At 45.0% G+C, this 56335-nt stretch carries 57 protein-coding genes, 9 tRNA genes and 2 riboswitches (1 of these 68 cut by a window edge); of the genes, 13 read left to right on the forward strand and 53 right to left on the reverse strand.

The window, feature by feature from the left end; translation table 11 throughout:
- Positions 1 to 40 precede the first annotated feature (40 nt).
- From ACNAZ4_RS21455 to ACNAZ4_RS21500, 10 genes are all read right to left on the reverse strand, one after another.
- Positions 41 to 117, reverse strand: a tRNA-Arg gene (locus ACNAZ4_RS21455).
- 63 nt (positions 118 to 180) lie between these two features.
- Positions 181 to 266: transfer RNA gene (locus ACNAZ4_RS21460), tRNA-Leu, on the reverse strand.
- A 58-nt stretch (positions 267 to 324) separates the two neighbouring features.
- A tRNA-Leu gene (locus ACNAZ4_RS21465) sits at positions 325 to 409 on the reverse strand.
- A 66-nt stretch (positions 410 to 475) separates the two neighbouring features.
- Positions 476 to 551: transfer RNA gene (locus ACNAZ4_RS21470), tRNA-Lys, on the reverse strand.
- A gap of 155 nt (positions 552 to 706) precedes the next feature.
- Positions 707 to 781 (reverse strand) — tRNA-Gln (locus tag ACNAZ4_RS21475).
- A gap of 7 nt (positions 782 to 788) precedes the next feature.
- Positions 789 to 864, reverse strand: a tRNA-Asp gene (locus tag ACNAZ4_RS21480).
- A 27-nt stretch (positions 865 to 891) separates the two neighbouring features.
- Positions 892 to 966, reverse strand: a tRNA-Glu gene (locus ACNAZ4_RS21485).
- Positions 967 to 981: 15 nt separating this feature from the next.
- Positions 982 to 1072 (reverse strand) — tRNA-Ser (locus ACNAZ4_RS21490).
- A gap of 18 nt (positions 1073 to 1090) precedes the next feature.
- Positions 1091 to 1165 (reverse strand) — tRNA-Asn (locus tag ACNAZ4_RS21495).
- 131 nt (positions 1166 to 1296) lie between these two features.
- On the reverse strand, positions 1297 to 1773 hold the full coding sequence (locus ACNAZ4_RS21500; protein ID WP_415817961.1) for a SprT family protein: 477 nt from the start codon (positions 1771 to 1773) through the stop codon (positions 1297 to 1299).
- Between the two features lie 93 nt (positions 1774 to 1866).
- Here ACNAZ4_RS21500 and cmpA point away from each other — a divergent pair, with 93 nt between their 5' ends.
- Together cmpA and ACNAZ4_RS21510 are read left to right on the forward strand one after the other, a co-directional pair.
- The gene (gene cmpA, locus ACNAZ4_RS21505) at positions 1867 to 1977 is read left to right on the forward strand and encodes a cortex morphogenetic protein CmpA (protein WP_139378277.1); all 111 of its coding nucleotides are present in this window, start codon (positions 1867 to 1869) and stop codon (positions 1975 to 1977) included.
- A 55-nt stretch (positions 1978 to 2032) separates the two neighbouring features.
- Complete coding sequence (locus tag ACNAZ4_RS21510) at positions 2033 to 2170, forward strand: hypothetical protein (protein ID WP_415817964.1); 138 nt, start codon at positions 2033 to 2035, stop codon at positions 2168 to 2170.
- A gap of 140 nt (positions 2171 to 2310) precedes the next feature.
- Here the strand turns inward: ACNAZ4_RS21510 and ACNAZ4_RS21515 are convergent, their stop codons facing one another.
- From ACNAZ4_RS21515 to acpS, 14 genes are all read right to left on the reverse strand, one after another.
- On the reverse strand, positions 2311 to 4491 hold the full coding sequence (locus tag ACNAZ4_RS21515; RefSeq protein WP_415817967.1) for a Tex family protein: 2181 nt from the start codon (positions 4489 to 4491) through the stop codon (positions 2311 to 2313).
- A 145-nt stretch (positions 4492 to 4636) separates the two neighbouring features.
- On the reverse strand, positions 4637 to 5233 hold the full coding sequence (locus ACNAZ4_RS21520) for a PP2C family serine/threonine-protein phosphatase (protein ID WP_415817969.1): 597 nt from the start codon (positions 5231 to 5233) through the stop codon (positions 4637 to 4639).
- Complete coding sequence (gene sigB, locus ACNAZ4_RS21525) at positions 5230 to 6024, reverse strand: RNA polymerase sigma factor SigB (protein WP_144481156.1); 795 nt, start codon at positions 6022 to 6024, stop codon at positions 5230 to 5232. Before sigB ends, ACNAZ4_RS21520 begins: the two co-directional genes overlap by 4 nt.
- Positions 6002 to 6475, reverse strand: coding sequence for an anti-sigma B factor RsbW (gene rsbW, locus ACNAZ4_RS21530; RefSeq protein WP_214911619.1), 474 nt, complete (start codon positions 6473 to 6475; stop codon positions 6002 to 6004). The genes sigB and rsbW overlap by 23 nt, the downstream gene beginning before the upstream one ends.
- Complete coding sequence (locus ACNAZ4_RS21535; RefSeq protein ID WP_415817972.1) at positions 6472 to 6804, reverse strand: anti-sigma factor antagonist; 333 nt, start codon at positions 6802 to 6804, stop codon at positions 6472 to 6474. The genes rsbW and ACNAZ4_RS21535 overlap by 4 nt, the downstream gene beginning before the upstream one ends.
- A 58-nt stretch (positions 6805 to 6862) precedes the next feature.
- Entirely contained in the window at positions 6863 to 7873 is a 1011-nt protein-coding gene (locus ACNAZ4_RS21540; protein WP_415817974.1) for a PP2C family protein-serine/threonine phosphatase, read from the reverse strand.
- A gap of 11 nt (positions 7874 to 7884) precedes the next feature.
- On the reverse strand, positions 7885 to 8286 hold the full coding sequence (locus ACNAZ4_RS21545) for an anti-sigma regulatory factor (RefSeq protein WP_041967777.1): 402 nt from the start codon (positions 8284 to 8286) through the stop codon (positions 7885 to 7887).
- 4 nt (positions 8287 to 8290) lie between these two features.
- Positions 8291 to 8647, reverse strand: coding sequence for an STAS domain-containing protein (locus tag ACNAZ4_RS21550; RefSeq protein WP_041967776.1), 357 nt, complete (start codon positions 8645 to 8647; stop codon positions 8291 to 8293).
- Complete coding sequence (locus ACNAZ4_RS21555) at positions 8644 to 9477, reverse strand: RsbT co-antagonist protein RsbRA (protein ID WP_415817977.1); 834 nt, start codon at positions 9475 to 9477, stop codon at positions 8644 to 8646. The genes ACNAZ4_RS21550 and ACNAZ4_RS21555 overlap by 4 nt, the downstream gene beginning before the upstream one ends.
- 864 nt (positions 9478 to 10341) lie before the next feature.
- Positions 10342 to 10692 carry a type II toxin-antitoxin system endoribonuclease NdoA gene (gene ndoA / locus ACNAZ4_RS21560; RefSeq protein ID WP_041967053.1) on the reverse strand — a complete coding sequence of 117 codons (351 nt, stop codon included), beginning with the start codon at positions 10690 to 10692 and terminating at the stop codon, positions 10342 to 10344.
- Positions 10693 to 10696: 4 nt separating this feature from the next.
- Positions 10697 to 10978: a CopG family ribbon-helix-helix protein gene (locus tag ACNAZ4_RS21565; RefSeq protein WP_031308192.1), complete on the reverse strand. Its 282-nt coding sequence runs from the start codon at positions 10976 to 10978 to the stop codon at positions 10697 to 10699.
- 193 nt (positions 10979 to 11171) lie between these two features.
- A complete protein-coding gene (alr, locus tag ACNAZ4_RS21570; RefSeq protein ID WP_415817979.1) occupies positions 11172 to 12329 on the reverse strand; it encodes an alanine racemase in 1158 nt (385 codons plus the stop codon).
- Between the two features lie 196 nt (positions 12330 to 12525).
- Positions 12526 to 13539 (reverse strand): LolA family protein, encoded by a 1014-nt coding sequence (locus ACNAZ4_RS21575; protein WP_415817982.1) that lies wholly within the window; start codon positions 13537 to 13539, stop codon positions 12526 to 12528.
- A gap of 249 nt (positions 13540 to 13788) precedes the next feature.
- Positions 13789 to 14142 carry a holo-ACP synthase gene (gene acpS, locus ACNAZ4_RS21580; protein WP_415817984.1) on the reverse strand — a complete coding sequence of 118 codons (354 nt, stop codon included), beginning with the start codon at positions 14140 to 14142 and terminating at the stop codon, positions 13789 to 13791.
- 147 nt (positions 14143 to 14289) lie between these two features.
- On the opposite strand from acpS, the gene ACNAZ4_RS21585 reads away from it, so the two are divergent.
- Positions 14290 to 14874: a rhomboid family intramembrane serine protease gene (locus tag ACNAZ4_RS21585; RefSeq protein WP_415817986.1), complete on the forward strand. Its 585-nt coding sequence runs from the start codon at positions 14290 to 14292 to the stop codon at positions 14872 to 14874.
- A 97-nt stretch (positions 14875 to 14971) separates the two neighbouring features.
- Here the strand turns inward: ACNAZ4_RS21585 and ACNAZ4_RS21590 are convergent, their stop codons facing one another.
- The 3 genes from ACNAZ4_RS21590 to uvsE all read right to left on the reverse strand — a co-directional run bounded on the left by ACNAZ4_RS21590 (position 14972) and on the right by uvsE (position 18018).
- Positions 14972 to 16420, reverse strand: coding sequence for a PH domain-containing protein (locus tag ACNAZ4_RS21590; RefSeq protein ID WP_415817988.1), 1449 nt, complete (start codon positions 16418 to 16420; stop codon positions 14972 to 14974).
- Positions 16413 to 16895, reverse strand: a complete 483-nt coding sequence (locus tag ACNAZ4_RS21595) for a PH domain-containing protein (protein WP_415817991.1) — start codon at positions 16893 to 16895, stop codon at positions 16413 to 16415. The genes ACNAZ4_RS21590 and ACNAZ4_RS21595 overlap by 8 nt, the downstream gene beginning before the upstream one ends.
- A 157-nt stretch (positions 16896 to 17052) precedes the next feature.
- Positions 17053 to 18018, reverse strand: coding sequence for a UV DNA damage repair endonuclease UvsE (gene uvsE / locus ACNAZ4_RS21600; RefSeq protein WP_415817993.1), 966 nt, complete (start codon positions 18016 to 18018; stop codon positions 17053 to 17055).
- Positions 18019 to 18186: 168 nt separating this feature from the next.
- On the opposite strand from uvsE, the gene ACNAZ4_RS21605 reads away from it, so the two are divergent.
- Positions 18187 to 18339, forward strand: a complete 153-nt coding sequence (locus tag ACNAZ4_RS21605; protein WP_415817995.1) for a hypothetical protein — start codon at positions 18187 to 18189, stop codon at positions 18337 to 18339.
- 202 nt (positions 18340 to 18541) lie between these two features.
- On the opposite strand, the gene ACNAZ4_RS21610 is transcribed toward ACNAZ4_RS21605, so the two are convergent.
- The 6 genes from ACNAZ4_RS21610 to ACNAZ4_RS21635 all read right to left on the reverse strand — a co-directional run bounded on the left by ACNAZ4_RS21610 (position 18542) and on the right by ACNAZ4_RS21635 (position 26278).
- Positions 18542 to 20017, reverse strand: coding sequence for a DEAD/DEAH box helicase (locus tag ACNAZ4_RS21610; protein WP_415817998.1), 1476 nt, complete (start codon positions 20015 to 20017; stop codon positions 18542 to 18544).
- A 328-nt stretch (positions 20018 to 20345) separates the two neighbouring features.
- On the reverse strand, positions 20346 to 21056 hold the full coding sequence (locus ACNAZ4_RS21615) for an alpha/beta hydrolase (RefSeq protein ID WP_415818001.1): 711 nt from the start codon (positions 21054 to 21056) through the stop codon (positions 20346 to 20348).
- A 134-nt stretch (positions 21057 to 21190) separates the two neighbouring features.
- Positions 21191 to 22570: a UDP-N-acetylmuramoyl-tripeptide--D-alanyl-D-alanine ligase gene (locus ACNAZ4_RS21620; protein WP_415818005.1), complete on the reverse strand. Its 1380-nt coding sequence runs from the start codon at positions 22568 to 22570 to the stop codon at positions 21191 to 21193.
- Between the two features lie 69 nt (positions 22571 to 22639).
- A complete protein-coding gene (locus tag ACNAZ4_RS21625) occupies positions 22640 to 23722 on the reverse strand; it encodes a D-alanine--D-alanine ligase (protein ID WP_415818007.1) in 1083 nt (360 codons plus the stop codon).
- Positions 23723 to 24301: 579 nt separating this feature from the next.
- The gene (locus ACNAZ4_RS21630) at positions 24302 to 24721 is read right to left on the reverse strand and encodes a universal stress protein (RefSeq protein ID WP_415818010.1); all 420 of its coding nucleotides are present in this window, start codon (positions 24719 to 24721) and stop codon (positions 24302 to 24304) included.
- 84 nt (positions 24722 to 24805) lie between these two features.
- A complete protein-coding gene (locus ACNAZ4_RS21635; RefSeq protein WP_415818012.1) occupies positions 24806 to 26278 on the reverse strand; it encodes a SulP family inorganic anion transporter in 1473 nt (490 codons plus the stop codon).
- A 266-nt stretch (positions 26279 to 26544) separates the two neighbouring features.
- Between ACNAZ4_RS21635 and ACNAZ4_RS21640 the strand changes: the two genes are divergently transcribed.
- Positions 26545 to 27819, forward strand: coding sequence for an MFS transporter (locus ACNAZ4_RS21640; RefSeq protein WP_415818015.1), 1275 nt, complete (start codon positions 26545 to 26547; stop codon positions 27817 to 27819).
- Between the two features lie 207 nt (positions 27820 to 28026).
- Here ACNAZ4_RS21640 and ACNAZ4_RS21645 read toward each other — a convergent pair whose 3' ends face one another.
- From ACNAZ4_RS21645 to ACNAZ4_RS21665, 5 genes are all read right to left on the reverse strand, one after another.
- Complete coding sequence (locus ACNAZ4_RS21645) at positions 28027 to 28410, reverse strand: VOC family protein (protein ID WP_415818018.1); 384 nt, start codon at positions 28408 to 28410, stop codon at positions 28027 to 28029.
- A gap of 5 nt (positions 28411 to 28415) precedes the next feature.
- Positions 28416 to 29894 carry a heme ABC transporter ATP-binding protein gene (locus ACNAZ4_RS21650; RefSeq protein WP_415818021.1) on the reverse strand — a complete coding sequence of 493 codons (1479 nt, stop codon included), beginning with the start codon at positions 29892 to 29894 and terminating at the stop codon, positions 28416 to 28418.
- Positions 29891 to 30952, reverse strand: coding sequence for a FecCD family ABC transporter permease (locus ACNAZ4_RS21655; RefSeq protein ID WP_415818024.1), 1062 nt, complete (start codon positions 30950 to 30952; stop codon positions 29891 to 29893). Before ACNAZ4_RS21655 ends, ACNAZ4_RS21650 begins: the two co-directional genes overlap by 4 nt.
- Positions 30918 to 31874, reverse strand: coding sequence for a helical backbone metal receptor (locus ACNAZ4_RS21660; protein ID WP_415818026.1), 957 nt, complete (start codon positions 31872 to 31874; stop codon positions 30918 to 30920). Before ACNAZ4_RS21660 ends, ACNAZ4_RS21655 begins: the two co-directional genes overlap by 35 nt.
- Positions 31875 to 32002: 128 nt before the next feature.
- Positions 32003 to 32184, reverse strand: a riboswitch (cobalamin riboswitch).
- 66 nt (positions 32185 to 32250) lie between these two features.
- Positions 32251 to 33027: a hypothetical protein gene (locus ACNAZ4_RS21665; protein ID WP_415818028.1), complete on the reverse strand. Its 777-nt coding sequence runs from the start codon at positions 33025 to 33027 to the stop codon at positions 32251 to 32253.
- A 321-nt stretch (positions 33028 to 33348) separates the two neighbouring features.
- On the opposite strand from ACNAZ4_RS21665, the gene ACNAZ4_RS21670 reads away from it, so the two are divergent.
- Positions 33349 to 34536 carry an FtsW/RodA/SpoVE family cell cycle protein gene (locus ACNAZ4_RS21670; RefSeq protein WP_415818030.1) on the forward strand — a complete coding sequence of 396 codons (1188 nt, stop codon included), beginning with the start codon at positions 33349 to 33351 and terminating at the stop codon, positions 34534 to 34536.
- Positions 34533 to 35378, forward strand: coding sequence for a GNAT family N-acetyltransferase (locus ACNAZ4_RS21675; RefSeq protein ID WP_415818032.1), 846 nt, complete (start codon positions 34533 to 34535; stop codon positions 35376 to 35378). The genes ACNAZ4_RS21670 and ACNAZ4_RS21675 overlap by 4 nt, the downstream gene beginning before the upstream one ends.
- Before the next feature lie 291 nt (positions 35379 to 35669).
- Here the strand turns inward: ACNAZ4_RS21675 and ACNAZ4_RS21680 are convergent, their stop codons facing one another.
- The gene (locus ACNAZ4_RS21680) at positions 35670 to 36530 is read right to left on the reverse strand and encodes a sulfite exporter TauE/SafE family protein (protein ID WP_415818034.1); all 861 of its coding nucleotides are present in this window, start codon (positions 36528 to 36530) and stop codon (positions 35670 to 35672) included.
- A 136-nt stretch (positions 36531 to 36666) separates the two neighbouring features.
- On the opposite strand from ACNAZ4_RS21680, the gene ACNAZ4_RS21685 reads away from it, so the two are divergent.
- Complete coding sequence (locus ACNAZ4_RS21685; protein ID WP_415818036.1) at positions 36667 to 37245, forward strand: YqaA family protein; 579 nt, start codon at positions 36667 to 36669, stop codon at positions 37243 to 37245.
- Between the two features lie 123 nt (positions 37246 to 37368).
- On the opposite strand, the gene ACNAZ4_RS21690 is transcribed toward ACNAZ4_RS21685, so the two are convergent.
- The 5 genes from ACNAZ4_RS21690 to ACNAZ4_RS21710 all read right to left on the reverse strand — a co-directional run bounded on the left by ACNAZ4_RS21690 (position 37369) and on the right by ACNAZ4_RS21710 (position 41434).
- On the reverse strand, positions 37369 to 37827 hold the full coding sequence (locus tag ACNAZ4_RS21690) for an NUDIX hydrolase (RefSeq protein ID WP_415818038.1): 459 nt from the start codon (positions 37825 to 37827) through the stop codon (positions 37369 to 37371).
- Between the two features lie 244 nt (positions 37828 to 38071).
- Positions 38072 to 39334 (reverse strand): cell division protein FtsZ, encoded by a 1263-nt coding sequence (gene ftsZ / locus ACNAZ4_RS21695; protein WP_415818040.1) that lies wholly within the window; start codon positions 39332 to 39334, stop codon positions 38072 to 38074.
- A gap of 364 nt (positions 39335 to 39698) precedes the next feature.
- Positions 39699 to 40235: a GNAT family N-acetyltransferase gene (locus tag ACNAZ4_RS21700; RefSeq protein ID WP_415818042.1), complete on the reverse strand. Its 537-nt coding sequence runs from the start codon at positions 40233 to 40235 to the stop codon at positions 39699 to 39701.
- Positions 40236 to 40278: 43 nt separating this feature from the next.
- Positions 40279 to 40788 (reverse strand): hypothetical protein, encoded by a 510-nt coding sequence (locus ACNAZ4_RS21705; protein WP_415818044.1) that lies wholly within the window; start codon positions 40786 to 40788, stop codon positions 40279 to 40281.
- A 106-nt stretch (positions 40789 to 40894) separates the two neighbouring features.
- On the reverse strand, positions 40895 to 41434 hold the full coding sequence (locus ACNAZ4_RS21710) for a hypothetical protein (protein ID WP_415818046.1): 540 nt from the start codon (positions 41432 to 41434) through the stop codon (positions 40895 to 40897).
- Positions 41435 to 41763: 329 nt separating this feature from the next.
- Here ACNAZ4_RS21710 and ACNAZ4_RS21715 point away from each other — a divergent pair, with 329 nt between their 5' ends.
- The gene (locus tag ACNAZ4_RS21715) at positions 41764 to 43506 is read left to right on the forward strand and encodes a mechanosensitive ion channel (RefSeq protein WP_415818048.1); all 1743 of its coding nucleotides are present in this window, start codon (positions 41764 to 41766) and stop codon (positions 43504 to 43506) included.
- Positions 43507 to 43819: 313 nt separating this feature from the next.
- Complete coding sequence (locus tag ACNAZ4_RS21720; protein WP_415818050.1) at positions 43820 to 44335, forward strand: CarD family transcriptional regulator; 516 nt, start codon at positions 43820 to 43822, stop codon at positions 44333 to 44335.
- 50 nt (positions 44336 to 44385) lie between these two features.
- On the opposite strand, the gene ACNAZ4_RS21725 is transcribed toward ACNAZ4_RS21720, so the two are convergent.
- The 6 genes from ACNAZ4_RS21725 to ACNAZ4_RS21750 all read right to left on the reverse strand — a co-directional run bounded on the left by ACNAZ4_RS21725 (position 44386) and on the right by ACNAZ4_RS21750 (position 49412).
- The gene (locus ACNAZ4_RS21725; protein WP_415818052.1) at positions 44386 to 44826 is read right to left on the reverse strand and encodes a MarR family winged helix-turn-helix transcriptional regulator; all 441 of its coding nucleotides are present in this window, start codon (positions 44824 to 44826) and stop codon (positions 44386 to 44388) included.
- 159 nt (positions 44827 to 44985) lie between these two features.
- Positions 44986 to 45123 (reverse strand): hypothetical protein, encoded by a 138-nt coding sequence (locus ACNAZ4_RS21730; protein WP_415818054.1) that lies wholly within the window; start codon positions 45121 to 45123, stop codon positions 44986 to 44988.
- A gap of 139 nt (positions 45124 to 45262) precedes the next feature.
- Positions 45263 to 45904, reverse strand: a complete 642-nt coding sequence (locus ACNAZ4_RS21735) for an L-fuculose-phosphate aldolase (RefSeq protein ID WP_415818056.1) — start codon at positions 45902 to 45904, stop codon at positions 45263 to 45265.
- Positions 45905 to 45945: 41 nt separating this feature from the next.
- Positions 45946 to 47166: an S-methyl-5-thioribose kinase gene (gene mtnK, locus ACNAZ4_RS21740; protein WP_415818058.1), complete on the reverse strand. Its 1221-nt coding sequence runs from the start codon at positions 47164 to 47166 to the stop codon at positions 45946 to 45948.
- Between the two features lie 303 nt (positions 47167 to 47469).
- Positions 47470 to 48705, reverse strand: coding sequence for an ATP-binding protein (locus tag ACNAZ4_RS21745; RefSeq protein WP_415818060.1), 1236 nt, complete (start codon positions 48703 to 48705; stop codon positions 47470 to 47472).
- Positions 48706 to 49211: 506 nt separating this feature from the next.
- Positions 49212 to 49412, reverse strand: a complete 201-nt coding sequence (locus ACNAZ4_RS21750) for a cold-shock protein (protein WP_041967029.1) — start codon at positions 49410 to 49412, stop codon at positions 49212 to 49214.
- 725 nt (positions 49413 to 50137) lie between these two features.
- On the opposite strand from ACNAZ4_RS21750, the gene ACNAZ4_RS21755 reads away from it, so the two are divergent.
- The 3 genes from ACNAZ4_RS21755 (at position 50138) to crcB (ending at position 52312) form a co-directional block, all read left to right on the forward strand.
- Positions 50138 to 51199 (forward strand): M14 family zinc carboxypeptidase, encoded by a 1062-nt coding sequence (locus ACNAZ4_RS21755; RefSeq protein ID WP_415818062.1) that lies wholly within the window; start codon positions 50138 to 50140, stop codon positions 51197 to 51199.
- A 248-nt stretch (positions 51200 to 51447) separates the two neighbouring features.
- Positions 51448 to 51509: riboswitch (Fluoride riboswitch) on the forward strand.
- 60 nt (positions 51510 to 51569) lie between these two features.
- Positions 51570 to 51947, forward strand: coding sequence for a fluoride efflux transporter FluC (locus tag ACNAZ4_RS21760; protein WP_415818064.1), 378 nt, complete (start codon positions 51570 to 51572; stop codon positions 51945 to 51947).
- Positions 51944 to 52312, forward strand: coding sequence for a fluoride efflux transporter CrcB (gene crcB, locus ACNAZ4_RS21765; protein WP_415818066.1), 369 nt, complete (start codon positions 51944 to 51946; stop codon positions 52310 to 52312). The genes ACNAZ4_RS21760 and crcB overlap by 4 nt, the downstream gene beginning before the upstream one ends.
- A gap of 142 nt (positions 52313 to 52454) precedes the next feature.
- On the opposite strand, the gene glmS is transcribed toward crcB, so the two are convergent.
- The 3 genes from glmS to ACNAZ4_RS21780 all read right to left on the reverse strand — a co-directional run.
- A complete protein-coding gene (gene glmS, locus ACNAZ4_RS21770; RefSeq protein ID WP_415818068.1) occupies positions 52455 to 54257 on the reverse strand; it encodes a glutamine--fructose-6-phosphate transaminase (isomerizing) in 1803 nt (600 codons plus the stop codon).
- Positions 54258 to 54775: 518 nt separating this feature from the next.
- A complete protein-coding gene (gene glmM, locus ACNAZ4_RS21775) occupies positions 54776 to 56125 on the reverse strand; it encodes a phosphoglucosamine mutase (RefSeq protein WP_415818070.1) in 1350 nt (449 codons plus the stop codon).
- A 37-nt stretch (positions 56126 to 56162) separates the two neighbouring features.
- Positions 56163 to 56335, reverse strand: partial view of a CdaR family protein gene (locus ACNAZ4_RS21780; protein WP_415818071.1) — the 3' end only. 1060 nt of this gene lie beyond the right edge of the window; the window shows 173 of its 1233 coding nt (coding positions 1061-1233); its start codon lies beyond the right edge, outside the window; the stop codon is at positions 56163 to 56165.

Below are 56335 nucleotides of genomic sequence, written 5' to 3' on the forward strand. Positions count from 1 at the left end.
CTACCAAGCTGAGCTACTCCCCGATAAAGAGAAAATATAATGGCGCGCCCGAAAGGAGTCGAACCCATAACCTTCTGATCCGTAGTCAGACGCTCTATCCAATTGAGCTACGGGCGCATATTGTTTTAATAGCAACTTTTACATGTTAACACGTTTATCTCTGTGTGTCAACAAGTTTTTTGGTGCGGCCGAGAGGACTTGAACCTCCACGGGGTTGCCCCCACTAGGCCCTCAACCTAGCGCGTCTGCCATTCCGCCACGACCGCATAACATGACAGGTTTATATCTTAACTGATTCAGATACATTAATCAACAGGTAATTAATGGTGCGGGTGAAGGGAGTCGAACCCCCACGCCTTGCGGCGCCAGATCCTAAGTCTGGTGCGTCTGCCAATTCCGCCACACCCGCGTATTAATATCATTCTGCCGAAGCAGAAATCTATAGAAAGTTTTTTTCACTGTCGCGAGAAAAAACTGGTGAGCCATGAAGGACTCGAACCTTCGACCCTCTGATTAAAAGTCAGATGCTCTACCGACTGAGCTAATGGCTCGCATTTGAAGTGGAACAAAGATTGTATCCACCCACTTATATTCCCTTGTCGCATCTGATGCTCAAAAGACCTCCGGTCTTTCTCGCAGATTGCCAGGGAAGAAACTCAATGCAGTGAGCAATCTGCTCTACCGACTGAGCTAATGGCTCAAAAAATGGCTGGGCTAGCTGGATTCGAACCAACGCATGTCGCAGTCAAAGTGCGATGCCTTACCGCTTGGCTATAGCCCAATAAAAATGGCGGTCCCGACCGGGATCGAACCGGCGATCTCCTGCGTGACAGGCAGGCATGTTAACCGCTACACCACGGGACCATTGAAGATATTGTTTGGTTTTGAAAATGGTGACCCCTACGGGATTCGAACCCGTGTTACCGCCGTGAAAGGGCGGTGTCTTAACCGCTTGACCAAGGGGCCATATATGAAATGTTCTGGCGGAGAAGGAGGGATTTGAACCCTCGCGCCGGTTACCCGACCTACACCCTTAGCAGGGGCGCCTCTTCAGCCTCTTGAGTACTTCCCCATACCTCGAAAAAAATAATGGCTCCGCAGGTAGGATTCGAACCTACGACCGCTCGGTTAACAGCCGAGTGCTCTACCACTGAGCTACTGCGGAATAGCAGCATTTCTTCTTGCGTTATTTCGTGTTGACGTCTTATCGACTCTTACTATTATAGGTAGCAGCCCAGCAAAAGTCAACCATGTTTTTAATATTTTTTCACACCCCTGATTAAATGCCTGGAAACCTTAATCTATAACTATTTCTTTAACCTTGATCAGCTTCCCCCGGCATTTTCCGCACACATATTTCGAAGTGTTGATGGCTCTTTTCCGACGATATTCCAACTTACAGTCGCTGCATTGGTAAATCAGGAATTTTTGGTTCTTGGATCTTCGTTTCTTTTCTTCCGGCAGAGTAGAACAAAATCTTGGTGCACCAACTTGCTTCAATAATTTCCTAAAGTCGTTATCTCGATGTTTGTAGCCTTTCCCTTCCAGATGAAGATGGTAATGACAAAGTTCATGCTTGATAATACCAACAAGCTCTTCTTCGCCCAGCTGTTCGAAATACTTTCTGTTGATTTCGATATTATGGCTATTCAGCATATACCTGCCGCCGGTGGTTCGAAGCCTGGAGTTGAAGAAGGCTTTATGCCTGAATGGCTTTCGAAAAAAGTCATTTGAGATTTTACTAACAAGGTTCTGCAATTCTTGGTCTGTCATTTGAAAACTCCTGCCTTTTAAGAAACCTGACAACCCATTATAGCATATATTAATGTTACCTTTTACCGTATTTATCTTGAGGAGGTATTGTTTATGCCTGTCTGGTTCCAGAATCAAATGAAACGAGCCTTCTATGAAAAAAATCGTTATCAGATCAAACTCTTAAATCAATGTTGGTTTTTTTATAGGAAGAAACAGGAGTAAGAACAAAAAGCACAAGCGCCTCGTTCATCCCCGACAAGCGCTGGAGGACCTGACAGTGAAGTCGTTCTTTGACTTCATTGGCAGGACCGAAATGGAAAGTATAGCCGACCGCCCAGAAACGCAGAAACTGGAGACTCCGACAAAGATGCGCTTTTTGCTTCTGCGGGCGGAGTTGAAGTTGCAGAGTTTCTAGGAGGCGACACTAGGCAAGCGTCTCGAGGGGCTAGGCGCTGGAGCTGGATTATCACACCTACAGTATTTATCCACACCTAATTAATTTTATAATTTCATATAAAACGAAAAAGACTGCAGGATTCACTGCAGTCTTCTTCATTATGCTTGTTCAGGCTTCAGCATCGTCAAAGCGACGCGGCCTTTTTTCTGGTCTACACTGTCTACCCATACAGTGACCACATCGCCTACCGAGACGATATCCAATGGGTGTTTTACAAAGCGGTTGCTTAGTTTGGAGATGTGGACAAGGCCATCCTGTTTGACGCCGATATCAACAAAAGCTCCAAAATCAACAACATTTCTTACGGTTCCTTGAAGCTCCATACCTGGTTTTAGATCTTCCAGCTTTAGAACATCTTTCTTTAGAAGCGGAGCTGGGAGTTCGTCCCGCGGGTCTCTTTCTGGACGGACGAGAGCATCAATGATGTCTTTAAGCGTCAGTTTTCCGATTCCAAGCTGGCCAGCTGTCTGGTCTATATTGATTTTCCCTAAAGCTTCCTTTAAGGCGGGTGTCCCTAAATCAGACGTTTTAAATCCGAGACTGTCCAGCAGCTGCTTTACCTCACTATAGCTTTCCGGGTGGATGCCAGTGCGGTCAAGCGCTTCTTTTCCGTCAATGACACGGAGGAATCCGATTGCTTGTTCATAGGTTTTGGCTCCAAGGCGCGGAATTTTCTTTAGCTGTGCACGGCTTGTGAACTTGCCTTCCTCTTCACGCTTTTTGACAACGTTATTGGCAACCGTCTTTGATAGGCCTGATACATATTGCAACAGTGAGGAGGACGCAGTATTTACGTTTACACCTACCTGGTTAACTGCCGTTTCCACAACGAATGTCAGGGACTCAGATAGTTTCTTCTGGCTTACGTCATGCTGGTACTGACCGACACCTACAGATTTAGGATCGATTTTTACGAGTTCGGCCAAAGGGTCCTGCAATCTGCGGGCGATCGAAACGGCACTTCTCTCTTCTACCTGATAGTTCGGGAACTCTTCCCGGGCAAGGTCAGATGCCGAGTAGACACTTGCGCCTGCTTCATTGACGATTAGATAGTAAATTTCTCGATCCAGCTCCTTCAGGATATCCGATACGAATTGTTCTGTCTCCCTTGAAGCTGTACCATTGCCGATGGCGACCATTTCTACATTGTAATCTTTCAGGACTTTGATGAATTTGTCCCGAGCTTCGGTACTTTTGGCACTCGAGGTATGCGGATAGATCACTCCGATTGATAATACTTTTCCGGTATCATCGACAGCAGCCAATTTACAGCCTGTCCGGAAAGCAGGGTCTACTCCAAGAACGACCTTTCCTTTTAACGGCGGTTGGAGGAGCAGCTTGCGCAGGTTTTCGGAAAAGATATGGATCGCCTGCTCTTCCGCTTTTTCTGTAAGCTCATTCCTGATTTCACGTTCAATTGATGGCTGGATCAAGCGTTTGTAGGCATCCTCAATCGCTTCCGTTATCGAAGGTGCTGTAACCGAATGACTTTTGGAAATCCACTTGCGCTGCAGGTAACTCATGATTACATCTGTTTTCGGCTTGATTGATACCCTTAGAAGGTCTTCCTTCTCACCACGGTTGAGCGCAAGGATTCTGTGAGGGACCACTTTATTGACAGGTTCCGAGTATTCGTAATACATTTCGTAGACTTTTTTCTCGTCCTGCTCTTCATTCTTTACGGCCGATTCAATTGAACCTGTCTTAAAGGTTTCGGTTCTGATCCACTTGCGGCTGTCTGCATCGTCAGAAACGATTTCGGCAACGATGTCCTTTGCGTCTGAAACCGCATCTTCGACGGATTCAACACCTTTTTCATCTGATAAAAATTCTCGGGCTTTTTCTTCAAGGCTTCCGCTAACCGGGAACTCCAGCATCCATTGTGCAAGAGGCTCAAGACCTTTCTCTTTCGCAACTGTCGCTTTCGTTCTTCTTTTTTGTTTGTACGGGCGATAAAGGTCTTCTACTTCCTGAAGCTTGATCGATTTTTCAATGTTTGCTTTAAGTTCACCTGTCAGCTTCCCCTGTTCCTCGATCAGCCTAATGACTTCTTCTTTCCGCTGCTCTAAGTTCTGTATGTATTGCCATCTTTCAACGATGTCGCGGATTTGCACTTCATCAAGGGCGCCAGTCATTTCTTTTCGATATCGGGCAATGAACGGAACCGTGTTCCCTTCTCCGATCAACGAAATCACACTTTGCACCTGTTTTGCTGTTAACGATTGCTCTTTGGCAATGATTTTTATATATTGGTCCTGCTTATCCATTGTTTGAGTCAAGAGACAATCCTCCATTATCATATTGATATTGCTTGATACTTTAATAGTGTACCAAAACGAGGGTGAGGTTTACAGTTCAGCTTCTGTATAGAGGGAGATTATTCTGCATGATCGCATGTAGACAAAACAAAAAGAAGTCCACCGGCTATAGTAGACTTCCTACAATAAAAGTTGCATCATCCATTGAGTTTGCATACTCGCTTTTAATTTGTTCCGCCACGGCTGCCACTGATCGATATCCCTTCAAAAGTGTTTTTGCGCCATGGATATCAAACCCATCTGAGTAAATCAGGAATCTTGAATCCGGCTCGTAAACAAATCGTTGGGTGTGGAATACTTGCGGCTTCCCTGAAAGATAGCCTGTTACTGGCAAAGGGTAGGTTAATTTGCCGTTTGGCGCGTAAAGGAAAAAGCGAATATTCCCAACGCAGCTGTACACAAATTGGCGGCTTTCGAAATAGACCTTGAAGATCGAGACAGCGGCCCCTCGCTTTTGCACCAATATGTTATTACAGTATTTCATGAGTGTGTCAACATCTTCATGATGGTGCTGCTCGACTACGGTAACGACCGCCGCAGATGCTTCATGCGCGTATTGCCCTGACCCTAGTCCATCTGCCACTACACAGACAAAATAATCATCGGTGGCTGTATAATAGTAACTGTCACCGCACTCTAATTTACCTTCTTTGATTGTCTGGTAAGCATAAAGTTCTATTTTGTCTTTGAACTGTTGGATCATGTAATGTACTCCGAATTGTTGTTTTCCGCATGAATTGCTTCTTGAAGCTTTTTGATGGCCCTTCTTTGAAGCCTTGATACATGCATTTGTGAGATACCAAGCTTGTCACCAGCCTCTTTCTGGCTAAGGTTATCAAGATAGGTATATTGGATAATTAACTTTTCGCGCTCGCTCAGTACATGAAGTACTTTTTCGAGGACCATTCTCTGGTTGATTTTTTCATAGCCTTCATCAATGTTTCCGACGATGTCCAACAGGGTGACTGTTCCGCCATCAGAATCGGCTTCAATAGAATGGTCAACGGATAAGGCCTGGTAGCTTTTCCCCATCTCCATTGCTTCCAACACTTCTTCTTCGGAAACCTGGAGTGCTTCGGCAATTTCATCCACTCGAGGTGAGCGGTGCAGCTGGGTAGTCAAATCTTCGACTGTTGTCTTGATCTTTGGACCAAGCTCCTTTATCCTGCGCGGTACGTGGACGCTCCACGTTTTATCTCTTAGGAACCTTTTTATTTCACCAATGATTGTCGGAACGGCAAAGGCTTCAAAGCTTTTGCCGAATGTTTCATCGTAACGGCGGATAGCGCCTAAAAGACCAATCATCCCAACCTGGAAAATATCCTCATGGAATGATCTTCCCTTCGAGTACTTTCTCGCGATTGTTTCGACAAGGTTTTGATAATGAAGAACCAGCTCATTCTGGGCGTCTGCATCCTCATGCAGCTGGTAGGCTTTGATTAATTCATTAATCTCTTCTTTCGGCCTTTGCTTAGGTTGAGATTGTCTCTGCATCTCTCTCCACCTGCTCTCCTTCTCGGTACTTGGTCATAAAGACCGTGACGCCCTCTTTGTGATGGATCCTCACCTCGTCCATCAAGGTTTCGATCAGATACAGTCCCAAGCCTCCTTCGCGAAGGAATTCCACGGAACTATTCTGCTCATAAGGACCAAGCCCCTGACGTGCTGAATGGAAATCAAAGCTCTGGCCATTATCTGCAACCATCACTTCAAGCTTGTCTTCATACAATCCAAAACCGATGATGACTTCGCCATTTTCATTGTTTTTGTATGCATGCTGCACAGCGTTTGTACACGCTTCGCTGGTAGCGATTTTTAAATCTTCAATTTCGTCATAGGAAAAACCCATGCGGCTTGCAATACCAGACAGGGTCAAACGAATGACACCCACGAATTCCGGTTTGGCCGGGATTTTCATTTCTATATAGTCAAATGACTGGTTCATTGCACTCCACCCTCAATCTGGCTGTTTATATCGATAATATCGGCCAAGCCGGTAATTTCGAACAGTCTCTGCAAACGCTCGGACAAGCCGACGATCTTGAACTCGCCGTCGTTTGCACGGACGTTTTTGAATACTCCTACAAAGACTCCAAGCCCGGTACTATCCATATAATTGACCTCCGAAAGGTCAACAACCATTTTTACACCTTCTTTTTCAGACAAAGGGAAAAGCTTTTCTCGAAGCTGTGGAGCTGTATATGCATCAATTTCGCCGCTTACTTTCACTGCTAACTTAGATTCTGTTTCTTTAACATCTATCGAAATATTCATAAATGACCCACCCTTTACAATTCAATTGCTTTTTTGATTTACCCGCTTAGGGCCCTGATTAAACATCTCTTTTTAAAATGATTAATGTAAAATCATCGCGCAATTGGAAATGCTGAAGTTTTTCTAGTTCCCTAAAGATATTATTGACAATTTCCTGAGCATTTAAGTGAATATATTTATTTATATATCCGATTAATGTTTCCTTTTCGATGAAACCCTCTTCCGTCCTGCACTCAGTCACTCCGTCAGACATCAGGATCACCATATCCCCAGGCAGGATTTCTTTTTCGTACTGGGTATACTTCGTCCGCTTGTCCACTCCTAAAAGCAGGCCTCTTGCGACCAGCTCTGAGAATTCCTTCTTTTTGGAATCGTAATAGAAGCCAGGTTCATGCCCTGCGGAAGCATAATAGAAGATATTGTTGGAAGGATTGAACATTCCATAAAACATCGTGATGAACATGCTTGGGTCAACGTTCTGTTCGACGACCCTATTCAGGTTTTCCAGAATGCTGCTCGGATCGAGCCGGTTTTCTGGCAGACTGTCCATCGCATATTTAATCATGGACATACAAAGAGCTGCCGGAATCCCTTTCCCGATGACATCAGCGATCGCAACACTGATATTATTGTTCTCATCCTGGACAAAATGGAAATAGTCACCGTTCATATGCTTCGCCGGAACGCTGATTGCCCCAATATCGAGTCCCGGAACGGTAGGGATATTGGTGCCAAGCAGGGTTTGCTGGACATTGGCAGCAATTTCCATTTCAGACCTTAATTCCTCCTGCTGGTGCCTTAGGCTTTGATGCTCACGATATGCGATTCCATAAGCGATCATAACCTCTAGGAGAATATCAAAAGAGTGCATGATATCTTCTGGAAGTTCAGGGTACATCTCAAGCAGTATACTTTTATGAAGGCTGACGATTTCTTCCGGTGCGATTTTTTGCTCGATCGACTTACGGCTGAACTTCTGCCCTGCATATAAAGCTTGCTCAGATTGCTCTTTAATATAATTGTCAAGAATATCCCGATACTTTGATTCCATCATTTCTCGGAAATCCATACTTTCTCCCCCTAACGGAGCCATTTAGTCGCTTTGATCTGTGTTCCTTGTCCGGGAGTTGAGTCTATGTCGAATTCGTCCATTAGACGCTTTACCCCGGGAAGGCCGGCTCCTAGTCCTCCTGATGTTGAAAAACCATCTTCCATGACCTGGCGTATTTCTTTAATACCTGGACCGCTATCTACTGCATTGATTCGCAATCCCGCTTTTCCGCCGTCATACAGTTTATCGATGCAGATCTGTCCTTTTCCGGCGTACAAGTAAATATTCCTGGCCAATTCACTTATGGCAGTGGTGATTCTTGCTTGGTCAACTGTGCCGAATCCAAGCTCTTTCGCAACATTCCGGCCAAGCTGGCGTGCGGCCACGATGTCCCATTCATTGATAATTGTTACGCAGGATTGGATGTCCATTCAGCTATTCCCCCAATTCCTGTTGTAATTTCTCCAAACCTTTTTCTAAATCTAATGCAGTCAGGACATCATCAAGTCCAATCCCCAATTCAATCAGCGTAATCGCAACGGCAGGCTGGATTCCTGTTATGACTACAATCGCACCCATAAGCTTGGACATGTTGATGACATCCCCAAGTACTTTGGCGATAAAAGAGTCGATGAAATCAATTGATGTTAAATCAATGACGACGCCATTGGCACTAGTCTCATGAATTTTATGGAGCAAGTCCTCTTGAAATTGAAGAGCCGTCTGATCATCGAGCTCCCATTGTATAGAGACCAATAGACAATCATCCAGTTTTAGGATAGGTATTCTCAATTTGCTCCCTCCAGTGAAACGATTTTTTTATTTGTCAGCTCAAGAGCTGCTTCAATTCCTTTTTTCAAGTTATTCTTCGTTGTAAATTGATTCAGGTCGATCCCCAGGTTGACAATTGTCTGGGCAATTTCCGGACGGATCCCCACAAGCATGCACTTGGCACCGATCAGCCTGACAGCATCCGCTGCCTGGATGATATGGTGGGCAACCATCGTATCCACGACAGGAACACCTGTTATATCTATAAGAACTACTTCAGAACGATGTTTGACCGCGCCCTTCAGCAGGTTTTCCATGATCTGCTTCGCCCGCTCAGTATCGATGGTACCGACGAGCGGCATCACCGTGATCCCCTCAAATACAGGAATAAGCGGTGCCGAAAGTTCCTGGAGGGCAATTTTTTGAAGCGAAACTGTCCTTTCCCATGTGGATGAGTAGACACTGACAATTTCATTGTTCATCGGCGTCGACCAGCGATCGAATTCGTACACCATGTCCATCTGGTTTTCAGGCGTTACGATTCCTTCTGCCTGCATCCCTTCGAACACAATCAGGTTGAAGGTGTGCAGGCCTTTAGTGACAAATGTCAGCGGCCAGCCCAGTCTTACAACCTTTTCAGCAAAATCTGTCAATTTTTCTTTATATTCTTCATTCGTCCCGATAAAATTCGAGATGATCAAATCAACAAATTCCTTGCTCGCAGACTGGAATACTCGATCGGAAACCAATCGGATCACCCTGTCATCCGCTTCCTCTTTCGTCTTATCTATCCATAGATCCAGGATTTCTTGTTTATGACCCTGGATGTAACTTGAAATGATTTTATTCATTGCATCCTCCCCATTCTATCACAACAAAATTTTACATTACCCCAATCCGTCCAAATGTAAACCATATTTAAAACTGTAATTTAATTTTCACAAAACCCAGACTATATATATCCATTTAATGATAACAGTTTTCTTTCGTCAAATAAAATCAACTTGTCGACACGATTCATGGAATATCGCAAACCGGATAAACTTATTATCCCTATTTTCCCTGAATTCAATTTTATTGCGGCCAAATTTATGTTTCGTTCAAGAAGGTTTTGGAAGACCGACGAATTCAGGCTAGCTTTAGATAAGCTTTTCTGCGCTTTTGGCTTAGCCTGTCTGAACTCGAGTCTGGTTCGGACAGCTTTTCTCCTTTTCCCGTCTAACCTGTCTGAACTTGGACCTACTTCGGACAGCTTTCCTGCTTATCACGCCAAACCTGNCTGAACTCGGGGCTGCTTCGGACAGCTTTCCTGCTTTTCNCNCCAAACCTGNCTGAACTNGGNCCTACTTCGGACAGCTTTNCTGCTTTTCCTTCCAAACCTGTCTGAACTCGGGGCTNCTTCGGACAGCTTTCCTGCTTATCACGCCAAACCTGTCCGAACTTGGGGTTACTTCAGACAACTTTCCTGCTTTTCCTGCCAAACCTGTTTGAACTCCAAACTTAATTCGAAAACTTTTCTGCTTATCTCATCTAACCTGTCCAAATCCAGCTCCATCTCACAAACAGCCCCTAAACAATTAAAAAAGAGACAAGCGCTATGCTTGCCTCCCACACAGAAAACATCCGATTTTATTTTAGGGTTATGTAAAAGGCCTGCTGGCAGGCCAGGTGTTCGGTTACAAAAAAACGCTCTTCTTTCAAGAGCGTGCTGTTTATCAGAATTCAATAAGACCTAAACTTACCTGAAGGGCTTCATCCACTTTTTCCATCATTTCGTCATCGAGATGGGTAATCTTATCGGTTAGGCGCTGTTTGTCGATTGTGCGTATTTGTTCCAATAATATGACCGAGTCTCTTTCAAAACCGTACCGCTTCGCATCAATTTCTACATGAGTGGGAAGCTTGGCTTTTTGGATCTGTGCTGTGATCGCTGCGATAATGACTGTGGGACTGAACCGATTCCCGATGTCGTTTTGGATGACCAGTACAGGGCGTACACCGCCTTGTTCCGAACCAACAACTGGGGATAGGTCTGCAAAATAGACGTCACCACGTTTGACAATCAAAGGATCATCCTCCGCTGACTAGACGTTCGACTGTGTGTTCTGCCTCGTATTCTGCTTGAAATGCTTCTGATGCAATGGTTAGATTAATCTTGGCCATTTCCATATAGCCACGTCTCATGGATTCACGAATTTGTCTCTTTTTCTTCTCACGCAAGAACATTTTTGTTGCCTGATAAATAAATTCGCTGCGGTTTACGTTTTCTTGTTTAACAAATCCATCTAGTTCACTCAACAGATGCTGCGGTAACTTTACCAAAATCTCAGTTGTTGCGCTGGATTCAGACACAAACATACACCTCCACCATCATCACTACATACCATTATTAAGTTCGTTCTCTCTCTACCATTACTAATATTATCACTATTTCAGCCAGATGCAAAGGTAAATCAGCAATTCTTCTGTATTATCCGCCAAAAAATTAGTATTTTATGCATGGTATTAACGGGATTACACAGCTTTGTTAATTATTGGATGTGTTTTATAACAGCGAATTGTTCAAATCGACGACTTTGCCATTTTGCCTGTACAGTCTCGGCACCCTCGAGGAAATGATGCAAGGGACTTCATAATTGATGGTTTCCAGCTTGTTTGCGATCTCATTGATGGAGATCGATTCTTGTTCCTGGCAGCCGATCAGGGTTGCGATTGTTCCGACCGGAACTTCATACGGAAGCCTGACCATGCATTGGTCCATGCAAATCCGGCCAATGATCGGAGATCTTTTGCCATCGACCAGTACTTCCTGCCCCTGCAGCCTTCTTATCCATCCATCAGCATACCCAATCGGAAGCGTCCCTACCCAAATTTCTTCAGGAGCTTCGTAGGTAGCACCGTAACTGACTTTTTCACCTTTTTCAAGCTTCTTCACATGAACAATCCTTGAGTGGAGAGTGAACGCCTCTTGCAGCTCCACCGGCAATTCAGGGGCAATCTCCATTGATGGCGCCAGTCCGTACATCACGATTCCTATTCTGACAGCGTTGAAGCGGGCATCGGGATGCATCAGGGCTGCAGCACTGTTGCTGCTATGGACGACAGACGGCTGATGATTGAGGCCAGACAGCATTTCCCTGAAAAGTGAAAGCTGTCTGTTGAAATACGTATCATCCAATTCATCCGCTGTCGCATAATGCGTGTAGATCCCGTGAAAATCAAGCCGCGGGTCTTCCTCAATAAGGCCTTCTACAGCCTTCAGCTCCTCCACCGAGCGTATGCCGATCCGGCCCATGCCTGTATCTACTTTTATATGAAGCAAAAGGGTAGCATCCTTTTGCAATGCGTCCTGTGCTTTTTCCAGCCATTCTTTCTGAAAAACAGTCAGGATGATTCCTTCCTCAGCTGCGATATTCACGTCCCCTGGCCGGCTTGCGCCAAGCACAAGGATCGGTGCAGTGATCCCCTTTTTCCGCAAAGCGAGTGCTTCGTCCATGAAGGCTACAGCAAGCATTGACGCTCCCGCTTCCATCGCTGCCTCAGCCACTTGCAAATCTCCGTGTCCATAGGCATTGGCTTTCACAACTGCAATAAATTCAACTTCCTCGGACAAATGACCTGTGATCTCTTTTACATTGTTCTTGATTCTGTCCAGGTCCACCTCTGCCCATGTATCACGGTAAAAAAATCCTTGCTCTTCCACCGAAAACTCCACTTCCTTCAATCCGAACGTTATTTATATTGTTTTATTATCAAACCGAAAGAACTCAATGTCAAATGGATAATATATACGGATTTTCAGCCGAAGGATTGCGGAAGAGAAGCGCGGTTTGAACCACTGCAGGATTGTAGACCAATAAAAAACAGGCCCAGGTTACTCTGAGCCTGCTTGACGATTCTTATTTTTCCATATCGGCCAATACCGATTTGGCGACCATTTCCATTTCTTCAGGTGATAAGTCTGTGGATGCCAGCATATAATCGACTCCGAGATGGGTCCACGAAATCGAAGTTTCGTTCATGGCACCAATCGTGAATCCGAGGTCGACAGGCTTTCCAGTCATGTTGATGGCCGAGGACATCGCAGGCATGGCATTCGCTTTCTCCTGGATGAGCGTGAATGACTTGTCACCGTCGTATGTCAGGACAATCCGCTTGCCATCCTCTGTCTTGATTTCCTTTTCATCGATCAGCGTCACACCTGGAATTTCGGCGACTGGATATTTCACTGTAAACTCCTTATCTTCCACATCTGCCATAACCGGTACCTCAAGCTGAGCACCTGTCATGTTCTTTTTCATGTCAAACGCGTCTTTATCAAAGCTGGCGTCAAATTTCACATCAGAGAATTCCACCGTCACCAGTGCATTGCGGTCGGGGTCCATCACCTTCACGCTGACTGGCGCCAGGCTCTTTTTGTTCAGCTTGATTTCCTGGATTGGAAGCATCTTGTTGTTCTGGTATCTTGTTTTCGTCTCGAACACGTAATGCTCCTTGGTCGCTGAGAATTTAGCCTGTTTATCCTCGAGGATATCCGTGATTAAAGATTCGTATAGATAAGCCTGGCTGCTGTTCTTCGGCCAGTCGCTCTGGAAACGGAAGCTCTTGTTCAGCGCAGGTGTCAGAACAAAGACTCCCTCATCATTCCTGAGGATCATCTGACTTTGGTCCTTCTGGGCATTCTTCAAATTCACACGGTAAAATGACGGATCTTTGTGCCATATCTCCACATCATACACCTGCGGCTCGGTACCCATCTGCAATGTCATCTTTGCCTTAGCCTTGTAACTCTTTAAATCGTTGAGCGTTCCGTCCAAGTCCTTAACCACAGATTCCTGTGATTTCGTACCGCAGGCAGCCAGAGCAAAAATAACCATGAGCCCGGCGAGAAGCAGCAATAACCTTTTCTTCATTCTTCCAACCCCTTTTAGTCTCATTTAAACGTGTAAAGGGAAAGAAAGGACAGGAATAAGACACCGGCTGCAAAAATGCTTGAGTAGTCTTCGTGCAGCCATGTTCTCGCCGCCCTAGCCTTGTCTCCCTTACTGCATTATGAATATATGAGACAACCTGGGCGAATATGACCCCGGGATTGACAAGCATTTTAAATTTTTTGATTTCCACTTGTTTACCTTTTGAAAAACCATTGGCACAAAAACATTTTAATTTTTTTCGATGATCACCTGTGCAATCGCATAATGCTCGCTGTGGGAGATGGACAGGTGAACACCTTCCATAAAGGGCTTGATGACAACCGGACGTCCATGGGGATCATTTTCGATTTCGATATCCATGAAAGACAGTTCCTTGCCGATGCCAGTCCCCTTCGCCTTTGAAAAAGCTTCCTTCGCCGCCCAGCGTCCGGCAAGGAACTCGATCGCCCTCCGTTCCTTATATTGAAGATACACAGCTCTTTCTTTTTCCGTTAAAACCCGCTCAGGAAAACGCGGCTGCGACTCCACCAGTTTGCGGATCCGGCCGATTTCCACGATATCTATCCCTGTTCCTACGATCATTTTTCCGTCTCCCTTCTAAAAAAACTTCAAGCAGCATACAAAATAGTGTACAACTTTTGCCGTTTAGGGCTATCCTTAAATTTAAGATATCATTAAAATCAGACCGATTTAATCAGCCCTCACGATAACAGTAACCAGGAGGTTTCCATGTTTACAAGGACTGAAAGCTTGCGTGACTTCATCCGGTTTTATCCGGTCATTACCTTCATCATTTTCATTCATATCATATTATACCTGCTGACGGCATTGCCAATCTTCCCGAGTAAATTCCTGTTTGAACGTCTGGCAGGAGTGAACCTGTATGTGGTCAACGGAGAGTACTGGCGGCTTGTCACTCCGATTTTCATGCATGCCGGCTTTGCGCATATGCTGTTCAACAGCTTTTCGCTCGTCTTGTTCGGACCGGCACTCGAGCAGCTCCTTGGCAGGACAAAATTCATCCTCGTCTATCTCGTCACTGGGATTGCCGCAAACCTCGCCACTTTATTGCTTGAACCGCTGACTTATACACATGTCGGCTCAAGCGGCGCGATTTTCGGCCTGTTCGGTTTCTATATTTCTATCATCATGTTCCGAAAAGCGATGATGTCGCGCGAGAACTCGCAGACAATCATGACAATCGCCATCATCGCCGTCATCATGACCTTCGTCCAGTCGAACATCAACATCACTGCCCATATTTTCGGTATGCTGTCCGGCTTCCTGATTGGCGCCGCGGCTTACAGAAGGTAAAAAAAGCGCCCAGCAGGCGCTTTTTTTCGTGTCAATTCATCTGTATCAGTCGATCATCCGGATACAACGATTTGTCCCGCACTCTTGAAACACTCTGTCAATCTGGCATTTCATGCGAGTACCAGTTATAGATTTGATCGGCGTGCCACTTTTCGAGATCGATGACTTTGCCGCCGGCGCCGCCATGCCCGGACATCACGATTGCTTCTACAGTGGTAAGCTTCTTTTTCTTCTGAAAACTACTTTGCTTGACGCTTAAGGACTGGATTTTATTTTTCCTCATATATACGGTGTTTTTTGCCATATTTCGATAACGGAAGGTCAGCATCCCTTCATCAAGGCTCCAGCCTGCATCCTTGTAATTCAGGTAAGACCAAATTGCCGAGAGGACGAGCAGGATCAATGCCCCATATCCCCATGGTCTCAAAAACCAGATGGCAAGTGCGATGATCGGCAGGACGAACAGCCAGCCTTTCAACAGATATCTCCGGTATGCCCGCGGCGGTGCAGGTGATAGATTGACGCTGAAATGGTAATCCGTCAAATATGGTTCAAGCAGTCCGGGGATTTTGCTTTTTTTCACGATCGGCAGAATGAGGACTTTGGAGCTTTCCTGGTCCAGCGCCGATCCCCCAGCACTTTCCACGAATGCTGAGGCATATCCAAGCGGCTGTCTGATAAGATTCTCGCTGATCCGGACCGCCTGGATCCGATTCAGCGGAATCGTAAGCTGTCTCTTTTCCAATAACCCCCGTGTGATGACAAGATCATTATCGACTTTTCTCACGGTAAAATGAGCGTATTTCAGCATCGTCCCAAGAAGCGCGATGAGCCATGCCAGCAGGAATCCGAGAAAAACTACGACACTGATAAAAATAACGCCATTTTGGACAAAATTCTCTACACCATCAAAAATCTGTTCATACGGGATGAATTCTTCAAACTGGAACACGAACGCCAGCACCGCGGAGATGACAACCCCTACTCCGCCTGAAGTGGACGCAAGCATCACCAGCTCATGAGCTGATATTTTATAAAGCACATCTTCGCTAGATGGCTGCTCCTCTTCTCCTTGCTGGACTTGCCCGGTTTTCTTGATGGAGACCAGGTAGTCATGGATTGCCTGGGCATCCTGCTTCGTAATCGCCGCGAGGACCGCTTCTCCATCCTGCAACCCCATCCCGCCGGACCCCGCTGTCTCTACCTTTACCTTCACAAGCCCGAACAACCGCTGTAAAATCCCTTCAGACAAGTCAAGGCTTTGGATCCGGTCGAATGGAATGTAGCGCTTTTTCCTGACGATCAGTCCGTATTCAATCCTCAATTCGCCCTGTTCGACCCGATATGTAAACCTGTACCACGACAGAACTCCATAAACTAATACCAGCACGACGACTGCGATTGACCCTATGAAATAAAAGAGGTCCCAATTCGTACCCCGGCTCCCGAACACGACAAAGATCAGGAATGGGATGATCATTTCTTTCAGCTGGCGGAGTGCATTGACGATCGCAGCGACCGGATGCAGTCTTTTTGGCTCAGACATCTTCATCCGCCACCCTTGCCAGCCGGGAAATCGATGTTCTCAAACTCTCCGCTTCCTCCATATCGAGCGCTGGTATTTCATGGACCGTCGCCGCGGTTGATACCGTCACCGTCGATAAACCGTATTTCCTTAGCAGCGGCCCCTGCAGCGTATCGACATGCTGGACACGAATCATCGGGATCAACGTCCTTTTCACGATAAAAACACCGTGCTGCAGTTCGATTTCCTGTTCTCTGACTTCATAACGCCAGCGTTTCCAGCGCAGCTTCGGCAATAGAAAGATGAAAAAATAGCTATATACAACTGCCACAGCAACAGCAGTTCCAATGATCCAATTTGGGAAATCAAAAATAATCGTAAGGGCAATCAGACCGCCCGCTAAAAGCCAAACCAACAGGGAGTGAAGACAAGCGGCAATTTTCCAGACAGTCAACGCCCGCTCGGAAATCCGCTTCTGCGGCTCAGAAATCGTCATATGTTATCCTCCCATTATTACCAATTAATAGCACCTTCCTAAGTATACAACAACTCCCCGCTCCTAGGGCAGTAAATTGGATACGAATGTGCTATGGCACGGGATTGGATTAAGGTCCATTCGACAAGTGCCTGGCGCACCGCCCGGAATTTGTCGATCATTTCAGGAGGAAGCTGCTGCCGTCTATGACTTCGATTTCGGCGATTTGCCTTAAATCTTCTGACAGCTTAAACAGCGCGAGGTCTTTCTTTTTCGCCTCAATCATACAGTGGATTTCAGGAACGGACCCTTTTATTCCGATCAGGAAGTCCATGAACATCTTCACATCGACATATTCGGCATGTGCCCGGAAGTCCTTTTCCGACCGCGGGCTTGATATATGCATCTTCACAGGGAGCCTGGATTGTTCCCACGTCCCGACAACCCGCCCCCATTGCTCCTCCCAGTTTATATCCTCATGATGAGCGAGATGGTGGTGGTAATCAAACACGAGCGGGATTCCCAGTTTCTCGCACAGGTAAAGCGTGTCATGCAGAGTGAACGAAGTATCATCATTTTCAAGCATAATCATGCTCTGCAACTGCGTTGAAACAAGCCCCCAGTTATGTATGAATTGTTCAAGCGCTTTCTCCCTGTTCTCATATACGCCGCCAACATGGAGGACGCATCGATGCTTAGGGTCGATCCCCATCCCCTTCAACAACGCATGGTGCATCGCCAGCGTCTTGACCGAGTTGTTCAGCGTATCAGTCTTCAATGTATTCAACAGCACAAAGTGGTCTGGGTGAAAATCGACACGCATGTGATTCTCTTGTAAAAATTCAGCAATTTCTCTGAGCGGCTCTTTTAATGCCCGCATGTACTTCCAATCGGAAAGCTCCTCATGATTGGCAAGCGGAATCAGCCGGGAGCTAAGCCGGAAAAAGTGGATCTCATTCGCCTTGCTGTGCCTCAAAAGGCGCAGGCAATTTTCAAGATTGGAAACCGCAATTCTTTCCAGCTTATTGATCGCCGCGTCACGGTCCTTGATTCCCTGAAATTGCTTGAATGTCATCGTCTGTGACGGCGATGCATTCTTCAACTCCTCACTCATCGCCACATATCCTAGCCTAACAATCGTCATCAGACTCACCCCTATTGTTTTTCTAGTAGTATGCCCAACAAGTCAGCGGCCGTTCTATTTTTATGATTCTTATGGAGTCGAGGTCCAGATTCTGAACGAAGAGTTAGAGTAGGTTTGCGAGCTGAAATTCACAACCTGGTTGATATAATCGGAAATGTGGTCGATAAAATGGCAAATGTGGTCGATATATTTCAAAATGTGGTCGATAAAATGGCAAATGTGGTCGATATATTTCAAAATGTGGTCGAAAAAACCGGAAATGTGGTCGATATATTTCAAAATGTGGTCGAAAAAACCGGAAATGTGGTCGATATATCGTGAAATGTGGTCGAATAAGTTAAATATCCCGATCTGTTGCGGAGATTCCATGGGATTCAACCCAGTTTTCAGCCGGTGAATTTTAATTAAAAGCAGCTGGATTCAAGCAATAAAGTGAACACTTCACTAAGAAAACCACCCACTTTTCAAAAACGATAAAAAAATCCCCCGGCTGTGTAATACAACCGGGGATTTCGTGTTTATTTTAGCGTGATGGTCTTGATTTGTAGCTGCCGCCTTCTCTGCTGCCGCCACCGCCGCCTGTGCGTTTTGTTCCAGAACGTGGCTTGTAAGGTTTCTTACGGCCGTCGCCTCTGTTATCGTAACGTCTGCGGTCTCCTTGTGGCTTCTTGTTTCTGTTTGGAAGAGGCTTTTCCTCGGTAAGCTTAACAGGAGTTGTATCAGGCTCTTTAGTGAGCATTTTCAATACTGAAGCGACGACTGTTTGAGCATCATGGTCTTTTAATAGCTCATCTGCAGCCTGGCGGTAGTATTGAAGGTTATTTGACTCGATTGTTTGTGTAATCTTGTCAACAACTGCTCTTTGCTGGCCTTCAAGCGCTTGGTCCAAGGTTGGAGCAACCATTTTTTCCATGCGGCGTTTAGTTGTCTTTTCCACTACATGGAGGTATGAAGTCTCTCTCTGTGTGACAAACGTGATCGCCATACCCTCTTTACCTGCACGGCCAGTACGTCCGATACGGTGTACATAGCTTTCAGGGTCTTGCGGAATATCGAAGTTGTAGACGTGCGTTACACCGGAAATATCAAGTCCACGAGCTGCCACGTCTGTCGCAACAAGCACGTCGATTGAACCTTCCTTAAACTTTCTTAAAACAGACATACGCTTCGCCTGTGTCAAGTCTCCGTGGATTCCTTCTGCAGTGTAGCCGCGCAGGTTCAACGCTTCAGCAAGCTCATCAACACGGCGCTTCGTACGTCCGAAGATGATGGCCAATTCAGGGGACTGGATGTCAAGAAGACGAGTAAGAACGTCGAACTTGTTCTTTTCCTGAACTTCAACATAGAATTGTTCAATCAAAGGAACAGTCATTTCCTTCGCTTTGACGCGAACGACTTCAGGGTCCTTCATGAAGCGCTCAGCAATCTTGCGGATTGGTCCCGGCATTGTTGCTGAGAACAATAACGTCTGGCGTTCGTTCGGGATCTGTGCAAGGATTGCTTCGATATCTTCGATGAAGCCCATGTTCAGCATTTCATCTGCTTCGTCAAGGATGACTGTTTCAACAGTATCAAGACGGATTGTCTTTCTGTTGATGTGGTCAAGAAGTCGTCCTGGTGTTCCGACGATGATGTGAGGTCCTTTTTTCAAAGCGCGGATCTGGCGGTTGATGTCCTGGCCGCCATAGATTGCAAGAACGCCTACTCTCTTGCCCGCACCAATTTTGTATAATTCCTCGGAAACCTGGATGGCCAATTCACGAGTTGGCGCGATGATGATTCCCTGGATGTTATGATTTTCTTTCTTGATTTTTTCCACTAGAGGAATACCGAAAGCAGCAGTCTTACCAGTACCTGTCTGTGCCTGGCCGATTACATCTTTGTTTAGAAGGCTAATCGGAATCGTCTCTGCCTGGATTGGAGTTGCTTCCTCAAAACCCATATTCTTTACAGCTTTTAATGTTGCGGGGCTAATGCCCATGTCTTGGAACATTGTCAACTTTGCTCATTCTCCTTTATGTTCACATTTATCCCGCATCGGTTACAACCGACACTTCGTTTATTTTAAGTGGCTGTTTAAGGATCCAAATCATTTCTGATTCTGGTTAATTTATTATACCTTCACGGCAAAATAGGTGTTAGCACCTTGTGTTTTAAGCAGGGCTGAATCAGCAATTACAACGTGCTGAAGCACAGAACCTGAAATTTTAGCAAAAAAAGACATTCTCCAGCACGGGAGTATGTCCGCTTAAAGGATTTTCTCAGTTAGACACTCAATATTCATCATACCATCTTTAGTCTGGAAAAGCAATTTTTGAGGAGAATCCTCAGCTCCTGATCCCCTCTCTGGGTTTGGAGGTCAAAAAATCAAATACTTCATCAAAAAGGTGTTCTTTTTCGTCGCAATGGCAAATCAGATGTTTGGAGTTCTTATAAAAAATCAGCCGTTTTTCTTTCGCGCCAATGTTTTCATAAAGATAACGGGCGCTTTTTGGAGGGACGATGCCATCGCTCTCACCCTGGGCGATCAAGGTAGGTACCTTGACATCGTTGAGAATAGGCTTGATTTTGTTCACAAGCCTGCGAAACTGCAAGGTAGCGGTCATGGGTGTTTCTTTGATTTTTCTTTTGTAACGCCTGAACAGCTCATTTTCCTTCAATTTTCCATTTACCGTGTCCCTCATCATTTCCTTGATGTCGAAGGCAAGCTGCCTTGGATTGACATAATAGGCAGCGGCACTGAGCAGGACCAGCTTTTCAACAGGATAGGCCGAGGCCAGATAGCTGGCAATCAGGCCGCCCATCGAAAAACCGACTACATAGACGGTATCACACTCTTTCAATAGAGCCTTCAGTTCCCTTTCAGCATGATCAATCCACTGATTATGCTTGATCCCCTTCAGACTAAGCTCATCGCCATGTCCAGGCAGGGTCGGAACAACGATTTTCCAGTCAGTCCGCGCTCTTAATGACTGGGCAAGAGGCTCCACTTCGAAAGGAGAACCGGTAAAACCATGGATCAACAGACAACCTATCATAACCAATCACCTATTAGTTTTTCTCGTATTTAATCTTTCCCCATTTTAAATGATTTAACCCAGAATTTCCTCGATTAAGCATCAAAGAACAACACCAAAAAGATGTCCCGGTTGAAGGACATCTTGTTTGCTGTTTATTTTTGGAGTGCCTGGACGACCTCCTCCAGCGCCATGCCGCGTGATGCTTTGACAAGGACGATGGTTTCATCGGTTACATACTTTTTCAGTTCTTCACTCAATTGCTGTTTATCACCGAAGGCAAAGACCCTGTTCTCGCCGAGGATTTCCTTTGCTCCTCTGGCGATCGCTTCACTCAGCTTGCCGTATGTGAATACATAGTCCACCTTAGAGGCATCAAGGGAAGTCCCCACTTTATAATGATATTCTTCCTCCAGCGGCCCAAGCTCGAGCATGTCACCGAGTACAAGGATCTTGCGGCTGTATCCAGACAGATTGGCAACGAGGTCGATTGCCGCATTCATGGAAGTTGGGCTCGCATTATAGGCATCATTAATGATTTTTTCGCCATGCGCCCCCTCTGAAAGCTCCATCCTCATGTTTGTCAGCTTCAAACTGGCAAAGCCGTCATTCATCTTTTCAAAAGGAACGCCAAGGAACTCTGCGGCAAGCATGGCTGCCAGCGCATTCAAGATATTATGGTTTCCGAGGACCGGAAGATAGAACGTGTCACTGACGAGATTCGTTGTGAACTTGTTTCCATTTTCCATCGGCTCAATATCAACTGGATAAAAATCATTCTCCCAGCTTGCCCCGAATGTTTTCAGGATGCCATTCCCTTTGTAATCCTGCAGCCTTTCCTGCAATAGCGGCTCATCTCCGTGAAAAATGATCAGACCATTCTCCCGGAGGCCGCTGATAATTTCCAGTTTCGCGTCAGCAATGGCTTCCCTTGAACCAAGATCAAGCAGGTGGGATTCTCCGATATTCGTGATGATCACAGCATCCGGACGTCCCAGCTTGGTTAAAAACTCAATCTCACCCTTGCTGCTCATGCCCATTTCAAGCACGGCAACCTCTGTATCTTCCTGAATGCGGAGAAGCGTCAGTGGCAGTCCAAGGTGATTGTTGAAGTTCCCCTCTGTTTTTTGGACCTTGTATTTCTGTGACAGCAGATTCGCTGTCATATCTTTTGTCGTCGTCTTGCCGTTGCTGCCGGTAATCCCGACAACCTTGAGATCAAGTGAATTGCGGTAGCTCCTTGCCAGCTCCTGAAGGGCTATCGTCGTATCTTCAACGACGATGACTGGAAGGTCTTCCGGAGGGTTCGGCACATCTTTTTGCCAGAGGGCAGCCGAAGCACCGCCATTTCTGATTACATCTTCGACAAACTTATGGCCGTCTGTCCTTGCTCCTTTAAAAGGAACAAACAAGTTTCCGGCTTCGATTTTACGAGTGTCAATGGATACCCCTTTGACCTCGACATCGGCAAATTTGCTGACGTCATTCAGCCCGCCTGCCATTTGTGCAATTTGCGCTAAAGGTTTTTGGATCATACAAATTTCCTCCCATGAAAAGAGAGAACACGGCCATATATTCCGTGTCCCCCTGGATGCTAAGCTTTACTAGAATGTATATTTGATTTTCTGCTTTTCAGCATGGCGTTCAATTCCAAGGTTCACCAGCTTTTCGATCAGCTGCGGATATTCGACACCTGCGTGCTTCCACAGAAGCGGGAACATGCTGAATGGCGTGAATCCTGGCATTGTATTGACTTCATTGATCAAAAACTGTCCATCTTTTGTCAGGAAAAAGTCCGCACGAACAAGGCCAGAGCAATCAAGCGCCTTGAATGCCGCGATAGCCATTCCCTTCAGGTCAGCATATTGCTCCTCCGTGATTTCTGCCGGAATGATCATCGCCGTATCGCCATCTTCGTATTTCGCCTTATAGTCATAGAAGTCTTTCTTAGGGACAATTTCACCAACGACCGAGCATTCAGGCTCATCGTTCCCAAGGACGCCGATTTCGATTTCCCGTGCCACGACACCCTGCTCGACGATGATTTTGCGGTCAAATTGGAACGCCTCTTTGAATGCCTCTTCAAGCTCCTGCTTATTGGACGCCTTGCTGATGCCCACGCTCGACCCAAGGTTCGCAGGCTTTACAAAGCAAGGATAGCCAAGTCTTTCTTCAACTAGACCGTATACCTTATCGCTGTCCTTTTCCCATTCGCTGCGAAGGGCAGATACGTAATCCACCTGAGGCAGTCCCGCCTGAGCGAAAATATTCTTCATGATGACTTTATCCATCCCTGCCGATGAGGCAAGAACGCCATTCCCGACATAAGGAAGGTTCAAAAGTTCAAGCAGCCCCTGAACTGTTCCGTCTTCTCCATTTGGTCCATGAAGCAATGGGAAGATGACATCCAGCGTCTTGCCCTCTTCCTTTCCGCCTGCCTGGAATAATGCCGGTGTAAAAGAAGGAGTAGGCAGATTCGTACCATCCGCAAATTCAAGCTGTTTGACGTTCTCAGCAGGTGCGTTCAGCTGCGGTCCCTTGACCCACTCCCCTTCCTCCGTTATGTATATAGGATAAATCTCGTAGTTTTCAAAATCCAATGCCTTCGTCACAGCCAATGCTGTCTGCATCGATACTTTATGTTCAGCCGATTTGCCGCCGTACAGCAGCCCGATTCTTGTCTTCATAAAAATAGACCTCCAATAAAATTCAATCCGCTTATTATTTTACCACTTTATTTTTTAATAAAGGAATTGTTATCAATATTTAATATTTGCTCTCCAGCTTTACTATTTCCTGTTTTCAATGCATGAAACCTGCGAGTAAGACAAAATTAGCAATAGGCATCCGTTCCTGATGCAATCGCCTACTGTACCATATGAAAAAACAGGTCATTCCGTGAAAGGAGAACGCAGGTAAAGGTCACTTTTAAAAGGAGTTTTGTATTGGGATTTAGCCTGATTGTTTTACTGGAAAAAATCCGTCGGAATTTCCAATTCGCTATAAAAACGGGAAAGTCGCTATATTATCGGAAAAGTCGCTATAAAAATCGAAAAGTCGCTATAAAAACAGATTTTCCGCTATATAAATGAAAAAGTCGCTATAAAAACAGACTCTCCGCTATATAAATGAAAAAGTCGTTATAAAAAAACAGATTTCTGCTATATAAATCTGATTCCAGCTATTATAAGGTGAAATTTCCGACTCCCGAATACTGAAAATCATCTTAAAACAAAAAATACGCTCAGGTTTTACCTGAGCGCTGGTTATTTTACGATTAAAACCGGTGCTTTTACCCGTTTTGCGATTTTATGGCTGACACTTCCCAGGACCATTTCCTGCAGGCCATTCAAACCGCGGCTGCCGACGACGACGATATCAAACTGGTTCTTGTTTGCATACTCAACGATCGCTGGACCTGGTTCTCCAAGCAATTTTTCAAACTTGTAATTCAGGTTTTCCTCTTCAAGCATATTTGTTACAGGCTGCAGCCTGGCTTTCCTTTTCTCCTCGACCAATGTCTGGTCCGCATTACGAAGGACATCCTCCTTGGAGGTTTGTCCATCAACTACATACACAACAGTTATTTCACTATCGCTATTTAATCTGGCCAGCTCAACCGCTTTTTTCGCCGCACGTACTGAATGGTCGGAACCATCGGAAGCGAGCAAGATTCTTTTAAACATAACATTCCCCTCCTACAATAATTTCCATTATCTAATTTATAAAGAAAGCACGTTGATTCGTCAACGCGCTTTCTCAAGTTTATTTTAATGTCCGGAAAGCTTTGCGCCTTCCTGTTTGTGAACGGCCAGTTTGTCAATCAGGTGGGAGCTTGGCTCATTCAAGCCCTGCAAACGGACCACAGTACCGTTCTCTCTCAATTTGATGACAATTTTATCGAGTGCCGCAACCGCTGAATCGTCCCAAACATGGGCATGAGTCAGATCGATGACGACTTCCTTTGCTGTTTCTTTCAAATCGAATGATTCGATCAGATCTGTAACGGACGCGAAGAATACTTGTCCTGTAACAAAATACGTGCGGCGTTCAGCTGCAACATCAAGTGTAGAAGTAACTTTCACCTTTGAAATCTTTGCGACAAAGAAAATCGCACTTAAAATGATTCCGGCAAATACACCTTTTGAAAGGTCATGCGTAAACACGGTTGTGACTGTCGTAACGACCATGACGATTGAATCCGTAACAGGTGTCTTTGCCATCCCTTTAATGGATGACCAATCAAATGTTCCGATTGATACCATGAACATGACACCAACAAGGGCAGCCATTGGAATTTGAACAACGACATTTCCTAACACAAGAATCAGGAACATCAAGAATGTACCCGCAACCAAGGCAGACAGTCTGCCACGGCCGCCAGATTTAACATTGATGACGGATTGGCCAATCATTGCGCAGCCTGCCATGCCGCCGAACAATCCAGCGACGATATTGGCAATTCCCTGTCCGCGGCTTTCTTTATTTTTATCACTAGCAGTATCTGTCATATCATCGACGATTGAAGCTGTCAGCAGGGATTCAAGCAAGCCAACGATCGACAAAGCCAATGAATATGGGAAAATGATTTTTAACGTTTCTAGATTGAATGGTACATCAGGAATCAGGAAGGTTGGCAATGCAGCGGTCAGATTTCCCATGTCACCAACGGTCCTCACATCACTCTTGGTCATAAGTGCAATAACAGTAATCACGATGATTGCCACAAGCGGTGACGGAACTGCTTTTGTGATACGCGGGAACAGATAGATGATCGCAAGCGCGCCCGCTACCATTGCATACATAACCCAAGTAGCATCTACAAACTGCTCAAGTTGCGCCATAAAAATCAGGATGGCCAGTGCATTCACGAAACCAATCATAACGGAACGCGGGATGAACTTCATGAATCTTGCCAGCTTAAGCACACCAAAAAGAATCTGCAGGACACCTGTCAAAATTGTAGCGGCCATCAAATATTGTAAACCATGGTCGGCAACAAGCGTCACCATCAACAGCGCCATCGCACCGGTCGCTGCAGAAATCATGCCAGGACGGCCGCCGACAATCGCGATTGTCACAGCAATAGCGAATGATGCGTAAAGTCCTACCATTGGGTCAACACCAGCAATAATCGAAAAGGCGATCGCTTCTGGAATCAAAGCAAGCGCAACGACAACCCCTGCAAGGATATCTCCCTTCACGTTGCCAAACCATTGTTCTTTAATTGTATTAGTTTTCAAGTAAACACCTCTTAAGTTAATTTTGTGGCTTCCTACTCTCAAGCAAGCCGGGTCCGATAAAAACAGGACCTATCATAACACAATTACCAGAACGAGCAACCGTTATTGTAAGCGTTGCAACCAATACTTTTCTTCAAATTGCGGGTTATATCTCCTTTTTTCATATAGATACAGTAAAAACCTTAAAATGTAAATTCCAATTCTAACATGCTTCTCGAAAGCTTTTAAAAGTGCCCTTTTGTTATGATGGTCTGGGAGGTTTTTACATGAAGACATCAGAATCATCAGCACCATTTAAAACAAATTTTTATTACGGCTGGGTCATCGTGTTCATTGCTGGTCTCGGGGTATTTTTTTCAGGGCCAGGGCAAACGTACTCGGTATCTGTCTTTATTGACTCTTACATAAAAGATTTCGGCTGGAGCCGCTCGCATGTATCTGCCGTTTATTCACTAGCTACTCTTGCCGCTGGAATCTGTATGTTCTTTGTCGGCCGCTTCGTCGATAAATGGGGCCAGCGAAAAATGTCTGTGATTGTTGGGACTGGACTGGCACTAGCCAGTTTTTGGAATAGTATCGTCGTCAATACCGCGATGCTGTTCATCGGCTTTTTCCTGATTCGCGTCCTCGGCCAGGGTTCGATGAGCCTGATTCCAAACACTTTAGTGCCTCAATGGTTCATCACCAAACGCGGGAAAGCGATGAGCCTGATGGCTATCGGCGGCTTCGCCAGCTCAGCAGCACTTCCGCCTTTGAATGCCTGGCTTGTCTCCACCTGGGGCTGGAGCTTCTCCTGGAGGTTTTGGGGGATTCTATTACTTGTTGTTTTTGTTCCGCTTGCCTTCTTTTTAATCAGAAACAAACCGGAGGATATTGGCGAATATCCAGATGGGATTAAACCCAATTGGACAAATGATCCGGCCGATCCAAACATATCGAGCATGCCTTTGGAAGAGGTCAACTGGACAGTCCAGGAAGCAGTCAAAACACGCGCATACTGGTTGCTGCTGTTTTGTGTCGGAATTCCGGCACTTGTAAACACCGGACTCACTTTTCATCTAATCTCGATCTTCAAGACAAATGGGATTTCTCCAGGAATCGCTGCGCTGGTGTTAAGCTTGATGGCTTTGATTGGCTTTCCGGTCACTTTGATTGCCGGACCATTGCTCGACCGGGTAAAAGTGCAATACGTCCTCGCAGGAATTTTCGCAGGGGAAATTATCTTCATCCTCGTCCTGCTGGCAGCTGACCAAACTACGGTTGCGATTGCCTTTGGGGTATTATGGGGAATCAGCGGCGGCTTTGAAAGGATTACCTTGAATTATGTCTGGCCGAGCTTCTTTGGCCGCAAGTCACTTGGCAGCATCAAAGGATCAGCGATGACGGTGACCGTGCTCGGTTCAGCCTTGGGACCGCTGCCATTCGGACTTGCATACGACCATTTTGGCGGGTATAAGGAAATTTTGCTGATTACTATTATTCTTCCGATTCTGGGTAGTACTGCATCACTGCTCGCCAAGAAACCAGTGAAGGAAGTTTAGCGGAGTCTCCTGAGCTTTCGACACACATGCTAGCTTAACTTGTTACCGTGATTCCGCTTCCTCTCGGTTTTCGGGCACATNTTGGCCTNACTTNTTACCGAAATTCCGGCTTTTNTCGGTTTTCGGGCACANGTGGTCTTAATAGCTGTAATTCTTAACTCAATAAAAGATCAAAGTCCTGCAACTCAATGAGCTACAGGACTTTTTTCAACCTATCGGTGTGCATATTTCAATATAATGTCCATCGGGGTCTGCTGCGTAGGCAACGACCTGGCCCCATGGTTTTTCGGTTGCTTCTAGCAGGATGGGGACTCCGGCGGACCGCAGTTTTTCTACGGCGCCCTGGACATCTTCTGTTGTGAAGCCTAGCTCGAAGGTTTGTTCTTTCCTAATTCCATCGGGGATTGGCAGCTTGGTAATTTCTCGGCCGCTTTCCCTGGTGTTCATTGAGAGCACGGTGCTGCCTGTTTCGTATTCGATATAGGTCCCAAATTCGTTTCGGAGTTTCAGGCCCAGCAGCTCACCGTAGAAATGCTTTGTTCTCTCCAGGTCGGAAACATATAAAATCACATAACCCATTTTCATTTCCATCGTCATCACCTCTTATGTTTAACATTCGAGGTGGATTGGCCGTATTCCTTCATTAAGTTTTTTCCTGCTCGATAGTTCAGGATCGCTTCCTTGGTGCAGGCATAAATCCCCTCGCTGATCAGTTTGCCTAGCGGCGAAGCGGTCCCGGCATAGGGAATCTCTTCCCCTTTCTGGGTAGCAGCGATACAGATGCTGTCCGTTGAAATGCCGATGTTCTGGCTGGCAATCAACAGAGTACTTCCTTCCAGCTCCTGCAGGGCGCTCATTTTCGCCTCAGCCGCGGTCATTGCGCTCTGGATGAACGCTTCTTCGGAAACTCGGCCATTAATGAACAGCCATGTATTGATATTCCTTGGGCTGTCTCGATGCGTATTGCCTGCAGAGACTATGATGAAGATCGATAAACAGCCATTCTCAAAAAAACGGCGTGCTGTGGTTTCAGCAGGGACAGCCGTCATCATCGCCACCGTCTCGCTCGGCAGGAAGCCATTTGCCTGCAGGTACTCAGCCATTTCTGCCTTATGGTCGCTGCAATCATATTCCATCGGGACCACCCGGTGGACAAAGGAATTATGCCAGCCAATCCCGGCACCGGTTATTCCTGAAGACATTGTCCTCAATTTCACCGGTGTCTTTAGTGTAATCCGGTCGTGACCAACATTGAGAAACCTTGAGTCTATTTTGAAATCGGCAGCATGATTGTCGTCCGACTCGGGGACGAGCAGCAGCTGGGGCCTAGCAACTTCCGGGTGGGGATGATTTTTGATTTGCGTCTTATAGACAGCTTTAATTCGCTCTTCTTTTAAAACCTCAGCAGGAGTATCGACAATCAGCACTTCGCCGTTTTCCAAAAGCAATAGCCTATCACAATATAACGAAGCCAAGTTCAAATCATGAAAAATCGAGACGACTGTTAACTGCTCATCTGCAGCCCATTTTTTCAGCAAATCCAACAGCTCTTTTTGGAAGCTGAGATCAAGATGGTTCGTCGGCTCATCGAGCAACAGGATCCTCGGCTGCTGCGCCAGTGCCTGCGCAAGATAGACTCGCTGCCTTTCGCCGCCGGATAGTTCAACGATTGATTTTTCCTGGAGATGGGCGATCCCTGTCTGGTCCATCACCTTAAGGACAATCTGCTCATCTTCCTCACTCCAGCTATGGAACCAGCCTTTCTGGTGTGCATAACGGCCAAGCGAGACGGTTTCTTTCACACTATACGGGAAGGCCTGGTCGGAATGCTGCGGCAGGACCGCCATCATCCTCGCAAGCTGCTTCGGTGAATACTGAGTCAGGGGCCGGCTGTCCAGCTCAATGGCACCTTTTCTGAATTCCAAAGCGCCGCTGATCATTTTTAACAGCGTGGTTTTCCCGCTGCCGTTTGGACCAAGGATTCCGAACAATTCACCTTTGCCAACCTCGAAGGAGACTTCCTTCAACACCTCGCCGCCTGCATATCCGCCTGACAAATTCTTCACTGTAATCATGAGCCAGCACTTCTTTCCCTGCGATTTTTCATTAAAATAAACGCAAAAACCGGAGCTCCGATTAATGCCGTGATTACGCCAATCGGCAATTCCGATGGCGCGATGATGGTTCTAGAAATTAAATCAGCGAGAATCAGGAAGCCGCTGCCAATCAGGACGGATATCGGCAGCAAGTGGCGATGGTCCGGCCCCCATACTGTCCTGGTCAGATGGGGAATGACGAGACCAACGAAGCCGATTGTCCCGGAGACAGCAACCGCTGAACCTGTTAAAAGGGAACCTGACAGCAAAATCAACAGCTTGCGACGCTCGACATTGACGCCGAGATGCTGGGCCCGTTCCTCACCAAACGACATCGCATTCAGTTCCCTTGAGTTTGCCAGTAAAATAACCAGACCAATCACGAAGAAAGGGAAAATGATTTTTATATACTCCCAGCCGCGCATCGACACGCTGCCGAGCAGCCAGCCAATGATTTGCCTCAACTCTTCACCGGAGAGGGCGATCATCAAAGAAATGAAAGAACCTAGAAATGAACTTAAGATAATTCCGGTTAAAATGATCGTCTCCACCCTTAGCAGCCTGTCAACTTTGCGGGCAAAAAACAGGACAAACAGCACAGTGGCGAATGCGAACAGAATGCTGAGCACCGGCAAGGTAAAGGCACCGGCCAGCGGCAGCGAAAGGCCAAAGAACAGCGTCACGACAGCACCAATGGAGGCACCTGATGAAATTCCGAGTGTATACGGGTCTGCCAGCGGATTGCGCAGCAGTCCCTGGAACGCAGCACCGGCGATTGCCAGTGATGCACCGACAAGTCCTGCCAGGAGCACGCGCGGCAGCCTGATTTCCATGACAATACTTGCATGCATCGGATCGATTCCCTGTCCCTGGAAGCGGAAAATTTCAGCACTAATGATTTCAATAATAGCGGGTACAGGTATGGAAACCGTTCCGATGGAGATTCCCAGCAGCATCGAGATGATCAAGAATGCTGCTGCAAATAGATAGGCTAATCCTTTATTATTTAAAAACGTCCGGGTAAATGGCTTTTGCAAGTTCCTCCGCTCCTTCAGCGAGCCTTGGGCCTGACCGGGTAACAAGATCGGAGTGGACATCGAATACCTGCTTGTCCTTGACTGCTTTTACATTGTTCCAGCCCTGCCGCGCAAGTACCTGCTCAGCAGCTTTTTCAGTATAGTATCCATAGGTTGTCACAACGACATCAGGATTACGCTCCACCATGGCTTCCGGGTCGACTTTCGGCCATCCTTCCATGTCGCCGGCAGCATTCTTCGCGCCAATCAACTCAAGCATTTCGTTGATAAACGTATGATTGCCGGCTGTGTAGATTTCCGGTTCAGGAGAGACCTCGACAAATACTGTCTTTTGCTCTTCCGGTTTGATAGCTTCCGCTTTCTTCTTCAGGACTGCGAAGCTGTTTTTCATCGTCTTGATAAGCTCGGCTGCTTTTTCAGGCTCACCAATCGCTTTTCCAATCATCTCGATGGATTGATACACTTCTTCAAATGATTGCGCATCATTTACGACGACAACAGCAATTCCTGCATCTTTTAGTTGCTGCAGCCCTTCTTTTGCCGTGTCCGCGGTAGACCCCGGGGCAAGGACTAGGTCTGGCTTTAAGGAAATCATTTTCTCAATATTGAATTCCATGCCGCCGACTTTTTCCTTCGACATTGCTTCCTCTGGGTAATTGTCGAAATCCGTGACGCCGACAATTGCGTCGCCGCTGTCAAGCGCATAAACGATTTCCGTGTTGCTCGGAATCAGGGAAATGATCTTTTCAGGCTTTTCTTCAATGATAACTTCTTCATCAAGCGCATCTTTTACCGTGACAGGGAATCCTGACTGTTGCTCCTGCGCGGTTTTTTCGCCTTCCTTTTTTTCTGGCTGTGCTTCGGTACCGCACCCAGCCAGGATTATGGCAGCTGCCATCCATAACAACAATAACTTCTTCATTCACTTCTCCTCCATTTTTCGATAAATAAAAGACATCTCCACCAGAAGGGGAGATGTCCGAGTAAGCAAATGTTTTTATCACCATAAAAGACATAGAGCCTGTCGGCACCTCCCTATCCTCGTAGTTTGCTTGGTGCAATGGACAGGCAGGTCTCCTGGCTCATGGTCAATGCTCGCTGCGCCTTCCCATACATTTGTACAGTGGCGTAATGCAGCTTGCTCCCATTTACAGTGGCGGGACCGCGTTGGATTTTCACCAACTTCCCTATTAAGTCTTGTTATAAAAGACACCTGTTCATTTCGATATGTAATTTTCCGCTACAACCCATTATACACGATTTGCCAAAAGTTGCTGCAAAGATTTTGTTTTTTCGACTTATTGTGCAAGCAAGCTCCATTCCTTCAACTTTTTATCGAAAACAAGTCTGCCGTCAGGATTGTTGCGGTTCGCTTCTTTGTATTCATCATGCATGTCATCCATGTTGGCAAAATCTCCGATGATCCAGATCGGTATTTCAATCCTGTTGCGGTTCTGCTGGATGTTCTTCAGCGAAAACACGGCACCCTCCTTCAAGGCTGGTATCAGTGATTTCAGGATTTCCTTGCTGACAGAGGGATAGGACTTCTTTTTCCGGATTCCAAGCAGCGTTTTTTCCGGTTTCATTTCTCCCAGCTTACCTGCAAGGACATTGCCAAGCATGCGGAAAAAGTCATTGAAATTGCGGTAGTACGTCTTGTTGAACCAGCCGTCTTCGTTGGAAAGGTACACAAAGCGATTATTAAGCTGATTGTAAAAAGGCAGCTTCAAATGATGCTTGATATGTCCAAGATAAAGAAGTTCGGCAATTTCCTGGGCCGTCAGTACATTCAGCGCTTCCACTTCCTCAAAATCAATCCAGCAAAAATCCCCGTAAGCATGTGTATTGGCTCCAATGAGCTTTTCGGCATTTTCTTCTGGTACATACTCAAATAAGGTATGCCTGTTGAATTCGCCATCCTCATAGCGATGCTTCAACAGCAATAGATGGTTAAAAGGATCGGGCAGCGACCGGGCAAATTCATGGAATTCGATTCCATGCGAAAGCACATAATGATCCCGTTCGTTCATGTGGAGATATAATAAATCCCTGCTATAAGGATGGTTCTTTTTCAACAGCAAAACCTCCCGGAAAATTCTAAGCTGCAGAATGCCAGCGGCTCCGTACAAATAACACTTCTTCCATTCTAACAAAAACGATGGAAAATATCTTATTCTGAATCCTCAAAAACATAATTATTATCCGCCTTTCCCGCGAAAAGAATCCATTGGTAAAAAAGAAACCAATCCCTCCTGGCATTCGTCTATATTTATAGGAATATATTACCTGCAAAGGGATTGTGAGGATAATCTTTGTCTGCTAGCATTAAAATGGTAAGGCCTTCACAAATAGGCGAAATATTATGTGATGAAAATGATTTGGACAGGGTGTAGCAAATGGATAAATCGATTAAAAAATTCGACCGCTTTGATTGGACGTTGACACTTCTCTTACTGTTGTTTTTTCTGACCAGCTGCCTCGCCATTTATAGCGCCCAGAAGACCGGGCAATATGTTGGTCAGAACTTTTTATACAAGCAAATATTTTGGTATGTCGTCGGTTCAGGAATCATTGCAGTCGTGATGATGTTCGACAGTGAACAATACCGCAAACTCTCATGGTATTTATACGGCTTCGGGATCTTCCTGCTCGTCTTCCTGTTTTTCGCTCCTGCCAGCATTGCGGAAGAAAGGAACGGGGCCAAAAGCTGGTTCTTCATCGAGCCATTCGGTTCGATCCAGCCCTCCGAGTTCATGAAAGTCTTTTTGATTCTTGCTTTAAGCACCGTCATCTATGCCCACCATAAAAAACATCCGAGAAGGACACTTCAAACAGACTTCCTGCTGTTCATCAAGCTTGGCTTGATCACCGCCTTACCGCTTGGGATGATCATGATGCAGCCAGACCTTGGAACAGCATTGGTCGTAATTGCGATTTTCACAGGAATCGTCCTAGTTTCCGGCATCACGTGGAAAATCATCCTGCCTCTCTATGGCGGTGGAGCTGCGCTTGGAGCCGGCATTCTGTATCTCGTCATTTGGAAGCCAGAGATCCTGAAGAAATATCTGGGGGTAAAAACGTATCAGTTTGGCCGTATCTATGCCTGGCTTGACCCGGAGAGCAACCCGGAATATGGCTACCATTTATTGAAATCCCTCAGTGCGATCGGGTCTGGCATGCTGACTGGAAAAGGGATCAATGGCAGCGAAGTCTATATTCCCGAAAGCCATACAGACTTCATTTTCAGCGTCATCGGAGAGGAATTCGGCTTTGTTGGCGGCAGTTTTGTCATCAGCCTGTACTTCCTGCTCATCTACCACCTGACCAAAACAGCGCTGGATACGAATGACCCTTTTAACTCCTATATTAGTGCAGGTGTCATCAGCATGATTACCTTCCATGTCTTCCAGAATATCGGAATGACCATCCAGCTGCTGCCGATTACCGGGATTCCGCTGCCTTTCATCAGTTATGGCGGAAGCTCGCTGATGGGGAATATGCTGGCGATTGGGCTGATTTATGGGATTCGCTTCCATCATAAAACCTATATGTTTGCATCAAGTGACAGGAGTTTTGATTTATGAAGCTAGTAAGCAATTATCGTGAAAATAATGAGTTGAGGAAGAGTTTCATTCAGCTGGCCGCCGACATTTTCGGTCTTGATTTTACCAACTGGCATGAAAAAGGCTATTGGGGAGAGCGATACATTCCGTATTCCTTCGCAGATGGCGGCCGGGTGGTTGCGAACGTGTCGGTCAATGAGCTAGATTTGATCTTGAATCGAGAAAGCCGTAAAGCCCTCCAAATCGGTACCGTCATGACCCATCCGGATTACCGTAACAAGGGGCTGTCGGCAAAACTAATGAACCATGTCCTGGCTGAATACGAAGGAAAGTATGACTATATGTATCTGTTCGCTAACGACAGCGTGCTCGATTTTTACCCGAAGTTCGGCTTTGAACGGGTTGAGGAGTACCAGTATTCAACGAGAGTTCCTTCTGATACAGGCCGGGCAGGATTAAGAAAACTGGAGGTTCCAGCAGATCTTAAGCAGATCGAAAAAGTCGTTTATGGCAGAGTGCCGGTTTCCCAGTCGTTTGCGACTGCCAACTCGGGCGGCATCACCATGTACCATATCCTGAATGTTTTTCCTGACCATCTTCATTATTCAGAGGAAGAGAATGCAATCGTCATTTTCACGGAAGAGAACAGTCAGGTCCAACTATATGATGTAATCAGCACCTCACCGGTGAATATCACCAATCTCCTTCCTGAAGGGGAAGTTGTATTCCATTACACACCTGATTACAAGGGCTTGAAAGTCCATTCAGTTCCTTTCAAACGGGAGGGAACATTATTTGTAAAAAGCGGCGTAGGGCGGGAGTTCCCTCGCTTTGTGAAACACCCTTTCACTTCGGAGGCATAAAGAACAAAAAGCGCAAGCGCCTTGTTCAGCACCGACAAGCGCTGGAGATCCTGACAGTGAAGTTGTTCTTTGACTTCATTGGCAGGACCGAAACGTCTCGAGGAGTTAGGAGCCGCAGCTAGACAAGCGTCTCGAGCTGCTCAAAGCTAACGCTTATCGCAAGATACTCGAAGAGGTTTATTCAGGGGAGAAAACTGGCTAGGTGCTGGAGCTGGATTAAGACACCCATATCCAGTTATCCAAACAAAAACGCTTTTATAATTTCCTATCCAACAAAAAAGGCTGAGCAGCTCAGCCTTTTTCCATTGCATTTGTCCTTATTTTACCGATTGCCCTTATAAAGAAATAGACAATAAACAACCCCATGATCACCAGCCCGAGTTTGTTCAGGTCAAACAATTTAAGGACCGCTCCAGCCAGCGTGACAATATAAAGGATCCCTAGCATCGCATTCATTTCCCTGTTTTCAAAATAAGCGGTCATCCTGGCGCCGAATTGGGCACCGACTAACGCACCGGCAATCAGCATCAAACCAATGAAGTAATCGATTTGCGTGTTGACCGCATAGGAAATGAAACCAACTGAGACGATGAGCAGCACTGCAAACAAACTTGTTCCGACTGCTTTTTTCGGATTGAATCCCAGCGAAGTGATGATGAGCGGCACGATGATGAACCCGCCTCCTACTCCAAGCGATGCCGAAACAAAGCCGCCGACGAACCCGACTGCCAAAAGCTTTGGTACCGAAAAATGAGCTGGTGCAGGAATCTCTTCGTCTTTCTTTTGGCCCTGTCGAATCATTTTTATCGCAAAATAAGCGAGCAGCACAATGTAAAGGAACGGAATGACAATGTCATCCCAACCCCGCGCTTCCAGAGCATATACTAGCGGCCGGGCAAGCTGTGTCGCGACAATCCCGCTAAGCCCCATGATCAATCCCTCTTTCCAGAGGATATTTTTCATGCGGATGTGAGCGGCAATCCCTGACATGGAAGTACCCACCGTGAAAAACAAGCTCGTTGTGATTGCTTCAAGAGGCGAAAACCCAATCAACAGCAAAATCGGTGTCAGGATAAAACCTCCCCCAACTCCGAAAAAGCCCGACATCACGCTGATCAACCCGCCCAGCAGCAAGAAAAGTATATATTCCATAAACAACATCCCTTTTATAGACTATTTCTCTACTTAGGATACCATTAATAGTTGGCTCTAGCAGAAATAAAAATGGTATACTTCTAATTAAGCTTATTTAGCCCCTACTATAACCACTCAAAGGAGATACTGTTTCATGTCTGAATGGATCCACGCGATTGAAGAATGGCTGCTTGAATTTGGTTCATGGGGACTATTCTTCGTCTCTTTCCTGGAATCTTCCTTTTTCCCGATTCCTCCCGATGTTCTGCTGATTCCAATGGGCATTGCCAACCCTGACAAGGCGCTCTGGTATGCCTTCATCACCACAGCAGGTTCCGTACTCGGTGCAATTCTTGGCTGGTACATCGGCAAAAAAGTCGGCCGTCCTATCCTTCGTTATTTTATTAAAGAAGAGAGAATTGTCCTGGTCGAACGCTATTTCGAGAAATACGGTGCAATGGCCATCCTGATTGCCGGCTTTACACCTATCCCATATAAAGTCTTCACGATTTTTTCCGGAATCTCCAAAATCAAGATTCCTACACTCATCATCTGGTCCATCATCGGCCGCGGCATCCGTTTCTTCCTAGAAGCAACCATCATCGTCACACTCGGCGACAAAGCCATGCCATTCATCGAAGAGAACTTCGCGATGCTGACAATTGCCCTCGGAGCCGTCGTGATCATTGGATATTTGGTTTATATGTATATAAAAAGATCGACGAAAGCATAACACAAAAAAAAATGCTTGTAGCCTAATGGGCTTCAAGCATTTTTTGATGGTTGATATTTAAGATTAGCACCCGTTAACGCAATAAGAAATTAACTTCTATTTACTGGTTAAGCTCAGTAAGAACTATTTAAAAAGTTGTTCATTAAAAACACTAATTGAATATATGTTTTCTTCTAATAAGTTATCAGATATCTGCTTTATTATATGTGGTTCTCGTAAATCATCGTTTTCAAATGCTAAAAGGTCATTGACTTTTATCCACTTGCTGTCAGTAATTTCATCTTCTTCGAGATTTAATAAACCTCCAGTAACCTCACCAATGAAATGAAATAATATTACTTGATTGTTCGTATTACTGGTAAAGTTATATACTCCAGTCGTGCCAACCAAATTTACATCTAAACCCGTTTCCTCTTTTACTTCCCTCCGAGCTGAATAAAGAATGTCCTCACCATACTCTATATGTCCACTCGGAAAATTCCACTTATCGACAGCAGTAGGTTTATTCTCTTTTATAATTAAGACTTTATCACTACTAAAGACTGAGACACTTGCTACTAATACAATTCCATCTTGAGACATCCATTTCTCCTCAATTCTATAGAATCTTTACTATATATAAATAACTTCTTCCTTCACTAAACTGGTCGTTTAGCTCATAATGAATTCAACAAAAAGGTGCCTCATTCCTTCCTGGGTCGAGGCACCCGTTATTATCTATGGGCTTTAATATATTAATCTCTCCTCCTGGGAAAGAATTTTACCGTTGTAACGGCGGAATATTAAAAGGCCAAATCGCAAAAGATTTGGCCTTTTGTTTGTTCGTCTATCGCCTTCTGTTTCGCTTCCGCAAGAACGCCGGAGTCTCAAGCGAGTAATCTGGCTGCTTGGCACCCCGGTCGTAATTCGCGGGCTCCTCGTAGGCAGGCGGATTGCTGTAGTTGCCCGATTGGCCGTAGTTTCCGGACTGGCCGTAACTGCCCGACTGGCTGTGGTTTTGGGCCTGGCCGTAATTTCCTGATTCTGCATAGGCAACACGTTCTCGCTGTCTAGATTGAGAGTTGTATTGCTCACGGGAATTGGCAATCATGTCTCCAGGACGCCGCGATGTGTTCGAAGGCTGAACTTCCTCCACATCATGATCGAAGCCGGTCGCAATCACGGTCACCATGATTTCATTTGTCAGGTTTTCATTGATGACTGATCCGAAAATCATGTTAAGCTGGTCATCTGTTGCAGCCGCCACAATATCGGCCGCTTCCTGGACTTCATACAAACTGAGGTTCATGCCGCCTGTGATGTTCATCAGCACTCCTTTAGCGCCATTGATGCTTGTTTCAAGCAATGGCGAGGAGATGGCCTTTTTGGCAGCTTCGGCAGCTCGGTTTTCTCCCGAAGAGACACCGATGCCCATAAGTGCCGTTCCTTTATTTGACATAATCGTTTTCACGTCAGCGAAGTCCAGGTTGATCAAGCCTGGCACGGCGATCAAGTCGGAAATGCCCTGGACACCCTGCCTGAGAACATTGTCCGCCTCACGGAATGCTTCAAGCATTGGCGTTTTCTTGTCGACGATTTGCAGCAATCGCTCGTTTGGAATGATGATTAAGGTATTGACGGCTTTCTTCATCTCTTCAATTCCGGCTGCCGCATTCTGTGCCCGCTTGCGGCCTTCAAAAGTGAACGGACGAGTCACCACTCCAATTGTAAGTGCGCCAAGTTCGCGCGCAATATGGGCAATCTCCGGCGCAGCACCGGTCCCGGTTCCGCCTCCCATCCCTGCCGTTACGAACACCATGTCCGCACCTTCCAGAGCATCTCTGATCTGCTTCCTGCTTTCCTCAACAGCCTTTCTGCCGATTTCAGGATTGGCACCAGCACCCAGGCCCCTGGTCAGCGAACCTCCGATTTGCATTGTGACCTCCGCTTTTGACATGTTGAGAGCCTGCGCATCTGTATTCACAGAAATGAACTCTACTCCCTGCACGCCATCCTCAATCATCCTGTTTACGGCATTATTTCCGCCGCCCCCTACACCAATTACTTTTATAGTGGCAAATTGATCGATATTAGTATCAAATTCTAGCATATATAGTCCCCCAAATTAGCTTCTGATTTTTCCCCCTATTTTTCTCTATACCTATAAAATTCGCCATCGGCTTCGATATTCTGTCTTTTCCAGCTAATTGTTAAACAACTGTAATCTAAAAGGAATAATGTGTCATTCTTGGTTGGAGTGAAGTAAAATGCACTTCGCAAAAGTTCATGAATAAATCTGGCAAGACATTTAAATAACTAGAGTTATAAAAATAAAATGCGATGCCCTTAGAGCATCGCCACGTCCTGCATAAAAGTTCTATCTTAATTGTAACATAGTCTATCCTAACTTTGAGGTCTCTCAATAGATTCAGTTCCATCCAAAACCATTAAGGGTAGTTCTTTACTCGGAAATTTCAATTAGAGTTTATGTATTCAATCAACCAACAATCCCGGTATTCCCCTTCGTGAAGTTCTCGTTTTGGGAGTAGTTTTACTTTTTTAAAACCACATTTTTCATAACACCTTAAAGCCCTCTCATTACAAACTTGAGGGTCCATCACTATTCGGTCTACTTTTTTATGATTAATTAGGAATTCAACCATAGATGTAACAAGTAATGTGCCAATCCCTTTGTTCCAATATTCTACTTCACCTATAAATTGATCGATCCCAAAAATATTTTCATTTAAGTATCCATATACATTTTTCGTGTCACTATCTAATTTATAATATTGGATATATCCAATTTCCTTACCATCAAATTCTACGATACATTTAACTGTTTCATCTTCAGAATTATAAAAAACACGATTAACTTTCCCAATATCAAAAGGATTATCTCTTCCTTCATAAAATTCAAGAACAGACGGATCAGAAAGCCACTTGGATAAAATATAAATATCCTGAACTTCCAATTTACGTACTTTTAAATGACCGTTTTGGAAAAGCATATAATTACCCCTCTAATTAAATTATCCTGCTTGTTAACTCAAATCACTTCATCGGGGTGTCAATTTTATTATTTAATGCCTCTGCCTGGCTCATAAAGGAATCCATATTGGCACTTATAGTCAACTTCAATCCTAATCCAACTTCACGAAGTGTTTTTCGTAAGTCTTCAAAGTTCTGTTTATCCTCTTCTGTTAAATCTGCAAAGCTATACAATTCATCATGTGGATATTGATTTAATTTGGAATACAAATGTTCAAGGACTTCCTTGTCATTTTTCGAGAGCGTTCCTAATTGTTCTCCAGTAGTGATTCCGAGCCAGATACCATTTAATACATCCCCTAATTCGGTTGTAACCAGGTTGGGTTCAGACCAATCCTCATCCATTTGGTTGGCAATCAGGCCTTCCAACTCTACTAAATTATTTTGGACCTCTGTCACAAAAACTTGCTCCTTTACGAAGTTCATCTTTATCATTCCCCAGGCGACAATTATGACGAGTATTATATTTAACCCTATCGAAATACCGAGAACTAATTTACTTCTTTCGCCCATTAAACTCCTCCTTAACTATTAGAAACCTCTGTTCCCTACTTCAATAACAAAAGCCGCCAAAATGGCAGCGCTCTAAAACATTGTCAACGGTCAGTAAAAGTGCTTCTTATTTTCGCAATTCATCAGACAAACCGTCATCATCTTTATATTCGAACCTGGTGATTTTTCCTTCTTCTTTAGTAGAGAAAGTAACTTTTCCTTTTACATTCGCAGTATTTTCTTCACCGTTTTTCTTATAACCGACACTGGCAACAAATGTATAAAGGTCCGGGTTATCCCCGTTTTGCTTGATCGTGACATCCTTTAGGGTTAATTCATATTCATTTTCATATGCATAAGTTGGATATTGAGTACCCATTGCTGCTATGAAGAAATCGAGCCCTGATTCTGTAAAGTAGGGTCCATATGCCTCTTGTACATACTGGTCAAATTCTTTATTTTCTTCTTTATCATTTACAACGGTCTTATATTTAGGATTCCACATCAGGTCCATAAACTCCTCGTCCGGACCGGTAAATTGGTGTTCAAGGACTTTTGTGATCGCTTCTTTCTTACTGTCTTCCGATTTCGAACATGCTGCAATGAAAAGCCCTGAAGCGATCAACAGCACAGTCAAAAGAAGAATCGGTTTTGTTTTTATGATCATATTAGTCCTCCCCCTTTAGAAGTAATACGCTGATGCAACAATAAAGTTTCAGATAATTGGATTTTTAACCATTTTTTCCAGTTTATTTAGAAGGCCATATCTTTTTCTACTGCGATTTCATTTTTCGCTATTCTCCAATATAAACCTCTCATTTAAAGGAGTCACTGTGTTCCGGTTAGTTTATGCCAGTAGTAATTGGGTAGATTAAAGTATGCTTGCTTGCTAACTAAGGACTTATTTCATAGGTGCCAGCTGTACCTGTTCCAGATCTTATCCATACACATACACAGCTCACCATGGATGTCCAAATACAATAAGGAGTGAGGAATTTGAACAATACTTTTTACAATGGCTGGGACGGCATCCTTGGCAAACTGCCAAATGTGCTGATTGCGCTTGCTGTTCTCCTGGTCGGATGGCTTGTCGCCAAAATCATTGAAAAGGCGGTTTATAAGGGACTGCAGAAAACCAGTCTCGACAACAAGCTTTTTGCGAATGTAAACAATAAGAAATATTCTGCTGAAAAAATCATCAGCAAGATTGTCTATGTACTGATTCTCGTTTTTGTCTTCATCATGTTCCTGAATATATTAGATTTGTATGTTTTGACTGAGCCGCTTATTGGAATGTTCTCAACGATTGCGGCTGCGATTCCGAACATCTTGAAAGCAGGCTTGATCCTGTTATTCGCATGGCTCATCGCATCAGGGTTGAAATTCCTGATCCAGAAAGGCGGCAAGACGCTTGGTGTCCAGGAGAAGTTAAGCAAGTACAAGCTTACAGAGGATAACCAGCAAACGACAAACGTTGTAGATACGGTCGCGAATATCGTATTCTACCTGGTGTTGCTGATGGCTTTGCCAGCCGTATTGTCAGCGCTGAACCTTCGCGGTGTTTCTCAGCCATTTGAACACATGATCGCGGGAATTCTCTCTTTCATTCCTAAACTATTCGCGGCTGCGCTGATTCTTTTGGTTGGCTACTTTGTCGCCAAAATCGTCCGCGATATCCTGACGAACTTTTTACAAAGCATCGGCACGGAAAAATTAGTCCAGCGTTTCGGACTGTCCCGTTTATTTGAAGGCACAAGCCTTTCAAGAGTGATTGGCACGGTTGCTTTTGTCCTGATTCTGATCCCTACCGTCATCGCTGCTCTTGAGCGTCTTGATGTTGAAGGAATCTCTCAACCGGCGATCGCGATGCTCAATGATATCCTGACCATGATCCCGAATATCGTTGTTGCCGTCATCCTTGTCATGATTGGACTATGGCTCGGAAAATGGCTGAAAAAATTCACGGCTGATTTATTGAGACGTATTGGCTTCGACTCTTATTTTAAGGGAGTGGGTTTAAGCAGCAACACAGCTCGTCCTAACTCATTAAGCCTATCCGAATTGGTGGGCTATATCGTCCAGGTCATCGTTGTCCTATTGTTCGTAGCCGAAGCATTGAATGTAGTCAAACTTGATTTCTTCGTCGACCTAGCACGTGGTGTGATCGCTTATCTGCCGCATGTCATCGCAGCAATCGTCATCCTTGGTGTTGGCCTATGGCTCGGCAGCCTTGTGAAGCGAGTGCTTAGCAGTATCCTTCAAGGCGATTCTTCCAATGTGCTGGCAACAATCGCAAAATATGCGATTATCACCATCACTGTCTTCATGGCGCTAGATCAGCTTGGAGTCGCACCAGCGATTGTGAATGCAGCGTTCATCCTGACTCTTGGCGGATTGGCACTGGCATTCGGCCTCGCATTCGGACTTGGCGGCAAAAATTTCGCTTCGAAGTACCTGGCCAAGTTTGATGAGAAAATCGAAAAAACCAGCATTGACCAAGAAGCGGTCCAGCAGCAAAAAATGAAAAAGAACAACCCGAATCCTGCGACACCGCCGAACCTGAATAACCTGGACCAGAACCCTGGTACATCTACGAACTTGAATGACCAGAACCCAGGTTATCCGCCAAACATGAATAATCAAAACCCTGGAACTCCTCCGAACCTGAACAACCGGAACCAGGGCGGAAATAATAACCCAATGGATCCTAATAACGATAACAATCCATTGAACCCATAAAAATACGCAAATAAATAAGCGGAAAAATTCCGCTAAAAATTAAAACTCCCCTTATTTACTTAAAAATAAGGGGAGTTTTTCCGTTTATTTAATCCAAATCGATGGATTTTGTCTTATTTAGAGCAGTTAGCCGGTATATCTCCGCTTATTTCTGCAAAAATACACCCATAATATACAATAGCGGGAAATTTTCCGCTTATGGATGCTCCTAGCTGTACATAGCAAAGTCGCCCCGAACGTCAACCTCGTTGACAAAAATACTTTAAAGTGTTATTATAAACTTGGTTGACAATTTTATGTAGGGGATGAGCAAATGTTTAGTATAGGAGATATGGTGATTTATTCAGCACATGGCATTTGTAAAATTGATGATATTTGTGAAAAAACAGTGTTAGGTGTGACAAGGCCTTACTACGTATTACACCCAATGAATGACAATCATCATTTGACTCTAAGTGTTCCAGTTCATAGTGATAAAGTAGCCCTTCATGAAATGGTCCATAAAGAAGATGCCGAGGATATCCTCGAATCCTTTAGAAATCCAGGTGTTGACTGGAATGAGAAACCTAATGTACGCCACAATTTATATTCCAATATTGTAAGCAACGGAGACAGAATAGAGATTGCCCGACTCATCAATACCCTCATGCGAAAGAAGATCGAAGCCGAACAGAATGAAAAAAAGCTTTACGAACAAGACCGAAAAATACTGGATACTACTCAAACCATCCTTTTCAAAGAAATAGCCATAGCTCTGAATACCACTGTTGAAAGAATACACGAGCATGTCACAAAGCTGTTGAAAGATAGTAAGCAGGTAGTTAACTAAGGGACGAACCTTATGCTTCCAAAAGGAAGCATAAGACTCGTCCCACATTTTTATTCATCGATATTCCAATCCATCTTCAATATTTCTTTAAGAAGCCTCACTTGCTCAGCCCCAATTTTTTCGGTTATTTCCCTTTCCAGACCAGCCTTGAGCTTTTCATTTTTTTCATAGCATTCTTCACCAAGAAGTGTTAGCTGTATCCATTTTTCCTTTTTGTTATTTTCCACGTTATTGACTTCGACTAATCCTTTTTCAGCAAGGTTTTTGATGAATTTATGTATCGCCTGACGGGAAATTTCAACATTTTTATTAATATAAGAAATGGTTGGCTGTTTTTTGTAAATCCGGGCCATGATATACCATTCAGAATTTGAAATATAAATATCACTCTGATTGTTCCAGGCTTTCTCCGCGATTTTACGAAGGAGAGTATGACGCTCACTCAATAGATCAACCAAGTCTAACTCTCGTAATTCAGAGTTTACACTCATTGGACTCACCTCAATCCCTTTTCTTCTCCACTACTATACAATAATTGCAGTCAGGGACAAACATTTTTTTACCGGGGATTGATTCAGTTTTTCCTTGAATAAAGAAGCAGTCCAATTTATATGGACTGCTTCGGGTATATATTAAACTTTATTATGTATTTAACTGAAATTGTCGATAAAAAATACGACGAGAAAAACGATGAAGGCATAAAAACTAAGATGCAGCAGCACGGTAGTGAAAAAATCCTTCAGTTTCTCAAATGAAAAAGGTTCACTCTTCCTTGTCCTTGCTCTCATAGCCAGCCTGTCCCCCTTAGCAAAACTACCCAATAAGTCCATTATTTTCTTTTAATCATAGCATAATCTGTCCTGTTTGTGACTGTTAATTTATGAAGAACTTGTTTAAAGCTAATAGAATAACCCTCTAAAAAGAGGGTTATCTCTGGCCATATGTTTTGAATTTCTTTGCCAATCGTGCCATTTCTTCATCCGTCAGCATGGTCGGCTCGCCGATCGCTTTTGCCTGGTAAAAAATCTGGGCACAGAACTCGATTTCTTCCGCGACAGTGAATGCTGTTTCGATATTGTGGGCGCCGGCAATCAGTCCGTGGTTCGCAAGCAGGACGGCTCTTCTGTCCACCATGCCTTCAAAGGCCTTTTCCGCCAGCTCTTTTGTTCCGAATGTTGCGTAAGGTGCGCACCTTACATTCGGGCCGGCAAACGCCACCAAATAGGATACTGGCGGGATATCCCAGCCCAGCGTGGCGATTGTTTTCGCATATGACGAATGGGTATGGACGAGCGCACCTATATCCTCGCGGCGCTGGTAAAAAATCAAATGCATATCCAGCTCGCTCGATGGTTTTTTGCTTCCATCGATGATTTTGCCATCCAAATCAATGATCGTGACATCCTCGGGCTTCGTTTCGAAATAATCGATTCCGCTGGGACTGATGGCAACCAGCTGTTTTTCCTTGTTGAAAATGCTGATATTGCCGCCAGTCCCCTTTGTCAGTCCGCTTGTGATGATTTTCTTGCCGTATTCTACGACTTTCATCCGTTCTTCCAGAAGCAGCATATTCTGTGCCTCTCTTTCTTAAAAAGAATTGGAACGTCTTATTATCGCATATTATGGCTTGATGCTGAATTCTTTAGTACTTCTAGAAACTGTTTGCCCGTTTTATATTCAGCTGCATTCAGGACGAATTGCTTCGCCGCTGTCAGGCAGATTCTCTCAGCTGTTACCCGCTGCTCTTCAGTTGCAATTGAAGTTAAATCCTTCACTTTTGCCAATCCCGCAATGCGGCGGATCATCTCCATGCCCGTGACGGACGCGGTATCCTGGAGAACAGTATCCAGGTACCACCGGTCAAAGCCCTGCTCCTTCGCCATGATGTCCGTTACGTTTTCCTTCCAGCTCACCAGGAACTTCTCGCTAAACAGGTCAACGCTATCCGTGATCGTTTGCTCCAGCCATTCACTGTACTTTTCATCGGCGTTTGTTACATATGCCCTTGACCACGCGAACATCAGGTTGGCAATCACGTTTCCTATGTCATACCCCATCGGACCGTAGAATGCGAACTCGGGATCGATCACTTTAGTGGAATCTTCTTTTACAAAAACAGAACCAGAATGAAGGTCGCCATGAACAAGTGCCTGGGCATTGGTCATGAACGCGAATTTCAGCTTGGCTGCTTCAAAGCGCAATTGATCGTCACCATAAATGTTCTCCTCGATCCAATCCTTATTGCTAGGAAACAAGTCATTACGGCTGTTATGGTCTGTAAAAGGTTCTGAGTATACGAGGTCCTCAGAAATTTCGCATAATTCTGGATTGATGTAATCCTGGACAAGCGCCTTTTTCGCTTTGTGCTCCATGACCACATCGGAAGTCAGCAATAATGTATTCACCATGAATGTCGTCAGGTCATCCGCAAGCTTGGGAAAAATTCTTCCTTCATTGAGAGCCGTACGCAGGATTGTATGATCAGAAAGATCCTCCATGACACAGCAATTCATTACATCATCATACAGATACACATCCGGCACTAATCCCGGAGCCAGCTCGCCCTCAAGCCTCAGCACATTCGACTCGATCCGGATGCGGTTGGTTGACAGCTTGAACTCATCGGAAATCCTCGCCGTATCCCCAGCCTGTTTGACAATCAGCGATTTCCCTGCCTGTTCATCGCGGACACGGAACACGTAGTTCAGATTCCCATCTCCAATTTCATCACAGCTTAAACTCGCTTCATTATCAAAAAAGTCGGTCTTTGCCTTTACATAAGGAATGACCTCCTCTGCATTCATCAGAAAATACGAATTAAAATTTATCATGATGTCCATTACCCCTTCCCTTTTGTACAATTATAGAAATCTTTTAAAAATTATTATAACTTAAGATTGTATTTCGGGGCACTAAAATTCATCTCATAATAAGGCTCTTTTCTCACACTTTGTTGCTATTGCCTACAAAATAGGATTAAATTACCTAAGATTAGTCACGCAATTAAACTTAGTACCGACATACAAAAAGACTATTATCACGTTAAAATCGGCTTTAGGATTTTAACAACAATCTTACGAAAACAGCCTAATATAAAAAGAAGACAGTTTCCCGCCTTCTTCACCAGAAACCTATTACCCGCAAGGAAGGAGGATCGTGAAGGTCGTGCCCTTCCCTTCTTCACTCTCGACATTGATTTTGCCTCTCATTCTTTGGATGATATCATAGGAGATCATCATTCCGAGGCCAGTCCCTTTTTCCTTTGTTGAGTAGTAAGGATGGCCGAGCCGGTCGAGCTGTTCCTTTGTCATGCCGACGCCCTCATCCCGGAACTGGATCCTGACATTGTCCTTTTCAACTTTGGCAATGATGAAAATGCTTCCGCCTGAGGGCATTGCTTCAATCCCGTTTTTCAGGATATTAATGAACACCTGCCTGATTTCGTGGGCATCACCCTTGATGCAGAGATTCTTATCGATCGCTTCTACCAATTCTGTATTGGCAAAATGGGAATAGGATCTCATGAAGGCGGTCGTCTCTTTCAAAATCGCGCTCAGGTCGATTTGATCCATCGAGCCAGTATTTGGTTTCGCCAGCGCTAGAAAATTATTGATGATCGTCTGGGTCCGGTCGAGCTCCTGAAGGGAAATCGTAATGAAAAGATTCTGGTCAGCACTCAAATTCCTTTCTCCCTGCAGGACTTGCATGAAGCCCCTGATGGTCGTCATCGGATTGCGGATTTCATGCGCAACCGATGCAGCCAGCTGGCTGATGGCTGAGAATTTCTCTGCCTTGTGAAGTTCATGCATCAGTTTGATCTGTAAATTGGTCATTTCAATGATATAGATAAATAACGATAAGGCAATGAAGGAAACGAGCGAAAAGACAATCAAATACAGGTAGTCGTCTGCATTCCCGGAATTGATCAGTGCAGCAAGACGTGTGGAGGTAATTAAACCATAGATAAAGAGTCCAAGCGCAATTCTCCTATTGATTGTGGATGATTTATAAGCCTTTTCAATCGCAAAAAACAGGATGATGATGATCCCGTAATTCATGGCTGTAATAAGCAGCCTGTCAATCCCCATCAGGCTTTGCAGCAGCAACAGCACCGCTACGATTAAAAGTCCATCCGACCTGCTTAAGTAAAAGAAGGCAATAAAGACAGGAATCAGCTTAAAATCGAACTCCATGCCACCATGGAACCTGACAGGCAGAGCCATCGTGACCAACAGTGTCGCCAAGATCGCCACTTTAAAGATCTGTTTCTTATATACCGAACGCTTCTGCATCCACAAAAAGTTATACATGAAGCCGAGTGAGAGTATGATGAAAAAATGCAGGATCAAATCTTTAATGAAATCTATCATTGTATCCCCCGGAATTTCCTATGATTAAGTATAATTACCTAATCCTATTATCCACCGGAAGCAACAATTCTTCAACGGAAAATTCTGAATTTATAACATTTCTTCCAAAATTTTAAAATAAACTTTTTTCACAGTGCCTATAAGTCTTATGCTATAATGAAGTCAACCATTGCTTTACCAAAGTAAAAACCCCGCTCATTTTTGAGTGGGGTTTTTTGCTGTGTTTTTTTCTGGGAACAGAACAAAAAGCGCAAGCGCCTTGTTCAGCCCCGACAAGCGCTGGAGGTCCTGTCAGTGAAGTCGTTCTTTGACTTCATTGGCAGGACCGAAGCGTCTCGAGGAGTTAGGAGCCGCAGCTAGACAAGCGTCTCGAGGGGCTAGGCGCTGGAGCTGGATTAAGACACCCATATGCAGTTATCCACACAAAAATGCTTTTATAATTTCCTATATAATAAAAAAACAAGCCCTGATCAGATCAGGACTTGTTTGTATGGGCTAATCCGTTATTATAGTTTTGTAACGTTAGCTGCTTGTGGTCCACGAGCACCTTGCTCAACGTCGAAAGATACTTCTTGGCCTTCTTCAAGAGACTTGAAGCCTTCGCCTTGGATAGCTGAGAAGTGTACGAATACGTCTTCTCCACCTTCACGCTCGATGAATCCGAAACCTTTTTCTGCATTGAACCATTTTACTTTACCGTTTTCCATTTTTGTTGCCTCCTAGTGTGATATCCACACAATTTGTTACTATTCTTGTCTCAGTGATATTCAGGCGAATCAAGCAGTGCATGTTCTTTCCTTGCATACCGAACAAAAATAATTCTCCCTTAGAATAACAGAATTTAAACCATAGTGCAAGCGTTAAGGGAATTGGGAAAATTAGGAGTGCCAAAAAAACACATATGGATTAACAAATGAGGAGCATAAAAATGTGATATAATAAAGGGAACATGAAAGGGCGTGGCTAATTGAAAAGCGCAAGCAACCTTTATAAAAATGGTCAATCTGTCAGTATCAAAGAAACCGGCGAAATAGTGACAATCATGAAGTCTCAATATGTGAAAAACATGAAAAGATATTCATACACTGTCAAAGAGTATCCCAGCACTTTTTATTTTGAAGAGGAACTGGAGAGAAGCTAGAAGCTGGTTTTCTTGCTTCTTTTTTTTTTCTGCTCATTTATCCCTATGTCATAAGGTAAGGCGTGCGCCATATAGCACGCTTTTTTTAATCAGGATTTTACCCTCATCACATTCTTATCGATCACCACTTACCTTTTTCCTATTAAACCCCATTCCAGCAAAAATAAACTGTATCCAAACTACTTATTTAGCAACTCGAAATTTGTCTATTAAATAGGCATCTTACTCTATTAACAATTTTTACAATATTCAGTAAAATAGAGTTGAATCTATTAACTAGGGGGAGTGACAATGACTTTAAAGAAGAAGGTTCTATCCGTATCTTTATCAAGCATGATGGCATTTGGCGCGGTGACGGCGGTTGCCCTGCCGGCAGCTGCTGTCGGGAATGGGCCAAATACAGGCCATGGATCCATCCAGACATCGATTTTGCATACATACGAGAGTTTAGTTGATTACCTGAAGACCCAGGATGCCAAGCAGGAGACAATGGAACTGGAAGTGATTGGCCAGACCGTGAAAGGCCGTGATATTTACATGGCTAAGTATATCTCCAATCCGGAAAATCCAACAATCCTGTTCCTGACACAGCAGCATGGGAATGAACAGCTGACTACCGAGGGTGCGATGGAATTCATCAAGCATTTAGGCACTGGTAAAACGAGCCGCGTTCTTCAGAATGTGAACATCCTTGTGATTCCGATGCTCAATGCCGACGGCGCAATGGGTGATGTCGACTTCTCCCTTGAAGACTATCTTGCTGATGGTGACCGCCACCTGACTCGCTATAATGCGAACAAGATTGACCTTAACCGTGAGCACGATAAAGCAACCAGCGAGATGGAGCCTGAGGCACGTGCGCTTCATGAAAATGTTTTTGCCAAATATGATATTGACTACATGATCGATCTTCATCACCAGGGTACCCTCAGCGAAACAGAAGGCGAGCTTGTTTCAGGCTCCATTTTGTACCCAACGAACGAAGCTGTGAAGCCAGAGGTGCTGGAAAAATCGAAAAAGCTTGGCTCAGTCGTCTACAATGCCCTTGAGGAAAAAGGCTGGGGACATATCGGGAAGTACGTCGGAGGTAACGGAACGAACATCGGACGAAATGGGGCAGCTGTCCGCTACGATATCTCCACGCTCCTGTTTGAAATGCGCGGAATGTCCGATCATTATTACGAGCCCTATGCACTAGGACAAAAGAGCAATGGCTACCTGATCAAGCAAACGATCACGACCCTCGATGCAACGGTAAAAGCAATTGCCGATGGCTCGATCGAGACAGCAGATACAAATTTCTGGGATACGCTTCCTGAGCAGACAACCAGACAGAGCGAAGAAGACGAATAATCATTTAAACAGTGTGATCCTTCGGGGATCGCACTGTTTTATTTTTGTCACCGAATAGAACACAGGATAGAAGTGGTGCAGCGAGTTTCGCAGGATAAAAAGTATGATATGCTGATATTTTTTTCCCGAAGAAAAGGTTTTGGTTTGAACATCGACCTCTACATCTTGGACTTGGTTAATTGAAAGAAATTTTGATATTGAGACTTTAAATCTTTTTTCAAATGGTTTATAGTGTTAGTGCAGAATCCGTTTTCACAGGTGATGGAGTTCACCTTTAACCGCCTGAATGGCTAATGACTCCTGCCAGTTGTTTGTTCACTGGCAGGAGTCTTTTTATTTTTGGGTAATCTAATAACATGGAGGAATCTAGATGGTGTATTTGCTTGTTGGGGCGGCAGGTTTTCTGGGGGCCTCCCTGCGTTACTGCGTTGGTGTTTTCCTTTTTCATGAAAGTACGGTTTTTCCGTTTGCCACACTGACGGTGAATTTGCTCGGGAGCTTTTTGCTGGCCTGGCTGACAACAGGGCTCCTTATACGCTTTTCTTTGCCTTCCCATATTAAAACCGCCTTGGGAACAGGCTTTGTAGGCTCCTTTACAACTTTTTCAACTTTGAGCGTAGAAACTGTGAATCTGTTTCTTCACGGAAAGCTAGTGCTTGCATTTTTATATATTGCGGCGAGTATATTCGGCGGATTATGGATGAGTCGTTTAGGATTTCAAGTAGAGAAAGGAGAGGGAACTGAATGACGGTCAATCATATTCTGATTGTTGGAATCGGGGGCTTCTTCGGAGCCATGTCACGGTTTTGGGTCAGCCAGGTTATCAATAAAAGGATCAAAGCCAAGGTTCCCATTGCCACTCTGTTTATCAATCTATTGGGATCCCTGTTACTTGGCATCATGGTCGGTTTAGGACTGAATGGAAACCTCTTCATGCTGCTTGGCACAGGTTTCATGGGAGCCTTCACTACTTTTTCAACCTTCAAGCTGGAAGGAATCCAGCTTCACCTCGACCGAAGGAAAAAGGCATTCTTCCTTTACAATTTCTTTGGCTATGGTGGCGGCATCCTGCTGGCGTTTATCGGAATCGAGCTGGGTTTATTGCTGACATAAAAATGCGGCATTACCAGCATTAATTATAACGATAGACGTCCGGGTTTTTCTTTTGCCCATTCCATAGATTTGAAGGCAAGAGAAAAACCTGGCGAGAAGATTACTCTCGCCAGGTTTAAGTTTATAACTATATTGTTCAATATTATTCAACCGTAACCGATTTAGCCAGATTCCTTGGCTTATCGACGTCACAGTCGCGGTGCAGTGCAGCATAGTAAGAAATCAGCTGCATTGGGATTACTGAGATAAGAGGTGTTAATAGGCTGTGCACTTCTGGGATGACAAAGCGGTCTTCGTCTGTTTCCAGTCCACTCATGGAGATGATGCACGGGTTGGCTCCACGGGCAACGACTTCCTTGACGTTTCCACGGATGCTTAAGTTGACAAATCCTTGTGTTGCAAGAGCGATGACTGGTGTACCTTCTTCAATCAAAGCGATTGTTCCGTGTTTCAGTTCTCCGCCTGCAAAGCCTTCAGCCTGGATATACGAAATTTCCTTCAGCTTCAACGCGCCTTCAAGGCCTACGTAAAAGTCGATTCCGCGTCCAATGAAGAATGCATTTCTTGTGACAGTCAGGTATTCACGCGCGATGCTTTCGAATTCCTCTTTGTCGTCGCAAAGAGCTTCCATTGCTGTCGCCACGATTCCTAATTCCTGTACAAGATCAAAATCAACTTCATGGCCAATTCCACGAGCTGTTACTTCTGCCAAAATTGCCAGGACAGCAAGCTGTGCTGTATATGCTTTTGTTGAAGCAACCGCAATTTCAGGACCAGCATGAAGAAGAAGAGTATAATCTGCTTCACGGGAAAGCGTTGAACCAGCCACATTCGTAATCGTCAATGCTTTGTAGCCCATCTCTTTCACTTGAACAAGAACCTGGCGGCTGTCCGCAGTTTCTCCGCTCTGGGAAATGAAGACGAACAATGGCTTTTCAGATAGAAGAGGCATGTTGTAGCCGAACTCGCTTGAGATATGGACTTCAACAGGAATCTTCGCCAATTTTTCGATGAACTGCTTGCCGACAAGTCCTGCATGATAAGAAGTACCCGCAGCAATAATGTAGATGCGGTCTGCTTCCTTCATCGCAGCAACGATGTCAGAGTCGATTTCAAGTGCGCCTTCTCCATCCTGGTAGTTCTGGATGATTTTACGCATCACAAGCGGCTGCTCGTCGATTTCCTTGAGCATATAGTGCGGGTATGTTCCCTTTTCAATGTCGCTTGCATCAAGCTCTGCAGTGTAAGGAGCGCGTAAAACTACTTCTCCTTCAAGGTTCTTGATTGTCACTTCATCTTTCGTGACAATGACCATTTCCTTGTCCATCAGTTCAACATATTGGTTTGTTACCTGGATCATTGCCATTGCGTCACTGGCAACAACATTGAAACCATCGCCATGGCCGACAAGAAGCGGGCTCTTGTTTTTCGCCACAAAAATCGTGTCTTCGTTTTGCTCATCTATAAGGGCAAGTGCATATGAACCATGTAAAAGTGTCAGCGTCTTACGGAACGCTTCTTCTAAGCTCAGACCTTCTTTTACGAACAGTTCGATTAACTGGACGATAATTTCAGTATCTGTTTCACTTTTCAATTCAACATACTGCAAGTACTGGCGCTTCAATAGATCGTAGTTTTCGATTACACCATTGTGGACAAGAGTCAGTCTGCCTGTTGAGCTCTGGTGAGGATGAGCATTCACCTTACTTGGAGGACCGTGAGTCGCCCAACGAGTATGGCCGATACCAGCGTTCGCCATGACACCGTTGTCCACTACATTGCGAAGATCCGCAATACGTCCTTTTTCCTTGAAAACGTGAACTCCCTTTTCGTTCATGACTGCGATACCCGCAGAGTCATACCCTCTATACTCAAGCTTTTCAAGACCTTTTAATAAAATCTCTTTCGAATCATAATTTCCGATATATCCAACGATTCCACACATAACTTCTTTTCCTCCTGAACGACAGGGGGCAAGAAGCCTCTTATATAGGGGCAGCTTGCCCCCTTATCTCAATATAATTGGTTTGAGGTCAGATTTGATATCCAATCCTCGCTTAGTTTTAGCATCCCCATCTCTTTGTGCATTAAGTTGCCTTAATGTTTTAAAGATGGAATTCGCGGCTGTGCTTTCAGCCGGGAGGCATCCGCCGAAATTTCGATAAACCTCCACCTCGTCAACTAATCCACATTTTCGGTCAAGGATCAGTCCTGGCGCTTTAAGTTTTCCATTGATGAACCTCTGCCCACCTTTCAATAAATTGTTTTCAAGGCAGAAATCAGCCTATTTACAAAAACAGGATTATCATACATGATACCGATGCATCCGTCAATAGAAATCCAAAGGAAAACAGCCTACCCATACAAATACCCCTTACAGGCTGACTAAAACTCCCCTTCATAAATAAATATGCATAAGGGCTCTAAATTGTGCTTTGAAGCCCTTATGCATATAGTTCAATTCTATTCTTTTAAGCCCATTTCCTCTTGAACAACCGCTGCAATACGGTTCACATGTTCCTGGCAAAGCTCCGCTGTCGCTGCTTCTGCCATCACGCGGACCAATGGTTCTGTTCCGGAAGGACGAACCAGGATGCGGCCGTTGCCGTTCATTTCTGCCTCAACCTGTTCAATTACCGCTTTTACCTTCTCGTTATCGGTAACATGGTGCTTATCCGTTACACGGATGTTCACAAGAACCTGCGGGTACTTCTTCATTTCCCCGGCCAGCTCTGAAAGCGGCTTATTTGTTGCTTTCATGATATTCGCAAGCTGAAGGCCTGTGAGAAGACCGTCACCAGTTGTGTTGTAGTCAAGGAAGATGATATGGCCAGATTGCTCGCCGCCGAGATTATAGCCATTCTTCTTCATTTCTTCCACTACATAGCGGTCGCCGACAGCTGTCTGGATGCTTTGGACGCCATTTTCCTCAAGGCCTTTGTAAAAGCCAAGGTTGCTCATCACTGTGGATACAACCGTACCCTGTTTTAACTGGCCGCGTTCCTTCATGAACTTCCCGCAGATATACATGATCTGGTCGCCATCAACGATGTTGCCTTTTTCATCGATCGCAATCAGGCGGTCGCCGTCTCCGTCAAAAGCAAGACCAAGATCCGCTCCCTTTTCCTTCACGAATTCAGCAAGAGCTTCAGGGTGGGTAGAGCCTACGCCATCATTGATATTCAGGCCGTTAGGGGAAGCTCCCATCGTGGAAGTATCCGCATCCAGGTCAGCAAATAAGTGTGTTGCCAATGAAGAAGTCGCTCCATGGGCGCAGTCAAGTGCGATATGAAGACCAGTGAATTCTTCATCAACAGATTGTTTCATGTATTGAAGGTACTTCTGGCCACCCTCGAAGTAATCATTCACCTGTCCAAGATCAGCACCTACCGGACGAGGAAGCTCATCGGCCTCCATATCCATCAATTGCTCAATTTCATTTTCCTGATCATCAGAAAGCTTATATCCATCTGGTCCAAAGAACTTGATTCCGTTATCAGCTACCGGATTGTGCGAAGCAGAGATCATGACTCCTGCCTGCGCACCCAGCGCTTTGGTTAAATATGCTACTCCAGGTGTTGAGATTACACCGAGCCTCATGACTTCCGCTCCGATTGATAATAGGCCGGCAACCAGTGCCCCCTCGAGCATATGCCCGGAGATACGTGTATCACGGCCGATCAGCACCTTTGGCCGATTGTGTTCCTTTGTCAGGACATACCCTCCGAAACGGCCAAGCTTGAAAGCCAATTCTGGCGTCAATTCGCTGTTCGCAACTCCACGAACTCCATCTGTACCGAAATATTTACCCATTCTTAAAATCTCTCCTTGTATGAAAAATTGCAGTCAATCATGCTTCTTTTTTCGCAACTGATATACTGGCTTTTTCTTTTGCCAGTTTCCACGTTATGTTTTGAGGTGCCGTCACCTTCATGTCGACTTCATGAGTCCCTTCTGACAACTCCGATACATCAATCAAAATATTAAAATCATCGGAAGATAGTCCAGAGATGATATCACTTG

Source organism: Mesobacillus thioparans (assembly GCF_965138835.1).
Taxonomy (GTDB): Bacteria; Bacillota; Bacilli; order Bacillales; family Cytobacillaceae; genus Mesobacillus; species Mesobacillus thioparans.

Excerpts from the sequence above, each read along its gene's own strand:
- ACNAZ4_RS21555 (WP_415817977.1), bottom strand. The coding sequence starts at position 9,477 with ATGAATAAAATCATTTCAAGTTACATCCAGGGTCATAAACAAGAAATC.
- glmS (WP_415818068.1), bottom strand. The coding sequence starts at position 54,257 with ATGTGTGGAATCGTTGGATATATCGGAAATTATGATTCGAAAGAGATT.
- ACNAZ4_RS21690 (WP_415818038.1), bottom strand. The coding sequence starts at position 37,827 with ATGTCTCAAGATGGAATTGTATTAGTAGCAAGTGTCTCAGTCTTTAGT.
- ACNAZ4_RS21720 (WP_415818050.1), top strand. The coding sequence starts at position 43,820 with ATGTTTAGTATAGGAGATATGGTGATTTATTCAGCACATGGCATTTGT.
- ACNAZ4_RS21735 (WP_415818056.1), bottom strand. The coding sequence starts at position 45,904 with ATGCTGCTTCTGGAAGAACGGATGAAAGTCGTAGAATACGGCAAGAAA.
- ACNAZ4_RS21625 (WP_415818007.1), bottom strand. The coding sequence starts at position 23,722 with ATGAAGACAAGAATCGGGCTGCTGTACGGCGGCAAATCGGCTGAACAT.
- ACNAZ4_RS21670 (WP_415818030.1), top strand. The coding sequence starts at position 33,349 with ATGGATAAATCGATTAAAAAATTCGACCGCTTTGATTGGACGTTGACA.
- sigB (WP_144481156.1), bottom strand. The coding sequence starts at position 6,024 with ATGCAGAGACAATCTCAACCTAAGCAAAGGCCGAAAGAAGAGATTAAT.
- ACNAZ4_RS21585 (WP_415817986.1), top strand. The coding sequence starts at position 14,290 with ATGTTTACAAGGACTGAAAGCTTGCGTGACTTCATCCGGTTTTATCCG.
- glmM (WP_415818070.1), bottom strand. The coding sequence starts at position 56,125 with ATGGGTAAATATTTCGGTACAGATGGAGTTCGTGGAGTTGCGAACAGC.
- ACNAZ4_RS21575 (WP_415817982.1), bottom strand. The coding sequence starts at position 13,539 with ATGAAGAAAAGGTTATTGCTGCTTCTCGCCGGGCTCATGGTTATTTTT.
- ACNAZ4_RS21660 (WP_415818026.1), bottom strand. The coding sequence starts at position 31,874 with ATGAAGAAGTTATTGTTGTTATGGATGGCAGCTGCCATAATCCTGGCT.
- ACNAZ4_RS21725 (WP_415818052.1), bottom strand. The coding sequence starts at position 44,826 with ATGAGTGTAAACTCTGAATTACGAGAGTTAGACTTGGTTGATCTATTG.
- ACNAZ4_RS21595 (WP_415817991.1), bottom strand. The coding sequence starts at position 16,895 with ATGACGATTTCTGAGCCGCAGAAGCGGATTTCCGAGCGGGCGTTGACT.
- ACNAZ4_RS21640 (WP_415818015.1), top strand. The coding sequence starts at position 26,545 with ATGAAGACATCAGAATCATCAGCACCATTTAAAACAAATTTTTATTAC.
- mtnK (WP_415818058.1), bottom strand. The coding sequence starts at position 47,166 with ATGATAAATTTTAATTCGTATTTTCTGATGAATGCAGAGGAGGTCATT.
- ACNAZ4_RS21755 (WP_415818062.1), top strand. The coding sequence starts at position 50,138 with ATGACTTTAAAGAAGAAGGTTCTATCCGTATCTTTATCAAGCATGATG.
- ACNAZ4_RS21545 (WP_041967777.1), bottom strand. The coding sequence starts at position 8,286 with ATGGACATCCAATCCTGCGTAACAATTATCAATGAATGGGACATCGTG.
- ACNAZ4_RS21760 (WP_415818064.1), top strand. The coding sequence starts at position 51,570 with ATGGTGTATTTGCTTGTTGGGGCGGCAGGTTTTCTGGGGGCCTCCCTG.
- ACNAZ4_RS21615 (WP_415818001.1), bottom strand. The coding sequence starts at position 21,056 with ATGATAGGTTGTCTGTTGATCCATGGTTTTACCGGTTCTCCTTTCGAA.
- cmpA (WP_139378277.1), top strand. The coding sequence starts at position 1,867 with ATGCCTGTCTGGTTCCAGAATCAAATGAAACGAGCCTTCTATGAAAAA.
- ACNAZ4_RS21745 (WP_415818060.1), bottom strand. The coding sequence starts at position 48,705 with ATGATAGATTTCATTAAAGATTTGATCCTGCATTTTTTCATCATACTC.
- ACNAZ4_RS21630 (WP_415818010.1), bottom strand. The coding sequence starts at position 24,721 with ATGTTTAAAAGAATCTTGCTCGCTTCCGATGGTTCCGACCATTCAGTA.
- crcB (WP_415818066.1), top strand. The coding sequence starts at position 51,944 with ATGACGGTCAATCATATTCTGATTGTTGGAATCGGGGGCTTCTTCGGA.
- ACNAZ4_RS21620 (WP_415818005.1), bottom strand. The coding sequence starts at position 22,570 with ATGATCCAAAAACCTTTAGCGCAAATTGCACAAATGGCAGGCGGGCTG.
- ACNAZ4_RS21650 (WP_415818021.1), bottom strand. The coding sequence starts at position 29,894 with ATGATTACAGTGAAGAATTTGTCAGGCGGATATGCAGGCGGCGAGGTG.
- ACNAZ4_RS21680 (WP_415818034.1), bottom strand. The coding sequence starts at position 36,530 with ATGGAATATATACTTTTCTTGCTGCTGGGCGGGTTGATCAGCGTGATG.
- ACNAZ4_RS21730 (WP_415818054.1), bottom strand. The coding sequence starts at position 45,123 with ATGAGAGCAAGGACAAGGAAGAGTGAACCTTTTTCATTTGAGAAACTG.
- ACNAZ4_RS21705 (WP_415818044.1), bottom strand. The coding sequence starts at position 40,788 with ATGGGCGAAAGAAGTAAATTAGTTCTCGGTATTTCGATAGGGTTAAAT.
- ACNAZ4_RS21605 (WP_415817995.1), top strand. The coding sequence starts at position 18,187 with ATGGCAAATGTGGTCGATATATTTCAAAATGTGGTCGATAAAATGGCA.
- ACNAZ4_RS21520 (WP_415817969.1), bottom strand. The coding sequence starts at position 5,233 with ATGATCCAACAGTTCAAAGACAAAATAGAACTTTATGCTTACCAGACA.
- rsbW (WP_214911619.1), bottom strand. The coding sequence starts at position 6,475 with ATGAACCAGTCATTTGACTATATAGAAATGAAAATCCCGGCCAAACCG.
- ACNAZ4_RS21535 (WP_415817972.1), bottom strand. The coding sequence starts at position 6,804 with ATGAATATTTCGATAGATGTTAAAGAAACAGAATCTAAGTTAGCAGTG.
- ACNAZ4_RS21750 (WP_041967029.1), bottom strand. The coding sequence starts at position 49,412 with ATGGAAAACGGTAAAGTAAAATGGTTCAATGCAGAAAAAGGTTTCGGA.
- ACNAZ4_RS21590 (WP_415817988.1), bottom strand. The coding sequence starts at position 16,420 with ATGTCTGAGCCAAAAAGACTGCATCCGGTCGCTGCGATCGTCAATGCA.
- ACNAZ4_RS21700 (WP_415818042.1), bottom strand. The coding sequence starts at position 40,235 with ATGCTTTTCCAAAACGGTCATTTAAAAGTACGTAAATTGGAAGTTCAG.
- ACNAZ4_RS21685 (WP_415818036.1), top strand. The coding sequence starts at position 36,667 with ATGTCTGAATGGATCCACGCGATTGAAGAATGGCTGCTTGAATTTGGT.
- acpS (WP_415817984.1), bottom strand. The coding sequence starts at position 14,142 with ATGATCGTAGGAACAGGGATAGATATCGTGGAAATCGGCCGGATCCGC.
- ACNAZ4_RS21500 (WP_415817961.1), bottom strand. The coding sequence starts at position 1,773 with ATGACAGACCAAGAATTGCAGAACCTTGTTAGTAAAATCTCAAATGAC.
- ACNAZ4_RS21645 (WP_415818018.1), bottom strand. The coding sequence starts at position 28,410 with ATGGAAATGAAAATGGGTTATGTGATTTTATATGTTTCCGACCTGGAG.
- ACNAZ4_RS21675 (WP_415818032.1), top strand. The coding sequence starts at position 34,533 with ATGAAGCTAGTAAGCAATTATCGTGAAAATAATGAGTTGAGGAAGAGT.
- ACNAZ4_RS21710 (WP_415818046.1), bottom strand. The coding sequence starts at position 41,434 with ATGATCATAAAAACAAAACCGATTCTTCTTTTGACTGTGCTGTTGATC.
- ftsZ (WP_415818040.1), bottom strand. The coding sequence starts at position 39,334 with ATGCTAGAATTTGATACTAATATCGATCAATTTGCCACTATAAAAGTA.
- uvsE (WP_415817993.1), bottom strand. The coding sequence starts at position 18,018 with ATGACGATTGTTAGGCTAGGATATGTGGCGATGAGTGAGGAGTTGAAG.
- ACNAZ4_RS21540 (WP_415817974.1), bottom strand. The coding sequence starts at position 7,873 with ATGGATTTCCGAGAAATGATGGAATCAAAGTATCGGGATATTCTTGAC.